The organism is Candidatus Pantoea deserta (assembly GCF_003813865.1).
Taxonomy (GTDB): Bacteria; Pseudomonadota; Gammaproteobacteria; order Enterobacterales; family Enterobacteriaceae; genus Pantoea; species Pantoea deserta.
Window position 1 is genome coordinate 1 of record NZ_RMVG01000005.1, and the last position, 56308, is coordinate 56308.

Annotated in this window: 57 protein-coding genes (1 of these 57 cut by a window edge); 17 read left to right on the forward strand and 40 right to left on the reverse strand. The window is 58.1% G+C overall.

Features of this window, described 5'->3' with window-relative positions:
- Positions 1–76: 76 nt before the first annotated feature.
- The 8 genes from fusA to fkpA all read right to left on the reverse strand — a co-directional run bounded on the left by fusA (position 77) and on the right by fkpA (position 6107).
- On the reverse strand, positions 77–2191 hold the full coding sequence (gene fusA / locus BBB56_RS08750; RefSeq protein ID WP_123800580.1) for an elongation factor G: 2115 nt from the start codon (positions 2189–2191) through the stop codon (positions 77–79).
- A 93-nt stretch (positions 2192–2284) separates the two neighbouring features.
- Positions 2285–2755, reverse strand: coding sequence for a 30S ribosomal protein S7 (gene rpsG, locus BBB56_RS08755; RefSeq protein ID WP_013510774.1), 471 nt, complete (start codon positions 2753–2755; stop codon positions 2285–2287).
- Between the two features lie 96 nt (positions 2756–2851).
- Positions 2852–3226 carry a 30S ribosomal protein S12 gene (gene rpsL / locus BBB56_RS08760; protein WP_003852912.1) on the reverse strand — a complete coding sequence of 125 codons (375 nt, stop codon included), beginning with the start codon at positions 3224–3226 and terminating at the stop codon, positions 2852–2854.
- Between the two features lie 124 nt (positions 3227–3350).
- On the reverse strand, positions 3351–3638 hold the full coding sequence (gene tusB, locus BBB56_RS08765; protein WP_123800581.1) for a sulfurtransferase complex subunit TusB: 288 nt from the start codon (positions 3636–3638) through the stop codon (positions 3351–3353).
- 9 nt (positions 3639–3647) lie between these two features.
- The gene (gene tusC / locus BBB56_RS08770) at positions 3648–4007 is read right to left on the reverse strand and encodes a sulfurtransferase complex subunit TusC (RefSeq protein ID WP_123800582.1); all 360 of its coding nucleotides are present in this window, start codon (positions 4005–4007) and stop codon (positions 3648–3650) included.
- Positions 4007–4393: a sulfurtransferase complex subunit TusD gene (tusD, locus tag BBB56_RS08775; RefSeq protein WP_123800583.1), complete on the reverse strand. Its 387-nt coding sequence runs from the start codon at positions 4391–4393 to the stop codon at positions 4007–4009. Before tusD ends, tusC begins: the two co-directional genes overlap by 1 nt.
- Positions 4393–5115, reverse strand: a complete 723-nt coding sequence (locus BBB56_RS08780) for a helix-turn-helix transcriptional regulator (protein WP_123800584.1) — start codon at positions 5113–5115, stop codon at positions 4393–4395. Before BBB56_RS08780 ends, tusD begins: the two co-directional genes overlap by 1 nt.
- Before the next feature lie 164 nt (positions 5116–5279).
- Positions 5280–6107 (reverse strand): FKBP-type peptidyl-prolyl cis-trans isomerase, encoded by an 828-nt coding sequence (fkpA, locus tag BBB56_RS08785; RefSeq protein ID WP_123800585.1) that lies wholly within the window; start codon positions 6105–6107, stop codon positions 5280–5282.
- A 278-nt stretch (positions 6108–6385) separates the two neighbouring features.
- Here fkpA and BBB56_RS08790 point away from each other — a divergent pair, with 278 nt between their 5' ends.
- Positions 6386–6604 carry a protein SlyX gene (locus tag BBB56_RS08790; RefSeq protein WP_123800586.1) on the forward strand — a complete coding sequence of 73 codons (219 nt, stop codon included), beginning with the start codon at positions 6386–6388 and terminating at the stop codon, positions 6602–6604.
- Between the two features lie 143 nt (positions 6605–6747).
- Here the strand turns inward: BBB56_RS08790 and slyD are convergent, their stop codons facing one another.
- The 4 genes from slyD to kefG form a co-directional block, all read right to left on the reverse strand.
- A complete protein-coding gene (gene slyD, locus BBB56_RS08795; protein ID WP_123800587.1) occupies positions 6748–7305 on the reverse strand; it encodes a peptidylprolyl isomerase in 558 nt (185 codons plus the stop codon).
- Positions 7306–7498: 193 nt separating this feature from the next.
- Positions 7499–7699 carry a YheV family putative zinc ribbon protein gene (locus BBB56_RS08800; protein WP_167376551.1) on the reverse strand — a complete coding sequence of 67 codons (201 nt, stop codon included), beginning with the start codon at positions 7697–7699 and terminating at the stop codon, positions 7499–7501.
- 15 nt (positions 7700–7714) lie between these two features.
- Positions 7715–9520 (reverse strand): glutathione-regulated potassium-efflux system protein KefB, encoded by a 1806-nt coding sequence (gene kefB, locus BBB56_RS08805; RefSeq protein ID WP_123800588.1) that lies wholly within the window; start codon positions 9518–9520, stop codon positions 7715–7717.
- On the reverse strand, positions 9520–10071 hold the full coding sequence (gene kefG, locus BBB56_RS08810) for a glutathione-regulated potassium-efflux system ancillary protein KefG (RefSeq protein ID WP_123800589.1): 552 nt from the start codon (positions 10069–10071) through the stop codon (positions 9520–9522). The genes kefB and kefG overlap by 1 nt, the downstream gene beginning before the upstream one ends.
- A gap of 113 nt (positions 10072–10184) precedes the next feature.
- Between kefG and BBB56_RS08815 the strand changes: the two genes are divergently transcribed.
- Entirely contained in the window at positions 10185–12089 is a 1905-nt protein-coding gene (locus BBB56_RS08815; protein WP_123800590.1) for an ABC transporter ATP-binding protein, read from the forward strand.
- A gap of 163 nt (positions 12090–12252) precedes the next feature.
- Here the strand turns inward: BBB56_RS08815 and tauD are convergent, their stop codons facing one another.
- From tauD to BBB56_RS08840, 5 genes are all read right to left on the reverse strand, one after another.
- Complete coding sequence (gene tauD, locus BBB56_RS08820; protein ID WP_123800591.1) at positions 12253–13092, reverse strand: taurine dioxygenase; 840 nt, start codon at positions 13090–13092, stop codon at positions 12253–12255.
- Complete coding sequence (gene tauC, locus BBB56_RS08825) at positions 13089–13916, reverse strand: taurine ABC transporter permease TauC (RefSeq protein ID WP_123800592.1); 828 nt, start codon at positions 13914–13916, stop codon at positions 13089–13091. Before tauC ends, tauD begins: the two co-directional genes overlap by 4 nt.
- Entirely contained in the window at positions 13913–14680 is a 768-nt protein-coding gene (gene tauB, locus BBB56_RS08830) for a taurine ABC transporter ATP-binding subunit (protein ID WP_123800593.1), read from the reverse strand. The genes tauC and tauB overlap by 4 nt, the downstream gene beginning before the upstream one ends.
- A 10-nt stretch (positions 14681–14690) precedes the next feature.
- A complete protein-coding gene (gene tauA / locus BBB56_RS08835) occupies positions 14691–15671 on the reverse strand; it encodes a taurine ABC transporter substrate-binding protein (RefSeq protein WP_199756224.1) in 981 nt (326 codons plus the stop codon).
- A 198-nt stretch (positions 15672–15869) separates the two neighbouring features.
- A complete protein-coding gene (locus BBB56_RS08840; protein ID WP_123800595.1) occupies positions 15870–16472 on the reverse strand; it encodes a LysE family translocator in 603 nt (200 codons plus the stop codon).
- Between the two features lie 57 nt (positions 16473–16529).
- On the opposite strand from BBB56_RS08840, the gene BBB56_RS08845 reads away from it, so the two are divergent.
- From BBB56_RS08845 to BBB56_RS08855, 3 genes are all read left to right on the forward strand, one after another.
- Entirely contained in the window at positions 16530–17546 is a 1017-nt protein-coding gene (locus BBB56_RS08845; RefSeq protein WP_123800596.1) for a hydrolase, read from the forward strand.
- On the forward strand, positions 17543–17761 hold the full coding sequence (locus BBB56_RS08850; RefSeq protein WP_123800773.1) for a YheU family protein: 219 nt from the start codon (positions 17543–17545) through the stop codon (positions 17759–17761). Before BBB56_RS08845 ends, BBB56_RS08850 begins: the two co-directional genes overlap by 4 nt.
- A gap of 61 nt (positions 17762–17822) precedes the next feature.
- On the forward strand, positions 17823–18692 hold the full coding sequence (locus BBB56_RS08855) for a phosphoribulokinase (RefSeq protein WP_123800597.1): 870 nt from the start codon (positions 17823–17825) through the stop codon (positions 18690–18692).
- A gap of 185 nt (positions 18693–18877) precedes the next feature.
- On the opposite strand, the gene BBB56_RS08860 is transcribed toward BBB56_RS08855, so the two are convergent.
- The gene (locus BBB56_RS08860; RefSeq protein WP_123800598.1) at positions 18878–19282 is read right to left on the reverse strand and encodes an OsmC family protein; all 405 of its coding nucleotides are present in this window, start codon (positions 19280–19282) and stop codon (positions 18878–18880) included.
- 300 nt (positions 19283–19582) lie between these two features.
- Between BBB56_RS08860 and crp the strand changes: the two genes are divergently transcribed.
- Together crp and BBB56_RS08870 are read left to right on the forward strand one after the other, a co-directional pair.
- On the forward strand, positions 19583–20215 hold the full coding sequence (crp, locus tag BBB56_RS08865) for a cAMP-activated global transcriptional regulator CRP (RefSeq protein WP_000242758.1): 633 nt from the start codon (positions 19583–19585) through the stop codon (positions 20213–20215).
- Positions 20216–20273: 58 nt separating this feature from the next.
- Complete coding sequence (locus BBB56_RS08870) at positions 20274–22349, forward strand: YccS/YhfK family putative transporter (protein ID WP_123800599.1); 2076 nt, start codon at positions 20274–20276, stop codon at positions 22347–22349.
- Here the strand turns inward: BBB56_RS08870 and argD are convergent, their stop codons facing one another.
- The 5 genes from argD to ppiA all read right to left on the reverse strand — a co-directional run bounded on the left by argD (position 22350) and on the right by ppiA (position 25716).
- Positions 22350–23570 carry a bifunctional acetylornithine/succinyldiaminopimelate transaminase gene (gene argD / locus BBB56_RS08875; protein ID WP_123800600.1) on the reverse strand — a complete coding sequence of 407 codons (1221 nt, stop codon included), beginning with the start codon at positions 23568–23570 and terminating at the stop codon, positions 22350–22352.
- A gap of 88 nt (positions 23571–23658) precedes the next feature.
- Entirely contained in the window at positions 23659–24234 is a 576-nt protein-coding gene (locus BBB56_RS08880) for an aminodeoxychorismate synthase component II (RefSeq protein ID WP_123800601.1), read from the reverse strand.
- A 41-nt stretch (positions 24235–24275) separates the two neighbouring features.
- The gene (locus BBB56_RS08885) at positions 24276–24872 is read right to left on the reverse strand and encodes a putative adenosine monophosphate-protein transferase Fic (protein ID WP_123800602.1); all 597 of its coding nucleotides are present in this window, start codon (positions 24870–24872) and stop codon (positions 24276–24278) included.
- The gene (locus tag BBB56_RS08890) at positions 24859–25032 is read right to left on the reverse strand and encodes a YhfG family protein (protein WP_123800603.1); all 174 of its coding nucleotides are present in this window, start codon (positions 25030–25032) and stop codon (positions 24859–24861) included. The genes BBB56_RS08885 and BBB56_RS08890 overlap by 14 nt, the downstream gene beginning before the upstream one ends.
- Positions 25033–25143: 111 nt before the next feature.
- Positions 25144–25716 carry a peptidylprolyl isomerase A gene (ppiA, locus tag BBB56_RS08895; protein WP_123800604.1) on the reverse strand — a complete coding sequence of 191 codons (573 nt, stop codon included), beginning with the start codon at positions 25714–25716 and terminating at the stop codon, positions 25144–25146.
- Between the two features lie 269 nt (positions 25717–25985).
- Here ppiA and tsgA point away from each other — a divergent pair, with 269 nt between their 5' ends.
- The 5 genes from tsgA (at position 25986) to BBB56_RS08920 (ending at position 32443) form a co-directional block, all read left to right on the forward strand.
- Entirely contained in the window at positions 25986–27164 is a 1179-nt protein-coding gene (tsgA, locus tag BBB56_RS08900) for an MFS transporter TsgA (protein WP_123800605.1), read from the forward strand.
- A 242-nt stretch (positions 27165–27406) separates the two neighbouring features.
- Complete coding sequence (gene nirB, locus BBB56_RS08905) at positions 27407–29947, forward strand: nitrite reductase large subunit NirB (protein WP_123800774.1); 2541 nt, start codon at positions 27407–27409, stop codon at positions 29945–29947.
- A complete protein-coding gene (gene nirD, locus BBB56_RS08910) occupies positions 29944–30270 on the forward strand; it encodes a nitrite reductase small subunit NirD (RefSeq protein WP_123800606.1) in 327 nt (108 codons plus the stop codon). Before nirB ends, nirD begins: the two co-directional genes overlap by 4 nt.
- An 84-nt stretch (positions 30271–30354) precedes the next feature.
- Positions 30355–31719, forward strand: a complete 1365-nt coding sequence (cysG, locus tag BBB56_RS08915; protein ID WP_123800607.1) for a siroheme synthase CysG — start codon at positions 30355–30357, stop codon at positions 31717–31719.
- A 157-nt stretch (positions 31720–31876) separates the two neighbouring features.
- The gene (locus tag BBB56_RS08920) at positions 31877–32443 is read left to right on the forward strand and encodes a TetR/AcrR family transcriptional regulator (RefSeq protein ID WP_233593008.1); all 567 of its coding nucleotides are present in this window, start codon (positions 31877–31879) and stop codon (positions 32441–32443) included.
- Between the two features lie 2 nt (positions 32444–32445).
- On the opposite strand, the gene BBB56_RS08925 is transcribed toward BBB56_RS08920, so the two are convergent.
- From BBB56_RS08925 to pilM, 16 genes are all read right to left on the reverse strand, one after another.
- On the reverse strand, positions 32446–33156 hold the full coding sequence (locus BBB56_RS08925; protein WP_233593012.1) for a TetR/AcrR family transcriptional regulator: 711 nt from the start codon (positions 33154–33156) through the stop codon (positions 32446–32448).
- Positions 33156–34583 (reverse strand): efflux transporter outer membrane subunit, encoded by a 1428-nt coding sequence (locus BBB56_RS08930; RefSeq protein ID WP_123800608.1) that lies wholly within the window; start codon positions 34581–34583, stop codon positions 33156–33158. Before BBB56_RS08930 ends, BBB56_RS08925 begins: the two co-directional genes overlap by 1 nt.
- A gap of 1 nt (position 34584) precedes the next feature.
- Complete coding sequence (locus BBB56_RS08935; RefSeq protein ID WP_123800609.1) at positions 34585–37731, reverse strand: efflux RND transporter permease subunit; 3147 nt, start codon at positions 37729–37731, stop codon at positions 34585–34587.
- Between the two features lie 2 nt (positions 37732–37733).
- Positions 37734–38882, reverse strand: a complete 1149-nt coding sequence (locus tag BBB56_RS08940; protein ID WP_123800610.1) for an efflux RND transporter periplasmic adaptor subunit — start codon at positions 38880–38882, stop codon at positions 37734–37736.
- Positions 38883–39175: 293 nt separating this feature from the next.
- The gene (gene trpS / locus BBB56_RS08945; RefSeq protein ID WP_123800611.1) at positions 39176–40180 is read right to left on the reverse strand and encodes a tryptophan--tRNA ligase; all 1005 of its coding nucleotides are present in this window, start codon (positions 40178–40180) and stop codon (positions 39176–39178) included.
- 13 nt (positions 40181–40193) lie between these two features.
- Positions 40194–40874 (reverse strand): phosphoglycolate phosphatase, encoded by a 681-nt coding sequence (locus BBB56_RS08950; protein ID WP_123800612.1) that lies wholly within the window; start codon positions 40872–40874, stop codon positions 40194–40196.
- Positions 40858–41541, reverse strand: a complete 684-nt coding sequence (rpe, locus tag BBB56_RS08955) for a ribulose-phosphate 3-epimerase (protein WP_123800613.1) — start codon at positions 41539–41541, stop codon at positions 40858–40860. Before rpe ends, BBB56_RS08950 begins: the two co-directional genes overlap by 17 nt.
- Before the next feature lie 66 nt (positions 41542–41607).
- Complete coding sequence (gene dam / locus BBB56_RS08960; RefSeq protein ID WP_123800614.1) at positions 41608–42420, reverse strand: adenine-specific DNA-methyltransferase; 813 nt, start codon at positions 42418–42420, stop codon at positions 41608–41610.
- A 94-nt stretch (positions 42421–42514) separates the two neighbouring features.
- On the reverse strand, positions 42515–43558 hold the full coding sequence (locus BBB56_RS08965; RefSeq protein WP_123800615.1) for an SPOR domain-containing protein: 1044 nt from the start codon (positions 43556–43558) through the stop codon (positions 42515–42517).
- Between the two features lie 72 nt (positions 43559–43630).
- Positions 43631–44719 carry a 3-dehydroquinate synthase gene (gene aroB, locus BBB56_RS08970; RefSeq protein WP_123800616.1) on the reverse strand — a complete coding sequence of 363 codons (1089 nt, stop codon included), beginning with the start codon at positions 44717–44719 and terminating at the stop codon, positions 43631–43633.
- Between the two features lie 38 nt (positions 44720–44757).
- Positions 44758–45279 carry a shikimate kinase AroK gene (gene aroK / locus BBB56_RS08975; RefSeq protein ID WP_033792589.1) on the reverse strand — a complete coding sequence of 174 codons (522 nt, stop codon included), beginning with the start codon at positions 45277–45279 and terminating at the stop codon, positions 44758–44760.
- A 363-nt stretch (positions 45280–45642) separates the two neighbouring features.
- The gene (gene hofQ / locus BBB56_RS08980; RefSeq protein ID WP_123800617.1) at positions 45643–46920 is read right to left on the reverse strand and encodes a DNA uptake porin HofQ; all 1278 of its coding nucleotides are present in this window, start codon (positions 46918–46920) and stop codon (positions 45643–45645) included.
- Entirely contained in the window at positions 46859–47269 is a 411-nt protein-coding gene (locus BBB56_RS08985) for a HofP DNA utilization family protein (RefSeq protein WP_123800618.1), read from the reverse strand. The genes hofQ and BBB56_RS08985 overlap by 62 nt, the downstream gene beginning before the upstream one ends.
- Positions 47259–47753: a HofO family protein gene (locus BBB56_RS08990; RefSeq protein ID WP_123800619.1), complete on the reverse strand. Its 495-nt coding sequence runs from the start codon at positions 47751–47753 to the stop codon at positions 47259–47261. The genes BBB56_RS08985 and BBB56_RS08990 overlap by 11 nt, the downstream gene beginning before the upstream one ends.
- Positions 47746–48288, reverse strand: coding sequence for a PilN domain-containing protein (locus tag BBB56_RS08995; RefSeq protein WP_123800620.1), 543 nt, complete (start codon positions 48286–48288; stop codon positions 47746–47748). Before BBB56_RS08995 ends, BBB56_RS08990 begins: the two co-directional genes overlap by 8 nt.
- A complete protein-coding gene (pilM, locus tag BBB56_RS09000; protein WP_123800621.1) occupies positions 48285–49103 on the reverse strand; it encodes a type IV pilus biogenesis protein PilM in 819 nt (272 codons plus the stop codon). Before pilM ends, BBB56_RS08995 begins: the two co-directional genes overlap by 4 nt.
- A 117-nt stretch (positions 49104–49220) precedes the next feature.
- Here pilM and mrcA point away from each other — a divergent pair, with 117 nt between their 5' ends.
- A complete protein-coding gene (mrcA, locus tag BBB56_RS09005; RefSeq protein ID WP_123800622.1) occupies positions 49221–51773 on the forward strand; it encodes a peptidoglycan glycosyltransferase/peptidoglycan DD-transpeptidase MrcA in 2553 nt (850 codons plus the stop codon).
- Between the two features lie 77 nt (positions 51774–51850).
- Here mrcA and nudE read toward each other — a convergent pair whose 3' ends face one another.
- Complete coding sequence (gene nudE, locus BBB56_RS09010; protein ID WP_123800623.1) at positions 51851–52417, reverse strand: ADP compounds hydrolase NudE; 567 nt, start codon at positions 52415–52417, stop codon at positions 51851–51853.
- Between the two features lie 393 nt (positions 52418–52810).
- On the opposite strand from nudE, the gene BBB56_RS09015 reads away from it, so the two are divergent.
- The 4 genes from BBB56_RS09015 to hslO all read left to right on the forward strand — a co-directional run.
- A complete protein-coding gene (locus BBB56_RS09015) occupies positions 52811–54946 on the forward strand; it encodes an intracellular growth attenuator family protein (RefSeq protein ID WP_123800624.1) in 2136 nt (711 codons plus the stop codon).
- Positions 54947–55054: 108 nt separating this feature from the next.
- Positions 55055–55717: a GMP/IMP nucleotidase gene (gene yrfG, locus BBB56_RS09020; RefSeq protein ID WP_123800625.1), complete on the forward strand. Its 663-nt coding sequence runs from the start codon at positions 55055–55057 to the stop codon at positions 55715–55717.
- A 12-nt stretch (positions 55718–55729) separates the two neighbouring features.
- The gene (hslR, locus tag BBB56_RS09025) at positions 55730–56131 is read left to right on the forward strand and encodes a ribosome-associated heat shock protein Hsp15 (RefSeq protein ID WP_123800626.1); all 402 of its coding nucleotides are present in this window, start codon (positions 55730–55732) and stop codon (positions 56129–56131) included.
- A gap of 25 nt (positions 56132–56156) precedes the next feature.
- Positions 56157–56308: the beginning of an Hsp33 family molecular chaperone HslO gene (gene hslO, locus BBB56_RS09030; RefSeq protein WP_123800627.1), read on the forward strand. Its footprint extends 721 nt past the window's final position; the window shows 152 of its 873 coding nt (coding positions 1–152); the start codon lies at positions 56157–56159; its stop codon lies off the right edge, out of view.

The window sequence follows — 56308 nt, forward strand, 5'->3', positions numbered from 1 at the left end:
CGCCATGGCGATAATCCTTACTGTTATGCCTTCATCATTGATGAAGGCATCTGTTCACAATTTTTAAACCGTAGCCTTATTTGCTACGAGCTTCAATAACGGCCTGAGCGACGTTGTTCGGCGCATCATCGTACTTCAGGAACTCCATGGAGTAAGAAGCACGGCCTTTCGTCAGAGAACGCAACTGCGTCGCGTATCCGAACATTTCAGACAGCGGAACTTCAGCGTGAATCTGAACGCCGGTAGCGTTAGATTCCTGCCCTTTCAGCATACCACGACGACGGCTAAGGTCACCGATGACGTCACCGGTGTTCTCTTCCGGCGTCTCTACTTCAACCTTCATGATCGGCTCAAGCAGTACCGGCTGCGCTTTCTTAAAGCCATCTTTAAAGGCGATAGAAGCGGCCAGTTTAAACGCCAGTTCTGAGGAGTCGACGTCATGGTAAGAACCGAAGTGCAGACGCACGCCCAGATCAACAACCGGATAACCTGCCAGCGGGCCAGATTTCAGCTGTTCCTGGATGCCTTTATCAACCGCAGGGATGTATTCGCCAGGAATCACACCGCCTTTGATGTCGTTGACAAATTCGTAGCCTTTCGGGTTTGAACCCGGCTCCAGCGGGTACATGTCGATAACAACATGACCGTACTGACCGCGACCACCAGACTGCTTAGCGTGCTTACCTTCGATGTCGGTAACTTTAGAGCGAATCGCTTCGCGGTAAGCTACCTGCGGTTTGCCCACGTTCGCTTCAACGTTGAACTCACGCTTCATACGGTCAACGATGATGTCGAGGTGCAGCTCACCCATACCGGCGATGATGGTCTGGTTAGATTCTTCGTCAGTCCATACGCGGAATGACGGGTCTTCTTTAGCCAGACGGCCCAGAGCCAGACCCATTTTTTCCTGGTCAGCTTTGGTTTTCGGCTCAACGGCGATAGAGATTACCGGCTCCGGGAACTCCATACGTTCCAGGATGATCGGGTTGTTCGGATCACACAGGGTGTCGCCGGTGATCACGTCTTTCAGACCGATCGCCGCGGCGATGTCGCCTGCGCGAACTTCGCTGATCTCTTCACGTTTGTTGGCGTGCATCTGTACGATACGGCCGAAACGCTCGCGAGCGGATTTCACTGAGTTCAGTACGGTGTCGCCTGAGTTAACCACGCCAGAGTACACGCGGAAGAAGGTCAGGTTACCTACGAACGGGTCGTTTGCGATTTTGAACGCCAGCGCAGAGAACGGCTCGCTGTCATCAGCGTGACGCTCAGCCGGGGTGTCTTTACCATCGTCCAGGATACCGTTGATCGCAGGAACGTCAGTCGGTGCCGGCAGGTATTCAACCACGGCATCCAGCATCGCCTGAACACCTTTGTTCTTGAACGCAGAACCACAGGTAACGAGGATGATCTCGTTGTTCAGCACGCGCAGACGCAGCGCTTTTTTGATCTCTTCTTCGGTCAGCTCTTCGCCGCCCAGATACTTCTCCATCAGCTCTTCAGATGCTTCAGCTGCGGATTCGATCAGGTTTTGACGCCACTCTTCAGCCAGGTCCTGCATGTCTGCCGGGATCTCTTCGTAAACGAAGGTGGTGCCCTGGTCAGCATCGTTCCAGTTGATGGCTTTCATTTTGATCAGGTCAACAACGCCGGTGAAGTTCTCTTCAGCGCCGATTGCCAACTGAAGCGGAACCGGGTTCGCACCCAGACGCTCTTTGATCTGGCCAACAACTTTCAGGAAGTTCGCGCCCATACGGTCCATTTTGTTAACGAACGCGATACGCGGAACTTTATATTTGTTTGCCTGACGCCATACGGTCTCAGACTGCGGCTGCACGCCACCTACTGCACAGTAAACCATTACTGCGCCGTCGAGCACACGCATGGAACGTTCTACTTCGATGGTGAAGTCAACGTGTCCCGGGGTGTCGATGATGTTGATACGGTGCGGCTCAAACTGTTTAGCCATACCGGACCAGAATGCGGTGGTCGCTGCGGAGGTGATGGTAATACCACGCTCCTGCTCCTGTGCCATCCAGTCCATGGTCGCGGCGCCATCATGCACTTCACCGATTTTGTGGTTAACACCGGTGTAGAACAGGATACGCTCGGTAGTAGTGGTCTTACCGGCGTCGATGTGTGCGCTGATACCGATGTTACGGTAGCGCGCAATGGGTGTTGTACGAGCCATTTGATTCCTCTGATTCTCGGACGTTCAAAATTAGTCGAACCCAGCGGGTTAGCATTTTGCACGCCCGCTGGTTTAACAACAACTACGTGGCGATTACCAGCGGTAGTGAGCGAACGCCTTGTTAGCTTCAGCCATACGGTGAACGTCTTCACGTTTCTTAACTGCTGTACCTTTGTTTTCAGCAGCGTCAGAAAGTTCGTTCGCCAGGCGGAGAGCCATAGATTTATCACCGCGTTTACGAGCAGCTTCTACGATCCAGCGCATTGCCAGAGCATTGCGACGAACCGGACGGACTTCAACTGGCACCTGATAGGTAGAACCACCAACGCGACGTGACTTAACTTCGACAGTCGGACGTACGTTTTCGAGGGCTACTTCAAAGGCTTCCAGCTCGTTTTTACCAGAACGCTGAGCCAGGGTCTCAAGCGCGGTATAAACGATTGATTCAGCAGTAGATTTTTTACCATCTACCATCAGGATATTTACAAATTTGGCCAGCAGCTCTGATCCGAACTTAGGATCCGGCAGGATTTTACGCTGACCAATGACGCGACGACGTGGCATGGAAATACTCCGTTGTTAATTCAGGATTGTCCAAAACTCTACGAGTTTAGTTTGACATTTAAGTTAAAACGTTTGGCCTTACTTAACGGAGAACCATTAAGCCTTTGGCTTCTTCACGCCGTACTTGGAGCGAGCCTGCTTACGGTCTTTAACACCTGAGCAGTCCAGCGCGCCACGAACGGTGTGGTAACGCACACCTGGCAGGTCTTTAACACGACCGCCACGGATCAGGATCACGGAGTGTTCCTGGAGGTTATGACCTTCACCGCCGATGTAGGAGGTAACTTCAAAACCGTTAGTCAGACGAACACGGCAAACTTTACGCAGTGCGGAGTTCGGTTTTTTCGGAGTGGTGGTGTACACACGAGTACAAACACCACGTTTTTGCGGGCAAGCTTCCAGCGCAGGCACGTTGCTCTTTGCAACTTTGCGTACGCGTGGTTTGCGAACCAGCTGGTTAACTGTTGCCATTAAATAGCTCCTGGATTTGCTTTTGCTTCGTAAACACGTAATAAATCGCCTCGTATTACTACGAGGACGCAGAATTTTAGGGCTGAGCCAATAGGGTGTCAAGAAATAACCAGGCTTTGCGACATTACCAGGTCATTTGCTGCTGATGCTTTTCCGTGAGCGCAACGAAACCAGTATAGTCCACCGGCCTTACTTTGGCTGAAATTTGACCAGCAAGGCCGCGCGCGATCACGTCTTCTGTGAGAACCCACAAGGTCGCAGGCGACGCCAGCAGCCGCGTCAGGGCGCTGCTGCCTTCCAGCGCCCCCAGCACGCCGTCCTGCAACAGCAGCAGATCGTCTTCGGCGGTGAGCAGCAGCAGCAGAGTGTTAAGGTCGCTGTAGTAGGGAGAATGCATCAGGGTATGCAGCATGGCGCGCTCTTAAAAAGTCATAATGCGATCGTAGGTCGCAAGCTGTTGCCGCAGCGCCGGCGCGTCCAGAACAGCCACGTCCATGACGCGCGCGCCCTCTTCCGCCAGACCGCGCTCACGCAGCGCTTCGCGGCTCACATAGCAGTTTTCAATATCGTAGAGCGCCAGCACGCCGAAGGTGGCGGCATGATGGCGCGTCAAAATGGTTGCCGGCTGCTGATCCGGCGTCAGCTGCAATACGCCGTCGCCGATAAAGAACAGACCAATGGACTCGCTCAGCGCGCCGGTCGCCAGCGCGGCGTCAAGCCCTTCGCGGCCTGCGCTGCTGCCGTGCGGCGCACGGGTAAAAACAAAGGCGACGCGGTTCATTAAAATTGCACCAGTCGATCGCAGCCAAGCGCGGCTTCCGCCAGCGCGCCCAGACCGCTCAGTTCAAAACCCGGCTGCAAGTTGCTGCCTGCCAGCTGCAACCGCTCCGCCTCCTGCGCATCGGTCACGCCGCGACGTAACGCCGCCGCCACGCAAATATTCAGCGCCACGCCCTGCTCCTGATGCAGCTCAAGCCAGGCGCGCACAATATCCACCTCGTCGCTGGCCGGCGCGGTGAGCTGATTGGCGTTAAGCACGCCTTCGCGATAAAAGAAGACGCTGTGCAGCTGATGACCCGCCGCCAGTAGCGCGCGGGCAAACAGCAGCGCGCTGCTCGCCTGCTGCGTGCCGTAGGCCGGCCCGGTCACCAGCAGGGTATAGCGCATTAGCGATCCTGCCCCTGAAAGTCGCCGTTTTTAAACTGGCGGATATAGAGGTAGACGGTGTGCTTAGAAATATTGAGGCGATCCGCGACCTGGTTGATGGCGTCTTTAATATCGAAGATCCCCTTCTCATACAGATTCAGAACGATCTGGCGGTTCTTGGCGTTATTAGACACATTGCGGTCGGCGCTGACTTCCTCAATGGTGAACTCCAGCGTCTGGGTAACCAGATCCTCTACCGAGCTGGCGAAGTTCACGTTGGAATCTACCTGCTGCATTTCCGGCGGCATAAAGGTCGACATGATCTGCGAAAAAGGCACGTCGAGGTTCATGTTGATGCACAGCAGTCCAATAACGCGCTGCTGGCGGTTACGGATAGCGATAGTGACCGATTTCATTAGCACGCCGCTTTTGGCGCGCGTGAAATAGGCGCGCGAAACGTTACTGTCCGCGCCGTGCATATCGTGCAGCATGCGCAGCGCCAGATCGGTAATGGGCGAGCCGACTTTACGTCCGGTATGTTCGCCATTGGCGATGCGTACGGCTGAGCGCTTCAAATCTTCCAGCGAGTGCAATACGATTTCGCAGTGCGAACCGATCAGCATCGCCAGGCCATCAACGACCGCCTCGTAGGATCTGAGAATATCGTAGTCGGTTTGCTCGAACGGACGCTGCTCCAGCAAATCGAAGTCGCTCAGTTCGCCGGGATTGAATGGATTTGACATCGAAGACATTACCCTAAATGGCTGGAGCCTGTCTCAGCGCAGCGGGCAGACTCTTTTATTGGGAAAGTTGTGCAGCCGTTAGTCTGGCAAATGTCGCACGCTTATGCCAGAGCTTTGTCATTGGCGGGAAATGAAACCGCCGCCAGAAGGCGGCGGCGGGCAGATTATTGAGACTTCTTCGCGTCGGCGGCAGGCGCCTGCGCTTTCTCATCAGCCTTTGGCGCCGGTTTGATGTCGAGCAGTTCAACATCGAACACCAGCGTGGAGTTGGCCGGAATACCCGGTACGCCGTTTTTACCGTAGGCGAGCTGCGGTGGGATTACCAGCTTGATCTTGCCGCCTTTCTTAACGTGCTTCAGGCCTTCGGTCCAGCCAGGGATAACGCCGTCAAGACGGAAAGAGAGCGGTTCGCCGCGCGTGTAAGAGTTGTCGAACTCGGTGCCGTCGATCAGCGTGCCTTTATAGTTGACCACTACGGTGTCGCTGTCTTTCGGCGCGTCGCCGCTGCCTTCTTTCTCTACTTTATACAGCAGACCGGATTCCGTTTTCTTCACGCCGCTCTCTTTAGCGAATTTGTCAGCGAAAGCCGTGCCTTTATCAGCATTCTCTTTCGCATCTTTTTCCATTTTCGCCTGAGCAGCGCCTTTTACGCGGCCTTCAAAGGCCTGCAAAGTCTGTTCGATTTCCTGGTCGGAGAGTTTGCTTTTACCGGCAAACGCATCCTGAACGCCCGCAATCAGCTGCTGTTTGTCCAGCTTGATGCCCAGTTTCTCCTGTTCCTTCAGGGAGTTGTCCATGTAGCGACCCAGTGAGGCACCCAGTGCGTAGGCTGACTGCTGGTCTTCATTTTTGAAGGCCGCATTTTTTGGTGCCTGCGGTGCCGCATCGGTCGCAGCAGGGGCCGCGGTCGTTTCGGCAGCCATTGCCAGCGGCGCATTCAGCGCGATGGCCATGGTGGTAGCTAACATTGTGACTTTAAACAGTGATTTCATCCTTTCTCCAAAACCGAAGCGTGTCACCTCGGAAACTATTGCGGACTAAAGCTCCACACTATAACTGTACGCGGCAGCGGCGAAAACTCCCGCAGCGTAATTACCTGTTTAACCTCCGACCTTTTTTGCATCAGGAAGTTTCATCAGAGATGATGACGCGGGGTACCTTATTCAACCCGTCACAGGCGGAGCGGTAAAAAATCGGGTGATTCTGACGGGAGAAAGGTAAAATCAGAGTCAGGCACAATTGTCGCCGCGACATAAACGGAGGAGAGGTCATGCAACAATCAGATTGGGAACAACGGCTTGAAGCGCTGGAAAGCAAGCTGGCCTTTCAGGAAGTCACTATCGACCAGCTCAACCAGACGGTGGTGCAGCATGAACTGGAGATGGCGAAGATGCGCGAACAGCATCGCCTGCTGCTGGATAAACTGAAAGCGGCCACGCCCTCGTTGATCGCCTCACAGTCGGAAGAGACGCCGCCTCCGCACTACTGACCTGTTCAGGCTGGCGGCGATGCCGCGTCAGCGCGAAGGATTCGCAAACCCAGACATGCTGCGGCTTGCTCGCGCATTTTTGCGTGGTAAAACCGCAAAAGAAAAGGCCACCGTCTGGTGGCCTTGTCATCGGCGTCGCGTACTTAGTGGTTGCAGCCGCAACCGCCGTGGCCGCCGCAGCCGCCATTGCCGTGATCGTGACCGTGGTCATGATCGTGGTCGTGATGATGACCGTGCTCGCCGTGAACGTGGCCGTGCGCCAGCTCTTCCGGGGTCGCTTCGCGAATCGCGACCACTTCCACGTTAAAGTTAAGGTTCTGGCCCGCCAGCATGTGGTTGCCGTCAACCACAACGTGATCGTCTTCAACTTCAGTGATCTCGACCGGAACCGGGCCCTGATCGGTTTCCGCCAGGAAACGCATGCCGACCTGCAATTCGTCAACGCCCATAAAGACGTCTTTCGGTACGCGCTGCACCAGATTGTCGTCGTACTGGCCGTAGGCGTCGTTAGCCGGGATATGCACGTCAAACTTATCGCCGACCGCATGGTTTTCCAGCGCTTTTTCCAGACCAGAAATCAGGGAACCATGACCGTGCAGATAGTCCAACGGTGCACTCACCGGTGACTCGTCAACCAACACACCGTCTTCTGTACGTACCTGATAGGCCAGGCTCACCACCAGGTCTTTTGCTACTTTCATGATATCTCCTAACCGTTGAGAACTGAGATCCCGTCTCATTGGTCTATTCTTGCGTGCAATAACACCAACCAGAAAGGTTCGGGGCTGAGGCCGCGCAGGTCGCTACGCGCCAGGCCTCAGCGTAAGTGACGCCGATTGTATCGAAATTCAATCCCGCTGTAAGTTTAAGCGTAAAAAAAGCTGCGGCATTTCGCTACTCCGGATGGAAAATACCGATCACTTGCTCCTGGCTGCGAACCTGATCGCGAACCTGCTTATCCGCCTCGCGCATCTGGTGGCCGCATTTCACGCACTCCACGACGTCGACATTATTTTCACGCCACATCGCCAGCGTGTCTTTTTCCTGGCAGTGCGGACAAACCGCACCGGCAATAAACCGTTTACGCATGTTGATTTACCCGTGTTGCTGTTACTGATCGGCATCCCAGTCGTCGATCTGCCGCTTCTCATGCTGCATCTCGCGCTGGAAAATGTCCTCCAGCTCGCGTCTTGCCTCGCGCACGCGCGAAATTTGCGCATTGTCCGTATGGTTCGGCATGAGCTCGCGCAGCATGCGCATGTCCAGACGACGAAAATGCAGCTGCGCGCGCTGCGCCTGATGCGGATGCATACCTACTGAAATCAGCGCTTTACGCCCCAGCTCCAGCGCGCTGGAGAAGGTTTCGCGCGAGAACTGCGTGACGCCCGCCTGCAACAGTTCGTGCGCCTCAACGCGTCCGCGCGCCCGCGCCACAATCTCCAGCTGCGGGAAGTGCTGCTGGCAGAGATGCACGATCGCCATGGTGTCTTCCGGCTCGTTACAGGTGATAACGATTGACTGCGCGCTGCCCGCGCCGGCGGCGCGCAGCAGCTCAAGCTCGGTGGCGTCACCATAGTAAACCTTGTAGCCATACTTGCGCATCAGGCTTACCGCGCTGATGTCGCGCTCCAGCACCGTAATTCGCTTATTGTTGGCCATCAGCAGACGGCCCACCACCTGCCCCATACGGCCAAAGCCCACCACGATCACCTGCGGCTGATCGTCCTCGACAAAGGGTTTTTCGCTGTCTTCGTCGCTTTCGTTAAAGCGGCGCGCCAGCAGCCTGTCGATCGCCTGCATCAGCAGCGGCGTGGTCATCATCGACAGCGTCACCGTTACCAGCAGCAGCGGCAGTTGGTCGCCAGAGAAAAGATGCGCCGATGACGCCGCGGAAAACAGCACGAAAGCGAACTCGCCGCCCTGACTCAGCACGCCCGCAAACTGCTGACGCTCGGAGCTGCGCAGGCCATAGACGCGCGCCAGCACGTAAAGCACCAGCGTTTTTACCGTGACCAGAATCAAGACGCCAAGCAGGATCTCAACAATATGGGTATAGAGCACCCCAAGGTTGAGCGCCATGCCGACAGAGATAAAGAACAGCCCAAGCAGCAGCCCTTTGAAGGGATCGATAGCCACTTCCAGCTCGTGGCGGTATTCGCTTTCCGCCAGCAGAATACCGGCGATAAAGGTGCCCAGCGCCATCGACAGTCCGAGCGCGTCCATAAACAGCGCCGAACCGAGCACCAGCAGCAAGGCGGCGGCGGTAAAGACTTCGCGCACGCCGGAGGCCGCGATAAAACGGAAAATCGGCCGCAGCAGATAGCGCCCGCCGACCAGCATCCCGGCGAAGGCCAGCACTTTCATGCCGATCTTCATCCAGTCGATATTGCCGCTGTCGCTACCGGCCAGCAGCGGCACCAGCGCCAGCGCCGGGATCACCGCTAAATCCTGAAACAGCAGCACCGAGAAGCCAAGCTGGCCCGCCTCGCTGCGATTCATTCCTTTGTCGCGCATCAGCTGCAACGCCATCGCGGTCGAAGACATCGCCAGGCCAATACCGCCAATCACGGCGGCCTGCCAGCTAAAGTCGCTCAGCCACAGCAGCGCGCCCAGAATCCCGGCGGAGATCAGCACCTGCGCCGCGCCGACGCCAAAGATCGAACGACGCAGCGCCCAGAGTTTCGCCGGATTCAGCTCCAGGCCGATGATAAACATCAGGAACACGACGCCCAGCTCGGAGAAGTGCAGGATCTCCTCAACGTCGCTGATAAAGCCGAGTCCCCACGGGCCTATCGCAATCCCGGCCAGCAGGTAGCCCAATACCGCGCCAATGCCCAGCCGCGCGGCGACGGGTACGATCAGCACCGCCGCCACCAGATAAATCACGCCTGCGGTCAGCAGAGTTTGTCCTTCCATCACAACCCTCCGTTCGGCAGCGGCGAGGCAAGCCATTCGCCGTATGCGCGGGCGAAGTGGCTCATCACCTCTTTCGGCTGCCGGCGCGCCCAGTAAAGCACCATCGGCGTCATCCAGTGCATGCGACACATCTGCGCAGTGAGTTCGAACGGACGCATAATGTCCGCCATGGGATAGCGGTTAAGCCCGCTCTGGTGGTAGGCCGTTTCCGGCTCGCCGGTGGTGATCACGCTGCGCCAGTATTTGCCTTCCAGCGCATTGCCGTCGACCCCGTTGGCAAATCCGCGTGACAACACGCGATCCAGCCACTCTTTCAACAGCGCGGGGCAGCTGTAGGTATAGAGAGGATGCTGAAATACAATCACCTGATGCTCGCGCAGCAGCTGCTGTTCATGATGAATATCGATAAAAAAATCAGGATAGTGCGCATACAGGTCATGTACGGTAACATTTTCCTGTTTCTGCGCTGACTGTAGCAGGACCCGATTCGCTATCGACTCCTGCGTTTCCGGATGGGCATAAAGCAGCAAAACTTTTGCTGGCTGCGACATAGTTATCCTCTTCCAAAGCGTCGTCACCGGAGCGGATTTCCGCTACCATGCACGACGCGACACACTCTAATTATGTTGTGTGTAAATTAACATATTCTGACGATACGGCGCTTATGATTGTCTTCTCTTCTCTGCAAATCCGCCGCGGCGTCCGCGTGCTGCTCGATAACGCTTCCGCGACGATCAATCCCGGCCAGAAGGTCGGCCTGGTCGGTAAAAACGGCTGCGGCAAATCGACCCTGCTGTCGCTGTTAAAGGGCGAAATCAGCAGCGACGCGGGCGGCGTGACCTTCCCTGGCAACTGGGCGCTGGCCTGGGTTAACCAGGAGACGCCCGCCCTGAGTAAAGCGGCGCTGGAATACGTCATCGACGGCGATCGCGAGTATCGTCAGCTTGAGGCGGAACTGGCGGACGCCAACCAGCGCGACGACGGCAATGCCATCGCGCTGCTGCACGGCAAGCTGGATGCCATCCAGGCCTGGAGCATTCATGCGCGCGCCTCCAGTCTGCTGCACGGCCTTGGCTTTAGCCAGGAGCAGCTGAACCGTCCCGTCAGCGACTTTTCCGGCGGCTGGCGCATGCGTCTTAACCTGGCGCAGGCGCTGGTGTGTCGGTCCGATCTGCTGCTGCTCGACGAACCCACTAACCACCTCGACCTCGACGCGGTCATCTGGCTGGAACGCTGGCTGAAAAGCTATGAGGGCACGCTGATCCTGATTTCGCACGATCGCGACTTCCTCGATCCGGTGGTAGACAAGATCATTCATATCGAGCAGGAGAGCCTGTTCGAATACACCGGCAACTACTCTTCGTTTGAACGGCAGCGCGTCGCTAAGCTGGCGCAGCAGCAGGCGCTGTTTGAGAGCCAGCAGGAAAAAGTGGCGCATCTGCAAAGCTATATCGATCGCTTCCGCGCCAAGGCGTCTAAAGCCAAACAGGCGCAAAGCCGCATCAAGATGCTGGAGCGGATGGAGATGATCGCCCCGGCGCACGTCGATAACCCGTTCAGTTTCAGCTTCCGTCCGCCGGAAAGCCTGCCGAATCCGCTGCTGAAGATGGAAAAGGTGACCGCTGGCTACGGCGAACGCATTATTCTTGACGCCATCAAGCTCAACCTGGTGCCAGGTTCCCGCATTGGTCTGCTCGGCCGTAACGGCGCGGGAAAATCCACCCTGATCAAGCTGCTGGCTGGCGAACTAACGCCGCTTGACGGCGAGGTGGGGCTGGCGAAGGGCATTAAGCTTGGCTACTTCGCGCAGCATCAGCTGGAGTATCTGCGCAGCGACGAATCGCCGTTGCAGCATCTGGCGCGCATCGCGCCGAAGGTGCTGGAGCAGCAGCTGCGCGATTATCTGGGCGGCTTCGGCTTTCAGGGCGATAAAGTGAGTGAAGTGACGGCGCGCTTCTCCGGCGGCGAAAAGGCGCGGCTGGTACTGGCGCTGATTGTCTGGCAGCGCCCTAACCTGCTGCTGCTTGATGAACCGACTAACCACCTCGATCTGGATATGCGTCAGGCGCTGACCGAAGCGCTGATCGACTTTGAAGGCGCGCTGGTTGTGGTATCGCACGATCGTCACCTGCTGCGCGCCACCACGGACGATCTCTATCTGGTGCATGACGGCAAGGTCGATGTCTTCCCTGGCGATCTGGAAGATTACCAGCAGTGGCTGAGCGATCTGCAAAAGCAGCAGGCCCAGGCGGATGCCGCCCCGAAACAGGACAACGGCAACAGCGCGCAGGCACGCAAAGATCAGAAGCGCCGCGAAGCCGAACTGCGCGCCCAGACGCAGCCGCTGCGTAAAGAGATCGAGAAGCTGGAGAAGCAGATGGCGAAATGGCAGAGCCAGCTCACCGAAGCGGAAACCCAGCTGGCCGACGGCGAAATTTACGATCCCGCCCGCAAAGCGGATCTTACCGCGGCGTTGCAGCGTCAGGCGGAAAGCAAGTCGGCGCTGGAAGAAGTAGAGATGGCGTGGCTGGATGCGCAGGAGCAGCTGGAAGCGATGCTCGCCTCCTGACCTGGCGCTGAGCTTTTCGCTTTTCGCGGACTTAAAACGATCGTATCGGAGCGAGACAAGGCGCAAGCCGCGGCATAAGCGGAGCATACTGACGTATGTGAGCATTATGACGCGGCGCGGCAACGCGGTCGCAGCCCGGTACGGACGTTTTAATATATGCAACTCAGAAAGGCTTATCGCCCAACACCGTAGCCCGCTGCATCACCCGCCTGGCCGGATAATAGTCCGCATTAGCATAGTGCTGCGTTACGCGGTTATCCCAGATCGCCACATCATTCGGCTGCCAGCGCCAGCGCACCTGGAACTCTGGTTTAGTCGCATGCGCATAGAGCAGCGCCAGCACGGCATCGCTCTCTTTTTCACTCAGCTCCACAATGCGCGTCGTAAACCCTTCATTGACGAACAGCGCCTTGCGTCCGCTTACCGGATGGGTGCGGATCACCGGATGCTGCACCGGCGGATGCTTCGCCACGGCCGCCTGCCAGCGCTGATGCTCCTCTTCGCTGCGGCGATATTTATACTCCTGAAAGGATTTTTTGAAATCGTGCTCGGCATGCAGCCCTTCCAGCAGCGTTTTGATCGGCGCTGACAGAGTCTCATAGGCGGCAATACCGCTGGCCCACAGGGTGTCGCCGCCCGATTCAGGCAGCAGCTTCGACGCCAGGATAGCCACCGCCGGTGGCGTTTCAATAAAGGTCACGTCGGTATGCCAGTTGTCATTGTCCGGAGGATTATCCTGATGGGTATCCAGCACGATAATCTCTTCCACCCCGTCGGCATGGGGATAAACCGGATGAATATGCAGGTCGCCGAAGCGCGCCGCCAGCGCGCGCTGCTGGTGGGGCGTAATGACCTGATCGCGCAGAAACAGCACCTGATGGCGCAGCAGCGCGTGGTAAAGCTGTTCAAACTGCGCGTCGCTCAGCGGCCGGGCTAAATCGACATTGGCGACCTGCGCGCCAATCCAGGGACCGAGCGCGGTGATGTTCAACTTTTCGTTCATGATTGTTCTCCGTTCCAGGGCGTCAGCCGACGCTGAAGGGCGCGCAGCCCAAGCTCTAAAGTAAAGGCGACCAGCGCGATGACGGCGATGCCTGCCAGCACCACATCGGTTGCGAGAAATTCTCCTGCGGACTGCACCATAAAACCCAGCCCGCGCGTCGCCGCGATCAGTTCCGCCGCCACCAGCGTCGACCAGCCAACCCCCAGCCCAATACGTAGCCCGGTGAGAATATCCGGCAGCGCCCCCGGCAAAATGACCCATCGCAGCAACTGCCAGCGGCTGGCGCCCAGCGACTGCGCCGCGCGAATGCGCACCTGCTGCGTATTGCGCACGCCCGCCAGCGTCGACAGCGTCACCGGCGCAAAGATAGCCAGGTAGATCAGCAGGATCTTGGAGGTTTCGCCAATGCCGAACCAGATCACCATCAGCGGCAAGTAGGCGAGCGGCGGCACCGGACGATACAGCTCGATCAGCGGGTCGAGCAGGCCGCGCGCGACAGGACTCATCCCCATCGCAATGCCTACCGGGATGCCAATAGCCGCGGCCGCAAACAGCGCCACCAGCATACGCGTCAGACTGGCGGCCAGATGCTGCCACAGCGTGGCGTCCATAAAGCCCTGCGGACTGGCAATCAGCAGCAGCTTGCTCAGCACCTGCTGCGGCGCGGGCAGAAACAGCGGGCTAATCAGGCCCAGCGCCGTCACGCCCCACCAGATCAGCAGCAAGAGCGCCATGCTCAACAGGCTCAGGCTGAACTGCCGGGAAAAAGGCCAGCGCAGACGACGTCGCGCCGTCGTGGTTTTATCGTTGATCACCGCGCTCATACAAAGGCCTCCCGCTGCTCAAACACCCGGCTCAGCACGTACTCGCGCTTTTCGATAAAGGCAGGATCGGACTTGATGGCGCGGCAAGGCTCCCCGGCGGCAAAACGCTGGCCGAAGTTAAGCCTGAGGCGCTCGACTATGCGTCCCGGTCCCGGTGAGAGCAGCACCAGCTCGCTGGCAAGAAACACCGCCTCTTCAATATCGTGCGTAATCAGCAAAATCTGTTTGCCGCTGTCGCGCCATAGCGTCAGCAGCAGCGTCTGCATCTGTTCGCGGGTAAAGGCATCCAGCGCGCCAAAGGGTTCGTCGAGCAGCAGCAGCTGGGGATCGGCCGCCAGCGCGCGGGCAATGCCGACGCGTTGCCGCTGGCCGCCGGAAAGCTGCCAGACGGGGCGGCTCTCCGCCCCTTCCAGCCCGACTTTTTTAATTAAACGCCGGGCAATGGCGTTACGTTCGCCGCGCGCCATACCCGCCAGCTGAAGACCAAAGGCGACATTGTCCAGCACATTACGCCACGGCAGCAGCCCTTCATGCTGAAACACTACGCCCCGCTCTGCGCCCGGTCCGCTGATGGCGTTACCTTCCAGCGTGATACTGCCCGACTCCACCGGCAAAAAACCGGCGATCAGGTTAAGCAGCGTGGTTTTGCCGCAGCCTGACGGGCCGAGCACCACCAGCAGTTCGCCCTTATCCAGTTGCAGGCTGATGTCCTGTAATGCAGGGCGTCCGGCATAACGCGCGTTAAGATGAGCGATGCGCAGCATGAGGTTCTCCTTACTGTTTCGCTAACGGCTCGACAAAGCGAGTGGTGACAAAATCGCTGTAGTCAGCGCTGGCCTGCGGCACTTTGCCCTGCTCTTTCAGGAATCGGGCCGTATCGACGATGGCCTGATTAACCGGTTTGCCCAGCTGCTCGATCTGCTGCTGCGCGGTAAGGTAGGTATTGCCTTTTACCAGCCCCGGCACCTGCGCTTCCGGCACGCCGCTCAGGCGCGACAGCTTGCTCAGGTTATCCGGCTGCTTCAGCCATTGATCCGGGTTGTCGATATAGGTTTTTTGCGCCTCGATAGCGCTGCGGGCAAAGGCAGTCACGATGTCAGGATGTGCTTTGGCAAAGTCTTTGCGCACGACCCAGACGTCAAGCGTCGGCGCGCCCCACTGGCCGACCTGCGACGAGTCCGTCAGGACCTTGCCGTCTTTTTCCAGCTCATTAACCGCAGGCGCCCAGACGTATGCGCCATCAATATCCCCGCGCTGCCAGGCCGCAATAATCGCCGGCGGCTGGAGGTTTACCAACTGTACCTGGGTCGGCTTAATGCCCCAGTGTTTCAGCGCCGCCAGCAGGCTGTAATGGGTGGTGGAGATAAAAGGCACGGCGATGCGCTTGCCGATTAAGTCTTTTGGACCGCCAATCCCTTTTTTCACTACCAGCGCTTCGGAGTTGCCCAGCTGTGACGCCAGTAAAAAGGCCTCAATCGGCAGCTGCTGCGTCGCGGCGACCGCCAGCGGGCTGGAGCCGATATTGCCAATCTGCACATCTCCGGACGCCAGCGCGCGCAGTACGCCCGCGCCGCTGTCGAATTTGCGCCAGTCAACGGTCGCCCCGCTCTCTTTCGCGAAGGTATTGTCCGCCTGCGCCACTTTCGCCGGTTCGGCAGAGGTCTGATACGCCACCGTTACGTTAACGGCCTGCGCCTGAAATACCAGCAGCGACAGCGCTGCGGCTAAAAGGGTGAAACGCGCTTTTACTGCCATGATGTTGCACTCCGCCAGGGTCTGATGATGGGCGCAGTGTCGCCAGCGGCGAAGATTTCATAAAGGAATTAAAAATTATTCTTAATAAAAAGACGTTCTTAGATCATGATCGGCAAAGCTGATGCGAAAAACGGCAAAGAAGGGCAATACAGTGCAGGGGAGCTGACCGGAGACGCAGCAGCTGCGCCTCCGGTTTGCCTAGCGCCAGATCAACAGTACGCAGGCGGCGGTGAGCAGGCCCATCGCCAGGTTAAAGATCGTCCAGGCGCGACGGCTTTTCAGGATGCGGCCAATCAGCGCGCCGAAACCAATCCAGATGACGCCCGCCACCAGATTGACCAGAAACATGCCAAAGCTGATCGCCGTAACCGAATGGAGATAGGCCGCGCCCGCCAGGCTAAAGCTCGCCACGGCGCCCAGCGCCATCAGCCAGGCCTTGGGGTTAATCAGCTGCAACAGCCCGCCCTGCCAGAACGGCATCGGCTTGGGCGGCGCATCGCCGGTGTCCAGCTCTTCATAAGCGGCGGTGGCAATCTTCCAGGCCAGCCAGAGCAGATAGAGGCTGCCGGCGATTTTCAGGATGAGATGCAGGGCGGGATAGAGCAGAATCAGGCCGCCGACGCCAAACGCCACCATCAGCAGCATCACCTGCATGCCAATCATAATGCCGATCATTAGCGGCAGCGTACGCCAGAAGCCGAAATTGGCGCCGGACGCCGTGAGTAACATATTATTAGGGCCTGGCGTGATGGCGGCGACCCAGAGAAAACCTAACATTGAGAAAAACAGGCTCAGTTCCATGAACGGGTGCTCCTTACCCCAGACTCATAACAAACCTAATGAAGCTAACAGTGTGATATGGATCAGACAAGCCCCGGCGACATGAATTTTACGCCTGACGCCGCGACGCATTTTATGCCGCCGCGCGCCCTGCGCAATCCGCATTTGCAGACGGTGCTGCCGCGTCTGGTGCGGCGTCGCCTGCTGCTGCGGCCGCACTGGCAGCGCCTCGATCTGCCGGACGGGGATTTCATCGACCTCGCCTGGAGCGAAGACCCGCAGCAGGCGAGCCACAAGCCGCGCGTGGTGCTGTTTCACGGTCTTGAAGGCAATTTTCACAGCCCCTATGCGCACGGCCTGATGCACGCCTGTCAGCGCCAGGGCTGGCTGGGGGTAGTCATGCATTTTCGCGGCTGCGGCGGCGAACCGAACCGGCTGCATCGCATCTATCACTCCGGCGAAACCGAAGACGCCGCCTTCTTTCTGCGCTGGCTGAAAACGCGCTGGGGCGATGCGCCGACTGCCGCGGTAGGCGTTTCGCTAGGAGGCAATATGCTGGGTTGTCTGCTTGGCAGACTGGGCGAGACCGCGCCGCTCGACGCCGGCGTTATCGTCTCCGCCCCGCTGCTGCTGGAGCCGTGCAGCCTGAAGCTGGAGCAGGGTTTCTCCCGCTTTTATCAACGCTATCTGCTCGATCAGCTGAAAAAAAACGCCGAGCGTAAGCTGCGCGCCTGGCCGGGAACACTGCCGGTGGATCTGCTCCAGCTGAAAGCGCTGCGTCGCCTGCGCGATTTTGACGACGCCATTACCGCCCGCGCGCACGGTTTTCTTAATGCGGGCGACTATTACCGGCGCGCCAGCGCCATGCCGCTGTTGAAAAACGTGCGCAAACCCTTGCTGATTATCCACGCAAAGGACGATCCTTTTATGACTGACGAGGTGATCCCCCAACCGGAACAGCTCTCAGCGACGACTCTCTATCAACTTACGCCCTATGGCGGACACGTTGGCTTTGTCGGCGGCACGCTGCGTCAACCGCAGATGTGGCTTGAGCAGCGTGTGCCGCACTGGCTTACACAATGGCTCGCAACATGATTATTCCCTGGCAACAGATCGACCCGGAAACGCTTAACAACCTGATTGAAGCCTTTGTGCTGCGCGAAGGCACCGACTACGGCGAGCAGGAGCGCAGCCTGACGCAAAAGGTCGAAGATGTTCGTCGGCAGCTGGAGCGCGGCGACGCGGTGCTGGTCTGGTCTGAACTGCATGAAACCGTCAACATTATGCCGCGCAGCGAATTTCGCGGCTGATGCGCCGCCGCGCTTTTCATGTTAACAATGCCTATCGCCCGACGTTACAGGAAGCAGAACCATGTCAGCACGACACCCGATTATTGCGGTGACAGGTTCCAGCGGCGCTGGAACCACCACCACCAGTCTGGCATTCCGGAAGATTTTTCAGCAGCTCGGCCTGCATGCCGCCGAGCTGGAAGGCGACAGTTTCCATCGCTATACGCGGCCGGAAATGGATATGGCTATCCGCAAAGCACGCGACTTAGGTCGCCATATCAGCTACTTCGGACCGGAGGCCAACGATTTCGGCCTGCTTGAGCAGACGTTTGTTGATTACGGCAAGGCGGGCAAAGGCCAGTCGCGCAAATACCTGCACACCTACGACGAGGCCGTGCCCTGGAATCAGCTGCCGGGCACCTTTACGCCGTGGCAGCCGCTGCGGGAAAACACCGACGTGCTGTTTTATGAAGGACTGCACGGCGGCGTGGTGACGCAGCAGCATAACGTCGCGGAGAAAGTCGATCTGCTGGTGGGCGTGGTGCCGATCGTCAATCTGGAGTGGATTCAGAAGCTGGTGCGCGACACCAGCGAACGCGGCCACTCGCGTGAAGCGGTCATGGATTCGGTGGTGCGCTCAATGGAGGATTATATCAACTTCATTACGCCGCAGTTTTCGCGCACCCATATTAACTTCCAGCGCGTGCCTACGGTGGATACCTCCAACCCATTCGCCGCGCGCGAGATCCCGTCGCTGGACGAGAGCTTTGTCGTTATTCACTTTCGCGGGCTGGAGCATATCGATTTTCCCTATCTGCTGGCGATGATTCAGGGTTCCTTTATCTCGCATATCAATACGCTGGTGGTGCCGGGCGGCAAAATGGGGCTGGCGATGGAACTGATTATGGCTCCGCTGGTGCAGCGGCTAATGGAAGGCAAGCAGATCGCCTGAGCCGTCGGCAATGCGATCGAGAATGGCAAGGCCAGAGCGCCACGCCGCGCTAAACGACGCGCCTTTTGCTCAGGCGCGTCCGTCAGCAGGCCAGCCAGTCGCGTGAAACAACTATGCGCCCGGCGCGTTGTCCGTGACGCAAGACGCTTCGCCTGCGACCCGCCTCTTGAGTCCGGGGCCGCCAGTTACAGCTCAATCACCTCATAGCTATGGGTAATTTCCACGCCCTTGCCCAGCATCAGCGCCACCGAACAGTACTTCTCCGCCGACAGATCGACTGCGCGCGCTACGGCTTTATCGCTCAGCGCTTTGCCGGTCACCACGAAATGCAGATTGATATGGGTAAACAGGCGCGGCGCCTCTTCGCGACGTTCGGAGGTCAGCTTGACCTCGCAGTCCGCGACGTCGTTACGCCCTTTCTGAAGAATAGAGACCACGTCGATAGCGCTACAGCCTCCGGTCGCCATCAGCACCATCTCCATCGGGCCTGGCGCTTTATCGCCGGCGTTGCCGTCCATAAGGATCTGATGTCCTGAGGCCGACTCGCCCAAAAAGGTTAATCCTTCGATCCACTTCACTCTTGCCTGCATGTTTCTACCTCAAGAATAGCCCGTTTGCCGCCAGAGTACGCGTTCGCCTGGCAAACAGCAATCCAGAGTAATCCCCCCTTTGCTGAAGCGAGACAACAGAAGACAGTCGGCAAAAGCTGTGCTACAAACAGTGCTGAAAATAGTTTCGTCTTATTAAGGACGAAGGCGGGATACCTTAAGCGCCTGGCGCCAAATGGCACCCGAATAATCTCCTTTACGGGAAATGCTTGAAGCTTTCATCGCCTGGCTGGGAACACCACCCTGCATTTTGGGCACGATTACAACAGAGGATAATAGCGAATGGTTCTCGGCAAACCGCAAACAGACCCTACACTCGAATGGTTCCTGTCCCATTGCCATATTCACAAATATCCATCCAAAAGTACGCTGATTCATCAGGGTGAGAAAGCTGAAACCCTTTACTACATCGTGAAAGGCTCCGTCGCGGTGCTGATCAAAGATGAAGAAGGTAAAGAGATGATCCTCTCCTACCTGAATCAGGGTGACTTTATCGGCGAGCTTGGCCTGTTTGAAGAAGGTCAGGAGCGCAGCGCCTGGGTACGCGCTAAAACCGCGTGCGAAGTAGCGGAAATTTCCTACAAGAAATTCCGTCAGCTGATTCAGGTGAACCCGGATATTTTAATGCGCCTCTCCTCGCAGATGGCGCGCCGTCTACAGGTGACATCAGAAAAAGTCGGCAATTTAGCTTTCCTCGACGTGACCGGACGTATTGCACAAACCCTGCTCAACCTGGCGAAACAGCCAGACGCCATGACGCATCCCGACGGCATGCAAATCAAAATTACTCGTCAGGAAATTGGCCAAATCGTTGGTTGCTCACGCGAAACCGTGGGCCGCATTTTGAAAATGTTGGAAGACCAGAATCTGATTTCCGCACACGGCAAAACCATTGTCGTTTACGGCACCCGCTGATTTCCTCTCACTCACGGCGTGATGCTGCTGTCACGCCGTTACTGCTTTGCGTGAAGTGATGTGGCGTCGAATCATCTATCACCCCGAAGTAAACTATGCCCTGCGGCAGACGCTGGTGCTGTGCATTCCTGTTGCGCTCGGCTGGCTGTTCGGCGATCTGCAAAACGGTCTTCTCTTCTCGCTGGTTCCCGCCTGCTGTAACGTCGCCGGTCTCGATACGCCGCACAAGCGCTTTTTCAAGCGCCTGATTGTGGGCGGCTCGCTGTTTGCGCTCGGCAGTTTTCTGGTGCAGCTGCTGACGCAGGAAGGCGTGCCGCTGCCTGCCGTGCTCTTTGTGCTGCCGCTGCTGCTGGGCGTCACCGGCGAAATCAGCCCGCTGCACGGGCGTCTGCTTTCCGGCACCCTGGTCGCGGCGATCTTTACCCTGAGCCTGACCGGCCGTATGCCGATCTATGTTCCGCCGCTGCTCTACATCGGCGGCACGCTCTGGTACGGTCTGTTCAACTGGTTCTGGTTCTGGCTGTGGAAAGAGCAGCCGATGCGCGAAACCCTGAGCCTGATCTATCGTGAACTGGCGGACTACTGCGACGCCAAGTATACGCTGCTGACCCAGCTCACCGATCCGGAAAAAGCGCTGCCGCCGCTGCTGGCGCGTCAGCAGAAAGCGGTCGATCTGATTAACACCTGCTATCAGCAGATGCATATGCTCTCCGCCAGCCGTGACAACAGCCATAAACGGCTCACGCGCGCTTTCCAGGTGGCGCTCGATCTACAGGAACATATCTCTGTCAGTCTGCATCAGCCAGAAGAAGTGCAGAAGCTGGTAGAGCGCAGCCATGCGGAAGCGGTGATTCGCTGGAACGCAAAAATCATCTCGGCGCGGCTGCGCGCGCTGGCCGACGCTATTCTTTATCATCAATTGCCGAACCGCTTCGAGATGGAAAAGCCGCTCGGCGCGCTGGAGAAGATCACCCGCCAGCATCCTGATAACCCGGTAGGCCACTTCTGCTTCTACCACTTCAGCCGCATCGCGCGCGTGTTGCGCACGCAAAAGCCGCTCTACCAGCGCGACCTGATGAGCGACCGCCAGCGCCGTCTGCCGCTGCTGCCCGCGCTGCGCAGCTATCTGTCGCTGAAATCCGCGGCGCTACGCACCGCAGCCCGCTTCGCCGTCATGCTGATGTTCGGCAGCTCGCTGGCGATGCTGTTTGATATTCCGAAGCCTTACTGGATCCTGATGACCATTATGTTTGTCAGTCAGAACGGCTACAGCGCCACGCGCGTGCGTATCCAGCACCGGGCGCTGGGCACCTTTGCCGGGCTGGTGATCGCCGCCGCCTCGCTGCGCTTTGCGGTGCCGGAGTCGCTGGTGCTGCTGTTTATGCTGGTAGTGACGCTGCTCAGCTACCTGGTGACGCGTAAATATTACGGCTGGTCGATGATCGGCTTTACCGTCACGGCGGTGTACTCGCTGCAACTGCTGTCGCTGAACGGCGCGCAGTTTTTACTGCCGCGTCTGATGGATACGCTGATGGGCTGTCTGATCGCGTTTGGCGGCATGCTGTGGCTGTGGCCGCAGTGGCAAAGCGGATTACTGCGCCAGAATGCGCACGACGCGCTGGGCACCTATCAGGAGGCGCTGCGAATGCTGCTCGGCCCGGAGCAGGAGGCGAAAAAGCTGGCCTATCAGCGTATGCAGGTCAATCAGGCCCATAATGCCCTGTTTAACTCGCTCAATCAGGCGATGCAGGAGCCTGGCTTTAATGCGCAGTATTTAAAAGACATGCGCCTGTGGGTCACGCACAGCCAGTTTATCGTCGAGCATATTAACGCCATGACGATTCTGGCCCGCGAGCACACCATGCTGACGCCGGATCTGGCGCAGCGTTATCTGCAATCCTGCGAAATCGCGCTACAGCGCTGTCAGCAGCGGCTGGAGTATGACGGTCCAGGCTCCCCGACGAATGTAATGGAAGACGTCGAAAATCTGAGTGAAGGGGCGATAACTATTCTGGAGCAGCATGTGCGACGCATTCTGGAGCATCTGAACGTGATGCATACCATTTCGTCGCTGGCATGGAGCCAGCGGCCACAGCATGGCCGCTGGCTGATAAGGCATCTGCGCAAAGGCTGATCAGGCCGCCAGCGCCTTTTCCACCGCGCGGGCAAAGCGCGCCATTCCCTCTTCAATATCGGCAGGCTCAATCACCAGCGACGGCGCGAAGCGAATCACGTCGGTGCCGGCCACCAGAACCATCAGGCCCTCTGCCGCCGCCGCGTTGAGAATATCGCGCGCTTTTCCTGCGTGCTGCGGCTTCAGCGCCGCCCCGATCAGCAACCCTTTGCCGCGAATTTCCGTGAAGAGATCCAGCTTCGCGTCGAGCGCCTCCAGCGCCGTAACGAACTGCTCGCGGCGCGTCTGGACGCCTGCCAGCACCTCCGGCGTATTGATAACGTCCAGCGCGGCTTCCGCCACCGCGCAGGCCAGCGGGTTGCCGCCATAGGTGGTGCCGTGCACGCCAGGGGACATCGTGGCAGCGATCTCCTGCGTGGTCAGCATCGCGCTCACCGGGAAGCCGCCGCCCAGCGCTTTGGCGGTGGTAAGAATATCGGGAGTCACGCCGTAGTGCTCATAAGCAAACAGCTTGCCACTGCGCCCCATACCGCTCTGCACCTCATCCAGCACCAGCAGCGCCTGATGTTTATCGCACAGCGCGCGCAGTCCCTGCATAAATTCCGGCGTGGCAGGCGTGACGCCACCTTCGCCCTGAATCGGCTCGACCACGATGGCGCAGGTATGGTCGTCAATAACCGCTTTGACCGCCTCAAGATCGTTAAAGGGAACGTGCACGATGTCTGCGGGTTTCGGCCCAAAGCCGTCGGAGTATTTAGGCTGTCCGCCAACGGAAACGGTAAACAGCGTGCGGCCGTGAAACGCGTTGTGGAACGCGATGATTTTGCTCTTAAACGGGCTGTGGCGCTGGCAGGCGTAATAGCGAGCCAGCTTAAAAGCCGCCTCGTTCGCTTCGGCGCCGGAGTTGGCGAAGAAGACGCGCTCGGCGAAGGTGGCGGCGATCAGTTTACTGGCGAGACGCAGCGCAGGCTCATTGGTAAAGACATTGCTCAGGTGCCACAGCGTTTCGCCCTGCGTTTTCAGCGCCTCCACCAGCGCCGGATGGCAGTGGCCGAGCGCCGTAACGGCGATGCCGCCGGAGAAATCGATATACTCTTTGCCCTGCTGATCCCAGACGCGGCTGCCTTTGCCTTTTACCGGAACGAACTGCGCCGGTGCATAAACAGGCAAAATGACCTTATCAAATGTTTCCCGCGTTACCGCTAATTTCTCCGCTGCCATCGACGACCACCTTAGACTATTTATTGAGCCACAATGAAATAATAGTCATAAAATATGCATAACAAATCAGTCAAAGGCAATGATAACTTCAGGATTCAAGAAAATTACGCAGCAGCTGATGCCCCTGTTCGCTGAGAATGCTCTCAGGATGAAACTGCACGCCTTCCAGCGCCAGCGTCTTATGCCGGAATCCCATGATCTCATCCGGCTCCCCGTCTCGCAGGCTCCAGGCCGTGACTTCGAAATCGTCAGGCAGGGAGTCGCGCGCCACGATCAGCGAGTGGTAGCGGGTGACGGTCAGCGGATTATTCAGATTACGGAACACGCCGCGATGGGTATGCGTAATCGCCGAGGTTTTGCCATGCATCGCCTGGCGCGCGCGCACCACCTTTGCGCCCCAGGCCTGCGCGATCGCCTGATGGCCCAGGCAGACGCCCAGCACCGGGATCTGTCCGGCGAAATGGCGGATCGCCGCCATCGAAATCCCCGACTCGTCCGGCGTACAGGGACCGGGGGAGATCACCAGATGCGACAGCGGCAGGGCCGCCATCTCATCCAGCGTAATGGCGTCGTTGCGCGCCACGCGCACCTGCACGCCCAGTTCGCAAAAATACTGATAAAGATTCCAGGTAAAGGAATCATAGTTATCGATTAGCAGCAGCATGGCCAGTCCTGACAGAGAATACCGCCGCTATTCTACGCGTTTTACAGGCTGGCGCGACTCACTACGCTGGCGAATATCGCCTCCAGCGGCGCCAGATCGCCGCTGGCCCCGGCCTGATTAGCCTCACGCCACGGCTGCGCCTCGACGTTTTGCCAGTCAAGGAAGTAACCGGCATGCAGCGCCAGCTGTTCGAAGAAAATGCGCTGCGCGCGGCCATTTCCCTCGCGGAAGGGATGCAGCATATTGATTTCGCAATAGTAATGCGCAATACGCGCCGCGAACGCCGACGCGTCCAGATCGCGCAGCCCCCCTTCCTCCTCCAGCGCGTCCATCAGCGCATTGCCCTCTTTTTCGATGTACTCGAAATGGCAAAACGGCGTGTCGTCGCGCCAGATGTCAATGGTGCGCAGCTCGCCTGCCCAGGCATAAACGTCCTGAAACAGCGTGCGGTGGATATGGCACAGGAAAGGCAGGCCAATGGTCGCCGGACCCAGCTCCAGGGTAGCGAGACGCGCGCTGCTAAATGCCAGCTCGGCTTTACGCAACTGGGCGGCGTCATGGATGTCCAGGCGATTTTTCAGCACGTCATCGTTTTGCCACAGATAGGGATCGCGTGCGACAGCGCTATTCGGCACCATACTGCCTCCTTAGCGAGTCGAGCCGCTCTTCTGCCCGCTCGTAGGCGCTGGTCGGTTCCGCAAGGATTAGCCCCTCCAGCCGACAGCTGGCCTGATAGCTGGCGATGCGCCGCTGCTGCCAGAGCGTATTTTTTTGTTTCTCGGTGAGTTTGTTTGCCATGCCGCCTCCTGCTCAGGGTTGTCCACACTCTTGAAGCAGAGTATAGGAGCAAATTTTCCCTTTGCCGGAGAGAGGCACGGCAACGCCGCCAGCGAAGCGCGGCGCAGAGAGTTACGGCAGAACTTTCGCAGACAGGATAACTACTGGTTTTACCGGCACATTTTGGTAGGGTCCGACATCTTTGGTCTGTACCTGAGAAATTTTCTCAGCCACATCCATCCCTTTCACAATTTTACCAAATACCGCATAGCCGAAGTCGCGCTGGCCGTGATCGAGAAAGGCATTGTCAGCGACGTTAAGAAAGAACTGGCTGGTGGCGCTGTCTTTCTCTGCGGTACGCGCCATAGAGATGGTGCCGCGCAGGTTACGTAAGCCGTTATCTGCTTCGTTTTTGATCGGCGCGTTGGTCTGTTTTTGCTGCATATCGGCGGTGAATCCCCCGCCCTGCACCATGAAACCAGGAATGACGCGATGGAAGATCGTATTGTTATAAAACCCGCTGTTCACGTAATCGACGAAGTTTTTTACCGAAACCGGCGCTTTTTGATTATTCAGTTCGAGTTCGATACTACCGGCGGAGGTGGTGAGCAGGACGTGCGTATCGCCTTTGGCGGCCAGTGCGGAGGCGGAAACGGATGAGAGCGCAAACAGGGCCACGGCCGCTGTAAGAGTACGTTTAAGCATGAATAATTCCTTCCTTACCTTGGAGAACAGCTTTTAAACGAGATTGATTGTAAAGAGCATGAAATACAAGAGCCAGCATGTTTTACCGTTATTTACGCACGTCTCGATTTGTACGTATACTGTGCGCACGCAAACGTTTTCGTGATGTTAATCACATTATCAATGAAATATGAAAACTGATTTTCAGTCTTTATTTATTAAGATCACAGTTCCGTTTACACTTTCTGACAGTTTTACGCCGCCCTCTCTGTTTTCCACAGGTTCAAAACATGACAAATCGTAATCGTATCGGGCTTACATGGATAAGCTTTTTCTCGTACGCGTTGACCGGCGCGCTGGTGATCGTCACCGGCATGGTTATGGGCGACATCGCGAAGGACTTCCAGCTGCCGATTGAGAGTATGGGTAATACCTTTACCTTTCTGAACGCCGGCATTCTGGTCTCGGTTTTTCTGAACGCCTGGCTGCTGGTGATTGTGCCGCTGAAGCGCCAGCTGATATTTGGTTTTATCCTGATGGTGCTGGCGGTGCTGGGTCTGATGACCAGCCGCGACCTCTCGGTATTCTCGCTCTGCATGTTCGTGCTGGGCGTGGTCAGCGGCATCACCATGTCGATCGGCACCTTCCTGATTACTCACCTGTATGAAGGTCGCCAGCGCGGCTCGCGTCTGCTGTTTACCGACTCTTTTTTCAGCATGGCGGGAACGCTGTTTCCGGTGCTGGCCGGTATCCTGCTGGCGCGCGCGCTGCCCTGGTACTGGGTTTATGTCTGCATCGGGTTTATCTACGTCGCGATCTTCGTCCTGACGCTGTGCGTTGAATTTCCGGTGCTGCGTAAGCCGGAAAACAGCCCGACGGTGGAAAAAGAGAAATGGGGCGTTGGCGTGCTGTTTCTTTCCGTTGCCGCGCTCTGCTATATCCTCGGCCAGCTCGGCTTTATCTCCTGGGTGCCGGAATACGCGACCAAAACCATGGGCATGGACATCGCCAGCGCTGGTCAGCTGGTCGGCAACTTCTGGACCGCCTATATGGTCGGCATGTGGGTCTTTAGCTTCCTGCTGCGCTTCTTCGATCTGCAACGCATTCTGATGGTGCTGGCCGGTCTGGCGACCGTGCTGATGTACTGGTTCGTCAGCGCGACAGACGCCAGCATGCTGCGCTGGATTATTATGATTCTGGGCTTCAGCTCCAGCGCGATCTACACCACCATTATCACGCTCGGCTCCTTGCAGACCAAAGTCTCCTCGCCGAAGCTGGTGAACTTTATTCTGACCTGCGGCACCGTAGGCACCATGCTGACCTTTGTCGTCACCAGCCCGATTGTGAAGCAGGGCGGCGTCCACGCCGCGCTGCTGACGGCGAACGGCCTTTACGCCGTGGTGTTCGTAATGTGTGTGCTGCTGGGCTTTGTGACCCGGCATCGCCAGCATGGCCATGTGATGCACTAACAGCAGACCGGGCGGCGCAAGCCGCCCTTTTCTTTTCCTCTTTTTCACCGCTTCGCCTGCAATCAGGCCCGCCAGAAATGTGACCCGGCACTTTTTTTAGCCAATCGAACCATTTAGAAAAAATAGTGCGGAAACAGTGATATACCTCAAAATAGGTATACGGAATGGCGCTTGATGTATATCAATATGCGCTGGAAATGGCGCGCTATTGTAGCGCCAATTCCCGCAATTTTGAGGCAAGCATGAGCAAACACAATGTCGTCGTCATTGGTAACGGCATGGTTGGGCATCGCTTTATAGAGGAGCTGATCGACAAAGCCGAACCCGGCCAGTTCGCATTAACCGTCTTCTGTGAAGAACCCCGCGTCGCCTACGACCGCGTCCACCTCTCCGCCTACTTCTCTCACCATACCGCTGAAGAACTGTCGCTGGTTCGCGAAGGCTACTACGAAAAACATCAGGTTGAACTGCTGCTGGGCGAACGCGCCATTACCATCAACCGCGAAGAGAAGCTGATCCATTCCAACTCCGGCCGCGCCGTGCGCTACGACACGCTGATTTTCGCCACAGGCTCCTACCCCTGGATTCCGCCGATAAAGGGCGCGGAGGGCGCGGACTGCTTCGTTTACCGCACCATAGAGGATCTCAACGCCATCGAAGCCTGCGCGCGCCGCAGCAAGCGCGGCGCCGTTATCGGCGGCGGACTGCTCGGTCTGGAAGCCGCAGGCGCGCTGAAGAATTTAGGCATTGAAACCCACGTTATTGAGTTCGCCCCCGTGCTGATGGCGGAACAGCTCGACAAGCAGGGCGGCGAACTGCTGCGCCGTAAAATTGAAGAGATGGGCGTGCAGGTGCACACCAGCAAAAACACGCAGCAAATCATCCATCACGCCGCAGGCGGAAAAACCTTGCAGTTTGCTGACGGCAGCGCGCTCGACGTCGACTTTATCGTTTTCTCGACCGGTATTCGTCCGCAGGACAAACTGGCGAAACAGTGTGGCCTGGCGCTCGGCGAGCGTGGCGGCATCGCCGTAGACGATGGCTGCCAGACCAGCGATCCGGCTATCTTCGCTATCGGCGAGTGCGCGGCCTGGCAGAACCGAATCTTTGGTCTGGTCGCGCCGGGCTATAAGATGGCGCAGGTGGTCAGCGACAGGCTGACTGGTCGCGATAACGCCTTCCTGGGCGCGGATATGAGCGCCAAACTGAAACTGCTCGGCGTAGACGTCGGCGGCATTGGCGACGCGCATGGCCGCACGCCAGGCGCGCGCAGCTATGTCTGGCTGGATGAGAGGCATTCAGTCTATAAACGCCTGGTGGTAAGCGCAGACGGCACGACCCTGCTCGGCGCGGTGCTGGTGGGCGATACCAGCGACTACGGCAATCTGCTTCAGCTGGTGCTTAATGCCATTCCGCTGCCGGAAAATCCAGAGGGGTTGATTCTGCCGGCGGGCAGCGGCGAGAAACCGGTAATGGGCGTCGACTCCCTGCCCGACAGCGCGCAGATCTGCTCCTGCTTCGACGTCAGTAAAGGCGACATCATCAAAGCGGTTCAGGGCGGCTGCCACACCGTCGCCGCGCTAAAGAGCGAAACCCGCGCCGGCACCGGCTGCGGCGGCTGTATTCCGCTGCTGACCCAGGTGCTGAACGCCGAACTGAGCCGCCAGGGCATCGAAGTCAACAATCACCTTTGCGCGCACTTCCCCTACTCGCGTCAGGAGCTTTATCACCTGATTCGCGTTGAAGAGATCAAAACGTTCGACGCGCTGCTGGCAAAATATGGCGAAGGCTACGGCTGTGAAGTCTGTAAGCCTACCGTCGCCTCGCTGCTGGCTTCGTGCTGGAACGACTATGTGCTCGCCCCGGAGCACACGCCGCTCCAGGACAGCAACGACCTGTTCCTCGGCAATATTCAGAAAGACGGCACCTACTCTGTCATCCCGCGCACCCCTGGGGGTGAAATCACGCCGCAGGGTCTGAAGGTGATTGGCGAAGTGGCAGAGCGCTACCGTCTTTACACCAAGATTACCGGTTCGCAGCGCATCGGCCTGTTTGGCGCGCAAAAAGACGATCTGCCCGCCATCTGGTCCCGGCTTATCGAGGCGGGCTTTGAAACCGGCCAGGCCTATGCAAAAGCGCTGCGCATGGCGAAAACCTGCGTCGGCAGCGCCTGGTGCCGCTACGGCGTCGGCGACAGCCTCGGCTTCGGCGTGGAGCTGGAAAATCGCTACAAAGGCATCCGCACCCCGCACAAGATGAAGTTTGGGGTTTCCGGCTGTACGCGCGAGTGCGCCGAAGCTCAGGGTAAAGATGTCGGCGTTATCGCCACAGAGAAGGGCTGGAATCTGTATGTCTGCGGCAACGGCGGAATGAAGCCGCGTCACGCCGATCTGCTGGCCGCTGACCTCGACCGCGACACGCTGATCGCCTACCTCGATCGCTTTATGATGTTCTACATCCGCACCGGCGATCGGCTACAACGCACGTCGCTGTGGCTGGAAAGTCTGGAGGGCGGCATTGACTATCTGCGTGGCGTTATCATCGGCGACAAGCTGGGCATCAACAGCAAGCTGGAGGCGGAGCTGAGCCTGCTGCGCGCCCGCGTTCACTGCGAGTGGAAAGAGACGGTGAAGGATCCCGCGCAGCACGCGCGCTTCGCCCACTTTATCAACTCCCCGCAGCGCGATCCTGGCGTGCAGACGGTGCCTGAACGTCAGCAGCATCGTCCGGCGCGTCCCGAAGAGCGCATCGCCGTGACCCTGATTGAGGAGAACGAAGTATGAGCCAGTGGATAGCCGTTTGCGACATCGAACAGATCCTGCCCGCGACCGGAGTTTGCGCGCTGGTGAATAACCGGCAAATCGCTATTTTTCGCCCGCGCCACAGCGACGAGCTGTTCGCCATCGATAATATCGATCCCTTTGCCCAGGCCAGCGTACTGTCGCGCGGGATTATCGCCGAGCACGACAACGCGCTCTGGGTGGCCAGCCCGCTGAAGAAGCAGCGCTTCCGCCTCAGCGATGGCTACTGTATGGAGGACGCCTCACGCTCCGTCGCGGCCTGGCCGGTGCGCGTTAACGCAGGCAAGGTCGAGGTTTGCGCCTGACCTTGTCCTCTCCCTGATGCTATGCTGCGCTGCCGGTAACGCGCTTACCGGCAGCCTGCCCTCCTCTCGCTTTCAGGACGCTTTATGGACTACTTCCCTCTTTTTTGTCGCCTTCAGGGCAAGCGCTGTTTACTGGTGGGCGGCGGCGACGTCGCCGAGCGCAAAGCGCGCCTGCTGCTGGCGGCGGGCGCGGACCTGCACGTCGGCGCGCTCCATTTTTCTCCGGCGTTCCGTCAGTGGGCCGACAACGGCGAGCTGAGCCTGATCGTCGGCGCATTCGACGCCGCCTGGCTGGATGCGTGCTGGCTGGTGGTTGCCGCAACGGATAATGACGCCGTGAATCAGCAGGTGGCGGAAGCCGCCGAGGCGCGCCGTATTTTCTGTAACCTGGTGGATGCGCCAGAACAGGCCAGCGCCATTATGCCCTCTGTTATCGATCGCTCTCCGCTGCTGGTGGCGGTCTCCTCCGGCGGTTGTGCGCCGGTGCTGGCGCGTCTGCTGCGTGAAAAGCTGGAGTCCATACTGCCGCAGCACCTCGGCCAGCTCGCCTCGCTGGCGGGCACGCTGCGCGCGCGGGTTAAACAGCGCTTTGCCTCTGCGGCGCAGCGCCGCTACTTCTGGGAGCGCTTTTTCACCAGCGATCGACTGGCGCAGACGCTGGCCAACGGCGACAGCGCGCGCGCAGAGCAGATAACCGCCTCGCTGTTCAGCGACGACCTGCCCGCGCAGGGCGTAGTCACGCTGGTGGGTGCCGGGCCGGGCGACGCGGGCCTGCTGACGCTGAAAGGGCTCCAGCAGATCCAGCAGGCGGACGTGATCCTGTATGACCGGCTGGTCTCAGAGGAGGTTCTAAATCTGGTGCGGCGCGATGCCGAACGCATTTTTGTCGGCAAGCGCGCCGGACACCACTGCGTGCCGCAGGCGGAGATCAATCAGCTGCTGCTGGAGCAGGCGCAGCGCGGCAAGCGGGTGGTCAGGCTGAAAGGCGGCGATCCCTTTATCTTCGGGCGCGGCGGCGAAGAGCTGGAGATGCTGGCGCAGCATCAGATCCCCTTTAGCGTGGTGCCAGGCGTCACGGCCGCCTCAGGCTGCTCGGCCTATAGCGGCATTCCGTTAACGCATCGCGATCATGCGCAAAGCGTCAGGCTGGTGACCGGCCATCTCCAGCAGGAAAAGGTGCTGGAGTGGCAAAAACTGGCGGCCGAACAGCAGACGCTGGTGTTCTATATGGGCCTGTCGCAGGCGCCGCACATTCAGCGGCAGCTAATGCAGCACGGGATGCGCGCGGATATGCCGGTGGCGCTGGTGGAGAACGGCACCAGCACGCAACAGCGCGTGGTGACCGGCACGCTGGATCGGCTGGGCGAGCTGGCGCGGCAGGTAGCAAGTCCGTCGCTGATTATTATCGGCAGCGTGGTCAGCCTGCGCGATCGGCTGCGCTGGTTTTAAAAAAACCATGATGGCGGGTCAGGCTTTCCCGCCATCTTTACTGCACTCGCCGTTCACTATGCGGTAAGATAAACAGGATTTCCTGCCGCAGCGCCTCAAATAATAAAGGGTTTAATCCGCCGCAAACATGCCTCGTTAACATGTCCGGGAGAGAAGCATGATAAATCGTAGTGAACAAATTCTTCTGGCCGCTGAGCATTGTATGCGGCAAAAAGGTTTTCATCAGACCTCGATCCAAAATATTGCCGAAGAGGCAAGCATCAGCATTGGCTTGATCTATAAATATTACAAAAATAAAGAGGCGATTATTGAAGCGCTGGTGATCAGCGTGGTCGAACGTATGATCGCTTTATTGAACGCCGATTTCCGACGAATTGCCCATCGCGCCGATCATCGCAGCCCGTCCCAGGACATCGTGCCGCCTGAAGTGGAAAAAAGTATCACGCTATTAATGGAGATCTCTTCAGAGGCTACGCGAAATCCCGCTATCGAAAAAATATTGAACGATGCCTGGCAGAAACTAAAAGACAATTTTATCGCCCAAGAACTGGCCCTGAATCCAGGTCAGAATGCCAGCATTATCAATACGCGGTTGCATGTTATGTCACTGCTGATTGATGGCGTCATTATCCGCCGTTGTATGAAGCAGCGCGACATATCGGCTGATTTTATGGCTTTTCTGGATACGCTGATACAGGAGCTTTATCCCAACAGCGCCGCCTGAAATCAGCAAAAAATGCGCTGACTGAGGATGGCGTTGATACGCGCCAGCTCAGTATCATCAAGGCTGTTCTCATCGCCGAAAGCGCGGCAGGCGACCCCATCCACCAGCAGCAGCATAAGCTGAATACGATACAAACGCTGCTGCGAAGAAAGTTGCGGCCAGCGGCTGGCAAAAGCGGAGGTTAATGTTGTCAGTAATAACGCCTCTTCCTGCGCCAGAATATCACGCACCCTTTCATTACGGGACGCCTCAGAATACGTTTCCAGTAATAAACGGCGCTCGCGCAAAGGCCACTGATGCCAAAAATCTGAATCGCTACGGATAATAGCGGCGGTTGAATGTTGCTGCGGCAGATGCTCTGCTAAAAAAGCGGACCATGCCCGAACGATAGACGTTATTGTCTCACTCACAATCGCTTCTTTACTGTGAAAGTAGCGGTAAATTTGTCCTGCGCCCAGCCCGGATTCACGACTAATATCCGCCATACTGGCGCCATGAAAACCGGAGCGGCTAAAGCAAGACATCGCTGCTGAAATAATCAATTGCTGACGCTGCCGAAAAAAGCTTTCTTCAGCCTGTTTCATTTTGACTCCAGGAAATGATTGCGCACGCTTTTCAAAACTGTCGGGCATTTTACCCAGGGGTGTAATGCAGGCATAGATCCGCTTGCCTGTTTGCCGCGAGGCCGATAATACCGGCCTCGCGGCAACCATCACGGTTTAAGCGCCGACTCTTTTAAGCCGCTGCCGCCCCCCATCACTTTATAGAAGGTGTTGAGGTTTTGATAATAGGCCTGCTGCGCGCTCACCAGACTGGTGCGCGCGCTGTACAAGGTGCGCTGGGCGGTTAACGCATTCAGATAGGTATCGACGCCGCTCTGATAGCGCAAATCCGCCAGGTGATAGTAAGTCTGCGCGGCCGCCGCATTCTTCTGCTGGCTGGTCAGCTGATCCTGAATGGTGCCGCGTCGCGCCAGCGCATCCGCTACCTCCTGAAAGGCGGTTTGCACCGCTTTCTCATACGCCGCCACATAATACTCTTTTTGCGCCTGGGTATATTTCAGGTAGGAAACATTGTATCCCCCGGTGAAGATCGGCAGCGAAATCGATGGCGCGAACGACCAGATGCCTGCGCCATTTTTGAACAGGCCGGAGAGATCGCCACTGCCCACGCCGCCGCTCGCCGTGAGTGAAATGCTCGGAAAGAAGTTCGCGCGCGCTGCGCCAATACTGGCGTTTGCCGACTTCAGATTATGCTCAGCCTGAAGCACATCCGGCCGGTTAAGCAAGGCGTCCGAACTTATCCCCGCCGGGACATCCCGCAATGCCTTGCCTAAGGATTCGATATTCTCAGGCAGCAGGGTATCGGGAACACGTCTGCCTACTACCAGGTCCAGCGCATTCTTATCCTGCGCCACGCTGGTGGCATAGCTGGCGACATCCGCCATAGCTGACTGCCAGGTCGTTTCCGCGGAGGAGACATCCACCATAGAATCCACGCCGTTTTCCATGCGCTTGCGCGTCACCTCCAGCGACTGACGCGCGCTTTCGGCGGTCTCTTTGGCGATAGCCAGATTGCTGCGATCCGCCGCCAGCGCCAGCCAGTAGTCGATCGTATTGTATAAGACCGTCAGACGCGTACTGCGCGCGCCCTCCAGCGTTCCCAGATAGCTTTCATACTGTTGCCGCGTCAGACTCTGGTTTTTGCCAAACAGATCCAGTTCGAATGAGCTGACCGAACCCTCTGCGGAGTAGCTACTGCTCAGCGCTGTTTGATTGCCTTCCCCCGTCAGCGCGCGAGAGCGCGTGCCGCTTAGCCCGGCATTAATAGTCGGAAAGAGATCCGCGCGCTGTTCGCCATACTGCGCGTGCGCAGATTTTACGCTGGCGACGGCCTCACGCAGATCGCGACTGCTGTCCAGCGCCATCGCCACAACCTGACGCAGCCTGTCGTTAAGAACATAACTCTGCCAGCTGATGTCACGATAGTTACTGCTCTGAGCGCCTTGCAGCGACTGATAAGCTTCGCCTGTCGGCATGGTGGTATCGACCGCCCCGTCAGGGCGGTCATAGTGAGGATCCAGTGAAACGCAGCCAGCCAGAAGGCAGGGTAAAAACACCATTAAGCGTTTAGCTAACATATTATTCTCCCGCCTTCTCAGCAGATTCATTATGTGGAATCGCCGGAAACATACGACGGACCAGGACAAAAAACAGTGGAACAAAGAAAATCGCCAGTAGCGTGGCGGTGATCGTCCCGCCAATAATGCCGGTACCAATAGCAATACGGCTGTTAGCCCCGGCTCCCGTCGCAATGGCCAGCGGCAACACCCCGGCGCTAAAGGCCAGCGACGTCATGATGATGGGGCGCAAGCGCATTGACGCCGCATGAATGGCTGCCTTGATGAGGTTTTCACCTTTGCGATAGTTATCTTCTGCGAACTCGACAATCAAAATGGCGTTCTTTGCCGACAAGCCGATAATGGTCAGCAGCGCGACCTGAAAATAGACGTCGTTTTCCAGTCCGCGCAGCGTAACGGCCAGCAGAGCGCCGACGACGCCCAGCGGCACCACCATCATGACGGAGAAAGGTACCGACCAGCTCTCATAGAGCGCGGCCAGACATAAAAACACCACCAGCAGCGAAATGGCATACAGCGAAATGGCCTGATTACCGGAAAGTTTTTCCTGATAGGATAAGCCGCTCCACGCATAGGCCGTTCCGGCAGGCAGTTTGCCGGCCAGCTTCTCCATAGCGTTCATCGCATCGCCTGAACTTTTGCCGGACGCCGCCGATCCCTGAATTTCATAAGATGCGAGGCCGTTGTAACGGGACAACACATCCGGGCCATACTCCCAGTGCGACGTGGCAAAGGATGAAAACGGCACCATCGTACTGTTGCTGTCACTGTCGCTTCCACGGACGTACCACTGGTCAATATCCTCAGGCTTGCTGCGGAATGGCTCATCCCCCTGGATATAAACTTTCTTTACCCTGCCCCGGTCGGTAAAGTCGTTAACATAGCTGCCGCCAATGGCTGCGCTCAGCGTGTCGTTAATATCGCTCACCGATAGCCCCAGCGACTGGGCCTTCTGATCGTCAATCTCAACCTGCAACTGCGGCAGATCCGGCAGGGTATTGGCGCGAACCGCGCTCATGGTGCTGTCTTTATTCGCTTCGGCAATCAGCTGATTGCGCATCTGCAACAGCCGATCGCGATCGGTGCCGCCGCGAGCCTGCAATTCAAACGTAAAGCCGTTCGACTGACCAAGACCAGAGACGGCCGGCGGCGACAGCACGAAGATTTGCGCATCGCGGATAGTGGAGAGATTCATCATGGCGCGGGCGGCAATCGCATCGGCGCTGTTTTCCGATCCTTTACGTTCGCTCCAGTTTTTCAGCGAAATAAAACCAATACCGGCATTTTGTCCGCTGCCTGCGAAGCTAAATCCATCGACCAGCATACTGACGTTAACGTTATCCTTCTCTTTGGTGGCGAAATACGCCTGCACCTGACGACGAACGCTTGCGGTGCGGTTTTCTGTTGCGCCCGGCGCGAGCTGATACTGCACCATGATATAGCCCTGATCTTCCGTCGGCAGGAAGCCGGTCGGCAGCCGCAGATAGAGCACCACGCAGCCAGCCAGTAAAACGCCATACAACAGCAGATAGCGCATCGAACTGTGGACGACGTGACCCACGCCGTTCTGATAGCGCGCCTGAACCTTTTCATAGCTGCGATTAAACCAGCCGAAAAAGCCCTTCTGCCCGCTTTCGTGACTATGCGGTTTTAGCAAGGTCGCGCACAGCGCGGGCGTTAGCGTCAGGGCGACGATCACCGACAACACCATTGACGACACGATAGTGATGGAGAACTGACGATAAATAACGCCGGTAGAGCCGCTGAAAAAGGTCATGGGCAGAAAGACCGCTGACAGCACCATAGCGATACCAATCAGCGCGCCGGTTATTTCCCGCATCGATTTTTCAGTCGCCTGACGCGGCGGCAATCCCTCTTCGCGCATGACGCGTTCGACGTTCTCCACCACGACGATGGCGTCATCCACCAGCAGGCCAATCGCCAGCACGATGCCAAACATGGTGAGGGTGTTAATGGAATAGCCGAACAGCGCCAGCACGCCAAAGGTACCGAGCAGCACAACCGGCACGGCAATGGCGGGAATAAGCGTCGTGCGGATATTTTGCAGGAAGACAAACATCACGATTACCACCAGGATGATCGCCTCAATCAGCGTTTTTACCACCTCTTCGATGGAGATTTTAACAAAGTCAGTGCTGTCCAGCGGGTAGGCGATCTCATAGCCTGCGGGCATGCTGCTGCGGAAATCCTCAATGGTGGCTTTCACCTGCTCGGCGGTCGAAAGCGCATTGGCTCCTGACGCAAGCTGTACCGCAATACCTGATGCCGGATGGCCGTTGGCCAGCACATTGGCGCTGTAGTCTTCATTGCCCATCTCTACCCGCGCCACATCGCTCAGGCGCACCACGGAGCCGTCAGTCTGGCTTTTAAGGACGATATTGCGGAACTGTTCGGGCGTTTGCAGTCGCGAACGCGAGCGTACCGTCGCCACCAGCTGCTGCTCTTTACTGGCTGGCTGCGCACCGATCTGACCAGAGGAAACCTGCGTATTCTGCGCTTCCAGCGCGCTGGTGACGTCGGATGGCATCAATGAAAAAGAGGCCAGTTTGTTCGGATCGAGCCAGATGCGCATCGCATATTCTGCGCCAAATACCTGCACGCTGCCGACGCCCGGCACACGCGCCAGCGTATCCTCCATATTGCTGACCATATAGTCAGCCACGTCAGATGAGGTGCTTTTATTGGTTTTATCATACAGCGCCAGGATCAGCAGGAAGTCGCTCTGCGCCTTCTCTACCGTTACGCCTTGCGTCGTTACCGCAGAGGGCAAACGACTCTCCGCCTGCTGCACTTTATTCTGCACCTGAACCTGAGCGATGTCCGGATCGGTTCCCTGTTGAAACGTGACGGTAATTTTTACCTGCCCGGTAGACGCGGTGCTGGTCGAACTAAAATAGAGCAGGCCATCCAGGCCGGTCAGCTGCTGCTCGATAACCTGCGTCACGCTGCTTTCAAGCGTTTCTGCGGATGCGCCCGTATAGGTGGCCTGAATACTAATCTGCGGCGGCGCCACATCAGGATATTGCGCAATCGGCAGGCTTTTAATGCTCAGCACGCCGAACAGCATGATGCAGATAGCGATAACCCAGGCGAAGACCGGGCGGCGAATAAAGAACTGAGCCAACATAATTAGTTGCCTCCGCTATTCTGGCTGCCGTCGTTGAGCGTCGCTTCGACCGCCTTCACGCTCATACCGGCCTGAACTTTAGCGGTGCCCTCGACGATTAGCCTGTCCCCGCTTTGCAGCCCTTGCGTCACCAGCCATTTGTTATTCAACACGCGATCGGTGACGACTTCTCTGCTTTCTACTTTGTTCTCTTTATTAACGACCAGGGCGGTCGCATTGCCTTTAGCGTCACGGGTGATGCCCTGCTGAGGCGCAAGAATCGCATCGTTTTTAACGCCATTAACGACGCTGGCGCGGACATACATTCCGGGCAACAGCTCATGCTGAGGGTTAGGGAAAATAGCGCGTAACGTCACCGTGCCGGTCGCCTCATCCACGGCCACCTCGGTCAGTTCTAACTTGCCGGAATAGGCATAGTCGCTGCCATCCTCCAGCTTCACCTTAACCGGAACGGTGTCCCCGCTCTGCTGGAGCGAGCTTTGCTGGCGCTTGAGTTTTAGCAGCTGGACGCTGGACTGGGTCAAATCGACATAAACAGGATCAAGCGCGCGGATCGTCGCCAGCGCAGTGGTCTGGCTGGCCGTGACCAGCGCCCCTGGCGTTACCGACGAGATACCGATACGCCCGGTAATCGGCGCTTTAATCTGCGTGTAGTTAAGGTTAATGCGCGCGCTTTCTACTGCGGCGCGATATTGCGCAACGGAAGCGATATTTTGCTGGTATGTCGCCAGCGCGTCGTCAGCGTCCTGACGCGATACGCCATTTTCTTTCACCAGCGCTGCATAGCGATCGGCTTTCAGTTTGCTGCTTTTTACCAGCGCCTGAGCATTTTTTAACTGGGCTACCGCCTCATCGTAGCTGGCCTGATAGCTGGCAGGATCAATCTGATAAAGCACCTGCCCGGCCTTCACTTCATCACCTTCGGTGAAAAGCCGCTTTTGAATAATGCCATCCACTTGGGGGCGAACATCTGACACCATCGTGCCCGTCACGCGGCCGCTAAGCTGACTGTCAAGCGTGACAGGCTCAGCCTGCAAGGTTTTGACGCCAACTTCAGTGACTGCATTTCCTGCTGGCGCAACCGTGTTTTGATCGCAAGCGGCAATCAATAACCCCAGCCCAACCACCGCACTGCGCTGAAAAATTTTCATGCTTATACCTGTAGTGAATGTTCATTCTCAGCGCAGCAGTTTAACAAACAACCAAAAAAAGATATGTAAGCGAATCGAAAAGAGTGGCGCGACCAGCTGTAAGTGAGTGAGAAGCCAGGAGCACGCAAAGCCAATGGCCTTGTGGCGCGAAAGAAGCGGAACATTTCGCTTAACCAGGAAGTGATGTCGCAGACAAAACAGGAACGGAGGCGAAAAAAAGCCGAAACGCCAGGGTTTCGGCCATATTCAGTCAGAGGACGTCGCTAAGCTGCGCGTTCCGCGCAGCAAGTCACTCAGGGCGCAGCAACAAAGCCGACAGCTTCATACACCTTTTTCAGCGTCTCCTGCGCGCGCTCACGCGCTTTCTGTGCGCCGTCACGCATGACCTGCTCAAGGAAGGCTTCGTCGTTGCGATAGCGGTGATAGCGCTCCTGCAACTCAGACAGCATGCCGGACACGGCATCCGCCACCGCGCCTTTCAGGTGGCCATACATCTTGCCTTCAAACTCAGCTTCCAGCTCGGCGATGGTTTTGCCCGTGACGCCGGACAAAATATCCAGCAGGTTTGAAACGCCCGCTTTCTCTTTCACGTCGTAGCGCACCACCGGCGGCTCTTCAGAGTCGGTCACGGCGCGTTTGATTTTTTTCACTACCGACTTCGGATCTTCCAGCAGGCCGATTACGTTATTGCGGTTATCGTCCGATTTGGACATTTTGCGCGTCGGCTCCAGCAGTGACATCACGCGAGCGCCCGATTTCGGGATAAATGGCTCAGGCACGCGGAAAATATCGCCATAGAGCGCATTGAAGCGCTGCGCAATATCACGGCTCAGCTCCAGGTGCTGCTTCTGGTCTTCGCCCACCGGCACCTGGTTGGTCTGATACAGCAGAATATCTGCCGCCATCAGCACCGGATAATCAAACAGGCCCGCATTGATGTTCTCTTCGTAGCGCGCTGACTTGTCTTTAAACTGCGTCATGCGGCTCAGCTCGCCGAAATAGGCGTAACAGTTCAGCACCCAGCTCAGCTGAGCATGTTCCGGTACGTGCGACTGAACGAAGATAGTGCTTTTAGCGGGATCGATGCCGCAGGCGAGATAGAGCGCCAGCGTATCCAGCGTGGCTTTACGCAGCGCCGCCGGATCCTGACGAACGGTAATGGCGTGCAGATCGACGATGCAGTAAATGCAGTGAAAATCGTCCTGCATCTGCACCCACTGACGCAGCGCACCCATATAGTTGCCAATGGTAAGTTCGCCGGACGGCTGTGCGCCGCTGAAAACAATGGGTTTGCTCATGCTTATGTCCTGATTAGTACAGCCCGAGAGCGGGCAAAAGTTCATCAAAAGAGTCGAGAGTCAAATTCGGGTTACTGTCGGCGATCGGCTCGCCGTAGTTATAGCCATAGGTCATGGCGACATTAGGCACGCCCGCCGCCTGTGCGGCCTGAATATCATTGCGTGAATCGCCGACGAACAGCAGCTGGTTCTGAAGCACGCCGAACTGGCCCAGCACCAGGAAAATCGCCGCCGGATGAGGTTTCTTCACGATCACGTCATCGCCGCCGATGATCAGCGTAAAAGCGTCAGCGATGCCAAGCGACGCCAGCAGCGGCGCAACAAACGGCGTCGGCTTGTTGGTCACGATCGCCATCGGCAGCCCCCTGGCATGCAGCGCCAGCAGCGTCTCTTTTACCTGCGGAAACAGTGTGCTGCCTGCTTCCACCGTATCGGCGTAGTGTTTGTCAAACAGCGCGCGCGCGTCGCGCTGCTCGTCAGGCTGAGGTTCACGGCCCAGCGCCCAGGTCAGCGCGCGCGACATCATGACGTCAGCGCCGTTGCCAATCCAGGTTGAGGTGCGCGCAACACCCGCTGGCGGCAGCTTAAGATCGGCCAGCGCCAGATCGATAGCCTGCGCCAGCCCTGGCGCGCTGTGCACCAGCGTCCCGTCGAGATCGAACGCCAGCGCGCGAATATCAGTGAAATGAGCCATTAACCTTCTCCAGTTCGTGACGCATTTCATCAATCACTTTTTTGTAATCCGGATGGCCGAAAATCGCCGAACCGGCAACAAACATATCGGCGCCTGCGGCGGCGACCTGGGCGATATTGTCGATTTTCACGCCGCCGTCTACTTCCAGGCGAATGTTGTAGCCGCCGTGATCGATGCGCTTGCGCGCTTCGCGCAGCTTATCCAGCGTGCCGGGAATAAAGGACTGACCGCCGAAGCCCGGATTAACGGACATAATCAAGATGACGTCGAGCTTATCCATCACGTAATCGAGATAGCTCAGCGGCGTGGCGGGATTAAACACCAGCCCCGCTTTGCAGCCGTGCTCTTTGATCAGCTGCAAGGTGCGGTCCACATGCTCGCTCGCTTCAGGATGAAAAGTGATATAGCTGGCGCCCGCTTTGGCAAACTCCGGGATCAGCGCATCGACCGGCTTTACCATCAGGTGCACGTCAATCGGCGCAGTAATGCCGTAGTCACGCAGCGCTTTCAGCACCATTGGACCCATGGTGAGGTTGGGAACATAGTGGTTATCCATCACGTCGAAATGCACCACGTCGCCGCCGGCGGCTAACGCTTTTGCAGTATCTTCACCCAGGCGAGCGAAATCTGCCGCAAGGATAGAAGGGGCCAGCAAATATTGTTTCATCCGATTCTCCCAATGTTGTGCGCCAGCCTGACGGCTGGCGTAATGCCTGGTCGCGGACGAAACGCGCTAGCTATAGAGAGCCAGCAGTTCGTCGACCTGTGTGCGACCCGTTATGCTCCGGCTGATAGAACGCCGCGCTTTAACCACATGTAATTCGGCCTTCTGATACCAGAGCCGCGTTAACTCGGTATCGTGATTGGAAATCAGCACCGGAATGCCGCTCTTTTGCGCCAGTTGAGACGCCAGTTCTGCCAGATGCTGCTGCTCGCGCAGGCTAAAGCTATTGGTATGGTATGCCGTAAAGTTAGCCGTTGCCGACAGCGGCGCATAGGGCGGATCGCAGTAAACGACCGAACCTTCCCGCGCGCTGGTCAGGGTAACATCGTACGATTCGCAGACAAAGGTCGCCTTTTGCGCCCGCTCGGCAAACCAGAGTAGTTCGGCTTCAGGAAAGTAAGGCTTGCGGTAGCGACCAAAAGGCACGTTAAATTCGCCGCGCAGGTTATAACGGCATAAGCCGTTGTAGCCGTGCCGGTTCAGATAGAGAAACAGCAGCGCGCGTTCATAGGGATCGCGGCTGACATTAAAGGCGATGCGGCGCTCATAGTAACAGTCTGACGTGTTTCCCTCGGAGGAAAACAGACGCCGCGCATCCTCGATAAATACCGCGCTGCGCTCTTTAACGATGTTGTAGAGGTTTATCAGGTCGCTGTTGATGTCGGCCAGATGATAGCGCTGATAGTCAGTGTTGAGAAACACCGAACCCGCGCCGACAAAAGGCTCGATCAGGCAGTCGCCTTGTGGCAGATGGCGACGGATATCGTCCATCAGAGGATATTTTCCCCCTGCCCATTTCAGGAAAGCGCGATTTTTTTTCATGCTGTCGTGGTTATACATCTTATTGTGGCGCTGTGGCGTACCGACAGCAGAGCGGCGCTTATTAACGGGGCCGAATTAACCGGCCCCACATGGTTTACTGGCTGGCTTCTTTCTTAACCTGACTCACGGGCTTCACCCAGGGGTTTTGCGCGCGGACTTCGGCGGGCAGCGAGGCCACGGCCCGGCGCGCATCCGCAGAGGTCGCGTAAGACCCGCTTACCAGCACGTACCAGGGCTGGCCGTTGCGCGTGGTTTTATAAACGTGGTAGCCGCTGAGGTTCTGTTTTTTCGCCCAGGCATTCAGGCTCTCCGCGCGCGATGCCCCGCTCAGTTGCAGCGTATAGTTGCCGCCAGGCAACGGCTTGCTGGAGGCTGCGCCGCTATTGGCTGTCGCGTTGCTACTGCTTGCGGAGCCGTTAAGAGCCGGTCGAGCCGGCGTCGTATGGGTGCGGTTTTCGCTGGCCGCTGAGCGAGCGGGAGCGGCGCTTTTATGCGCAGGTTCACGTGCCGCATGCGACGGCGCGGCGGCGCGTGGCGTAGCGGGTCGCGTGGCCGCAGGCGCGCTGATGACACTGTTGCCGCCCGCGCTACCGCTGACGGTTGCCGGTGCGGTCGGCAGCGAACTGCCGCCCTGCGCGGCGCTATCCACCTGCTGCTGCTGATTGCTCAGCGCGCTGTTAAGATCGCCGGGCAAGGTAACGCGCTGCTGGTTTTCCGGGGTCTCGATCGGCGCGGCCTGCGTCGGCGTCGAAGAAACCGGCGGCATAGAGACATCGCGCGGCGTATTGCTGTCTGCGGGGGCATTAGCCGCCGCCGGGCTTTCCGCTGGCGCAGTCTGCCCGCCGCTCATGGTGGTCGAGCCAGAGAGGTCGATGCTTTTTTCACCGCCATTTCCGCCAGACGAAGCCGGGGCGCTATTTCCGCCGTTGTTGCCTGCGGTGGATTTGCTCTCATCCGGCCCTTTCAGTGCCGAACCAATGCCCAGCACCAGCAACAGCAGCACCAGAATGCCGATACCCATCATCATATGCTGGCGTGAAACCGGCATTTTAGGTGCAGAAGACGTCTTACGCGGGCGCGATGGACGGCGGTCGCTGGCGTCAGGTTTTAACTCGTCTTCCGGTTTAAACTCATCCATTTTGCCTCCTCCGTAAAGCGGCATTCGGCCATGCGCACCCCGCGCGCCGCGTCACCACTTAACTGCTAATATTCAGGGTTTCTGACAGTCGTTAATCGCAGCCAGCACCATATCATGCGCTACGCCGCCGCGCACTTCGGCGCGGCCTAAAGCCAGCGGGAGCACCAGACGCAGCTCGCCCGCCAGCACCTTCTTATCACGCAGCATATGCGGCAGATAGGCTTCTGCCTTCATGCTTTCCGGTCCGTGCACGGGCAAGCCCGCGCGCAGCAACAGCGTGATGATACGTTGAGTATCCGCCTCGCTGAACTGGCCCAGGCGCTGCGCCGTGCGCGCCGCCATAACCATGCCCGCCGCCACGGCTTCGCCGTGCAGCCAGTTGCCGTAGCCCATATGCGCTTCGATGGCATGGCCAAAGGTGTGGCCCAGATTCAGCAGAGCGCGCTGTCCGTGCTCATGTTCATCCGCAGCGACCACTTCCGCCTTGAGTTCGCAGCAGCGGCGAATGCACCAGGCGACTGCCTGTTCATCCAGCGCCAGCAGCGCATCGAGGTTTTCCTCTAGCCAGCGAAAGAAGTCGCCGTCGAGGATGATGCCATATTTGATCACTTCCGCCAGGCCTGAAGCCAGTTCGCGCGGCGGCAGCGTTTGCAGACAGTCGGTATCGATCACCACCGATGCAGGCTGGTAAAACGCGCCGATCATATTTTTGCCTAACGGATGGTTAACGGCGGTTTTGCCGCCGACCGACGAATCGACCTGCGACAGCAGCGTGGTGGGCACCTGAATAAAGCGTACGCCGCGCTGGTAGCTGGCGGCGGCAAATCCGGTAAGATCGCCGATCACCCCGCCGCCCAGCGCAATAAGCGTGGTATCGCGGCCGTGAGGTTTTTTCAGTAAGGCGGTAAAGACCTCATCCATGACGGCCAGCGTTTTATACTGCTCGCCGTCGGGTAAGATCACCTGGTCTACGTTGACACCCGCTGCGGTTAGCAGCGCCGAGAGCCGCTCAAGCCAGAGCGGCGCCAGCGTCTGGTTAGTCACCAGCATGGCGTTATCACCCGCTTTCAGCGGCCAAAAAGAAGCCGGATCCTTAAACAGTCCGGCGGCAATGGTGATGGGATAGCTACGCTCTCCCAGTGAGACGGTGATCTTCTCCATGATGCTCGATACCTGTTACTGAGCCTTTCGGCGTTGGATCAGTTTTTTTCCAACATGTGGATAATCTGGTTAGCCACCACTTTAGCACTCTGATCGTCAGTACGAATGGTGACATCCGCGATCTCTTCATAGAGCGGATTACGCTCGTCCGCCAGTGCTTCGAGCACTTCGCGCGGTGGGGAATCAACCTGCAACAGCGGGCGCTTTTTATCGCGTTGCGTGCGTGCCAGCTGTTTCTCAATAGTGGTTTCCAGATAGACCACTACGCCACGGGCGGAGAGACGATTGCGGGTTTCTCGGGATTTAACGGAACCGCCGCCGGTTGCCAGGACAATGCCCTGCTTTTCGGTCAGCTCGTTGATGATTTTTTCTTCGCGGTCACGAAATCCAGCTTCGCCCTCGACGTCAAATACCCAGCCCACATCCGCTCCGGTACGTCGCTCAATTTCCTGATCGGAATCGAAAAATTCCATATTGAGTTGCTGAGCTAACTGACGACCAATAGTGCTTTTGCCGGCACCCATCGGCCCAACCAGAAAGATATTGCGTTTCTCTGCCATTTTTGTCGGTATTACTAAGAATTCGTTGATGATACCCCGCGTGCAGCTAAATAACTGGCGGGACAGGAACTGAGACCTCATGAGCGTTAGCAAGAGTCAGACGAAAAATTATCTCAACACTCAAGGCCGTTTGGCAACCGAATAAATCGCCTTCCGGCATTCCCGTTGTGGGACCGGTGTGCGGTGTGCGAAACGATGCGCATTAGCGCTGCGCTTTTTACGCGCCGCCTTTAGAAGAAACCTCTGACCCCTGACGGATACGCGCCGTCGGGACGGTTACAGCGTTTTAAAAATCGCTAAACCTTGTATGCTAATTCCTGTCCTGCGTCAACGCAGTTGGCATCAGAGAGCGAATTTTCCGGTTTATCCGGCAGTAAGCGCTGCTTCCCTGACCAATCGCGGGGTAATAAAGATTACCAGCTCGCGTTTTTTATTTTCTGCGCGCTGATGGCGAAACAGCGCGCCCAGCAGCGGAAGCGTGCCCAGCACCGGAACACGGTTTTCGCCCTGACTGCGCTGCTGCTGAAAAATACCGCCCAGCGCCAGGGTTTCGCCGTCTTTTAACGTGACCTGCGTTTCAATCTCCTGCTTGTCAATGGAGAGCGCGCTGCGCTCGCCGCTCTGCACAACCTGGCCCGGCACATTCTGGCTGAGGCGGATTTTCAGCTGTATCCGCCCGTTGCCCAGCACGTTGGGCGTCACTTCCATGCCCAGCACCGCCTCTTTAAATTCAATGGTCGTTGCGCCGCTGTTACCCGCCGACACTTCATAGGGAATTTCGCTGCCCTGTTTAATCATCGCTTTCTGCTGGTGCGAGGTGAACAGGCGCGGGCTGGCGATAATATCTACCTGATTCTCCTGCTCTAACGCGCTCAACTCCAGATCCAGCAAGCGACCGCCGACGCGGGCCAGAGTCACGCCCGCCGTCATGGCTGACGAGCCGGCAGCCAGCGGGATCGCCAGCCGGGGATTGCGCAGCGTCTCCGTAACGGCGTCCGGGCCAGAAGCCAGCCGCCAGTCCACGCCGAGTTCACGCAGCCTCTCTTCGCTGATAGTGACGATATGCGCCGCCAGCTCAACCTGTTCGAGCGGTACATCCAGCGCGTGCAGCCAGCGTTCAGCGTCGTCGAGCGCCGTCGAGGTATCGCGCAGCAGCAGCGCGTTAGCGCGCGCGTCCAGCGTTACGCTGCCGCGCGGCGTCATCAGCGTTTGCCGTGCGTTCTGAAAGCTGCGAAACACCTCCGTCGCGCTGGCGTAGCGCAGCGTCACGGCGCGCAGCGCAAGCGGCTGTTGCTGCGCCCTTTGCGCCTCCACGCGCTGCTGTTCCTGCTGCTTCTGCTGCCGCCAGCCGTCGGGATAGACCAGCAGCACATTCTCTTCCTCGACGACAGTGAGGCTGGCAAGCCGCGTGACCAGCGACAGCGCCTGCGCCCAGGGAACATCGTCAAGCCGCAGCGAGAGGGTGCCGGCGACGCCGGGCGCAATCAGCAGGTTAAGGCGCTGATAGTCTGCCAGCGCCTGAAGAATTTGCTCGACCGGCGCGCGATCGAAATTAAGACTAAGCCGTCTGTTGTCGCCGTTACTGGCCTGCGCCGGTGTGAGGCTGAGGCATATCAGCAGCCAGAGTGCTCTCCTGAGCATAAGCGCTTCCTTTAAGAGAAAAGATTTTAATGTGCGACGAACAGCCATCGCGCGCCGCCAGCGTCAGGCTACGAGGCGCGATAGCGATGAGCTGCCAGCCCGCCAGAGACAAAGGCTGCGCGGCGGCAATTTTAACTACCGCGTTCTGGGGCGAAACCAGCCAGGCGTACAGCGTCGGCGGGCGACCCAGCACGCCCTGGAGCCGCCAGCCGGCGAGCGCGTCAGGCGGCGTCAGGCAATGCTGGTCTGCGGCCGGCTGAAAGGGATCGCGCGGCGCGGCATACAGACTGGCGGTCGTGGCATACAGACCGCCGGTTAAAAGCCATAGCAGGGTGAGTTCAGCGCGCATCCAGGTTCTCCAGCCATAAACTGACCTGCAATTTCCCCTGCTGAGCTTCCAGCAAAAATCGCACCGGGAAAGGCGATACGGCCTGCGCCAGCTCGGCAAACAGCGGCTGAAACTGCGACCACGCCAGTTGCAGCGTTAAGCGCCGCGGATCCGACTCCGGCTGCCAGGTGTCCAGCTGCTCCCCACGCGCGGCCAGCACGGCTTCCAGCGACGCGCGAGCAGAGACCCTTTCCGCTTCGCGCGCCAGGTCGCTAAGCTGAGCACGCAGCAGCGCCTCGGCGGGCAGCAGATTAAGCTGCGCCTGCCGCTGCTGATACTGCTGTTCAAGCGCGGCCAGATCGGCGCGCAGCGCCTGCTGCGCCAGCCGCTGGGGGCGCACCAACAGCATCCCTGTTGCCAGCGCGAGCGTCGCCAGGCCGGCCGTCGCGACAGCCAGCTGGCCGCGTAGCCCCAGGTACAGCCAGCGCTCCATCAGGCTATTCATCGCCAGGCTCGCTAAGCTGGGCGCGCAGCGCAAAGCGATAAAGGCCATGCGGCTGACGCTGCACGCTGCCCTGCATAACAGCCTTAAACAGCGCAAGCGCCTCCAGCCGCTGACGAAAATCGCGTATTGCCTGCATATCCTGCGCCTGTCCTTCTACGCGCAGCTGCGCCGACAGTCTTTCCACGCGCTGAAGCCAGAGGCTGTCAGGCAGCAGCGCCGGAAGCGCCTGCCAGAACCGATGCCAGCGCATCAGCGCATCGGCATGCTGCTGCGCTTGCCGCCGCTGCGCCTGCTGGCTTGTCAACTGCTGCTGTAGGCGATGCCGTTGACGAAGCCGCCGCTCGATCGCCGCCAGCGCATCGCGCGCCTCTGTCTGCGCGGCGCGCAGCTGCTGGCTGGCGCCATCGAGTCGCCGCAGCTGGAACGCCATGATTAGCAGCAGCGCCATAAGCGCCGTCATTGCAAAGGCGATACTGATGCGCCGCTGGCGTTGCAGCCGCGCCTGACGCCACGGCAGCAGATTGACCGCGATCATCCGCAATCCTCCGGGCGCAGCGCCAGACCGGCGGCAATGCAAAATGCCGTGTCCTCCGAAGGCAGCGGCGGCTGCTGATAAGCAAACAGCCTGAGCGGTTCAAAGGGCGAAAACGCGGCTGGCAAAACCACGTGGGAGGGAGCGCAGCCGTACAGCGCGCCGGCCAGCGGAAAACAGCGCCGCGCCAGATCCTCTGGCGCGCTTTCCAGAGCGGCCCAGCCGACGAGGCTGTCGCTGGCGCGGCAATACCAGAGCCACTGGTCGTCGTGACAGAGCAGCAAGGCGGCCTCGTCCGGCAAGCCAGCGGCCTGCGCCGTCAGCGCCAGCGCGTGAGTGGTCAGCTCAAACACCGCAGGTCGCAGCGCGCTCTGCTGTAGGGGAGCCAGCCACTGGGCGATCGCCTCCTGCCGCGCGGCGGTCACATATAGCTGGCGATCCGCGTCGCTCGCGCGGTAGTCCAGCGCCAGCGCGTTTGCGTCAACCGGAAAAAGCCGCTGCGCCGCCGCCGTCACGTAGCGCCCCAGCGCCGGCTCCTGCAAACGTTGCGTCGGCAGCGTTAGCGGGCGTTGCAGCGCCAGCTGGGCGGGCAGCCCGACGCGCAAGGAGTAGCGTTGCGGCAGCTGCCGCTGTAATCCACGTAGCGCCGCCTGTAATTCAGGCGACGATTGCAGCACGCCGTTTCTTAACGTATCTTTCGGCAGCGCTTGCCGCCACCAGCGACGCAGTTGCCAGCCTTCGCGGCGGCGTTGTATCGCAAGAGCGCAGAGCTGCGTATTCTGAATATCCAGTCCGACTTGCCATGTCTGAAAAGCCATGCGCGCGATCTCCTTATCTCCGGGGGTAAAAGGACGTATCAAAGCGTCTGGCTTGCCTTTATACTACCGCGCGGTTGTTTATAAACTGCCCAAACGACAACAGATGGGAAATTTCAGGTGAAGTTCGTAAAGTATTTATTAATCCTTGCAGTGTGTTGCATCTTGCTGGGAGCAGGCTCGATTTATGGTTTGTACAAATACATAGAGCCGCAGCTGCCCGACGTAAACACGCTGAAAGATGTACGCCTGCAAACGCCGATGCAGGTCTACAGCGCGGATGGCGAACTGATCGCCCAGTACGGAGAAAAGCGCCGTATCCCGCTGACCCTTCAGCAAATGCCGCCAGAGCTGATCAAAGCCTTTATTGCGACGGAAGACAGCCGTTTCTACGAGCATCACGGCGTGGATCCGGTCGGTATTTTCCGCGCAGCCAGCATCGCGCTGATGTCAGGCCATGCCTCACAGGGCGCCAGCACCATTACTCAGCAGCTGGCGCGAAACTTCTTCCTCAGTCCTGAACGCACCCTGATGCGTAAAATCAAGGAAGCTTTCCTCGCGATTCGCATTGAACAGCTGCTGAATAAAGACGAGATCCTTGAGCTTTACCTGAACAAGATCTATCTCGGCTATCGCGCCTATGGCGTGGGCGCTGCCGCACAGGTTTACTTCGGCAAGCCGGTGGATCAGCTTTCGCTGAGTGAGATGGCGACTATCGCGGGCCTGCCAAAAGCGCCCTCAACTTTTAACCCGCTCTACTCTCACAGCCGCGCGCTGGCACGTCGCAACGTGGTGCTGGCGCGTATGCTGGATCAGCGCTACATCACCCAGCAGCAGTATGACGAGGCGCGCAGCACGCCGCTGGTTGCTGACTATCATGGTCCGGAAATCGCCTTCTCTTCGCCCTATCTCAGCGAGATGGTGCGCCAGGAGATGGTGAAGCGGTACGGCGAAAATGCCTATAACGACGGCTTTAAGGTCTACACCACCGTCACGCGTCGCCTGCAACAGGCGGCCCAGGAAGCGGTACGCAACAACGTGCTGGCCTACGATATGCGCCACGGCTACCGGGGTCCCACCAGCGTGCTGTGGAAGGTCGGAGAACCGGCATGGAGTCAGGAGCAGATCCTGAAGTCGCTGAAAGCGCTGCCGGTTTACGGTCCGCTGCTGCCCGCCGTTGTCACTCAGGCCAGCAGCAACGAGGCGACCGCCATGCTCAAAGATGGCTCCAGCGTGTCGCTGGGTTTGGCTGGCGTACGCTGGGCGCGCCCGTTTAAATCAGATACGGTTCAGGGCGCAACGCCTAAAAGCGTGACCCAGGTCGTTCAGGCCGGTCAGCAGATTTGGGTGCGTAAAGTCGGCAATGACTGGTGGCTGGCGCAGGTGCCAGACGTCAACTCGGCGCTGGTGTCGCTCGATCCTGAAACCGGCGCGGTGCGCGCGCTGGTGGGCGGATTTGATTTTAATCAGAGCATGTTCAACCGCGCCACTCAGGCGCTGCGTCAGGTCGGTTCTAACATCAAGCCGTTCCTCTATACCGCCGCAATGGATCGCGGCCTGACGCTGGCGTCCATTTTGAACGACGTGCCGATTTCACGCTGGGATGCGGGCGCAGGCGCTGACTGGCGTCCCAAAAACTCGCCGCCGACCTATGACGGCCCGATTCGTCTGCGCCAGGGGTTAGGTCAGTCGAAAAACGTGGTGATGGTGCGCGCCATGCGCGCGATGGGCGTTGATTACGCGGCAGAATATCTGCAACGCTTCGGCTTCCCGGCGCAAAACATCGTGCACACCGAATCGCTGGCGCTGGGCGCAGCCTCCTTCACCCCAATGCAGGTGGCGCGCGGCTACTCGGTGATGGCGAACGGAGGCTTCCTGGTCGATCCTTACTTCATCAGTAAGATTGAGAACGAGCAGGGCGAAACGGTATTCGAAGCGAAGCCGCGCATCGCCTGCCCGCAGTGCAATCTGCCGGTGATTTATGGCGACACGCGTAAGGCGCTGGCGCTGAATGAGGAGAGCGTCGAGAACGTTGCGACCTCCGATCAAAATCAAAACCAGCCTGCGCCGCAGCCTGCGCTGGAGCAGGTTCCCGCTCAGCCGCAGCCGGGCGGCGACCAGCAATATGCGCCGCACGTGATCAACACGCCGCTGACCTTCCTGATTAAGAGCGCGCTTAACTCGAACATCTTCGGCGAACCCGGCTGGCTGGGCACCGGCTGGCGCGCGTCGCGCGACTTAAAGCGCAACGACATCGGCGGCAAAACCGGTACGACCAACAGCTCTAAAGACGCCTGGTTCTCCGGCTACGGGCCTGGCATTGTGACATCTGTATGGATTGGCTTCGACGACGCCCGTCGCGATCTGGGCCGCAGCACGCTGTCAGGCGCGATTCCCGATCAGATCTCCGGCTACGAAGGCGGCGCAAAAAGCGCGCAGCCTGCCTGGGATGATTATATGAAGAGCGCGCTGGACGGCGTGCCGGAGCAGCCTCTGACGCCGCCGGACGGCATCGTCACCGTCACCATCGACCGCAGCACTGGCAAGCTGGCCAATGGCGGCGGTAATACGCGCCAGGAATATTTCATTAACGGCACCCAGCCAACGGAATATTCGGTACATGACGTCGGCACCACCATTATGGATAATGGCGAGAGCCACGAGCTGTTCTGATTCCAGCTATAAACGTAAAAGGCCGACAGCAATGTCGGCCTTTTTATTTGCTCAGCGCAATGCCATCCGGCATCGGTTTAGTAGCTAAGCCTGCCCTGCTGCACCAGCCACTCGCGCACCAGGAACAGCGCGCTGACGTTACGCGCCTCGCGGAAATCAGGCTCCTGCAACAGCGCCAGCAGATTGTCGAGCGGCCAGCGATGCTCAATTAGCGGCTCCGGCTCATCCCCTTCCAGCCGCTCAGGATACAGCCCTTCCGCCACCACGATATTCATTTTGCTGGAAAAATAGGAGGGCGCCATGGTGAGCTTGCTGAGAAATTCCAGCTTTTCCGCGCCAAAGCCAACCTCTTCTTTCAGCTCGCGGTTTGCCGCCTCGAACACCGTTTCGCCGGGGTCGATCAGGCCTTTGGGAAAGCCCAGCTCATAGCTCTCCAGCCCGACAGCGTACTCCTGAATCAGCACGACCTGATTATCGATAATCGGCACGATCATCACGGCTTCGCGCTCGGAGGGCTTCATCCGCTCATAAACGCGCCGCGCGCCGTTGCTAAAGGCGAGATCGACTGACTGGACGGTAAACAGCCGCGAGCGGGCCACCGTTTCCACGTTAAGAATGTCGGGTTTTTTTAAAGGGTTTTTCATATCTGCCTCAGACTTTCAACGCCGTGCGATGCCGGGAGCAAATCAGCTTACCTGAGCCAACGCGATTGTGCGACAGCGAGTTTAGCGCCCCGCCCGGTGAAAATGCGCAGCCGCGCATGCGCTCTGCATTGTGATAGCTGTTAACGTTTTCGTCATAAGTCAACATTGCCGGAGCAAATTCAGAAAAGACCGATGTTTAATTCAGTTTCTGCCAGTTAACATTCGCGCAAGGCATGCTGCATTACCATCTAATTTAATGATTTTGTGCGTTATTTCCTCCGGCATCAGGCTTGTCAGAGTTGTTTATTCCCGCCAAAATTGTCTTAAATAACAGTTCTATCTGGGAGCATAAGTCTAACGTGAAGGCAGGATTTTGGCTGAATTGAGCAAAGCATGAGCACAATACTCTTTGTACTGGTAATAGTGCTGGTCTGCTCAGGTTTGGCAGGTATCGGCTTTTGGTACGCTATGCGGCATCGTCCGCCGTTGGCGAAACCGCTGCCATTTATCAGCCCACCCTGCCGCAAACTCACCGACGACGAGCGTCGCGCGGTGGAGAAATATGTCGCCTCGCTTGCGAGACAGTCACGTCCCGCCGCGCCCGGAGAAAAGCACCCGCTGTACGATAATCTGACGCTGACCGCGCAGAGCAACAATGTCTATCCGGTTACGCGCGCCATTACCCGCTATGGCCTGTCAACCGACGATCCGCACAAGTGGCGCTACTATCTTGATGAAGTCGAAGTTCACCTGCCGCCCCACTGGGAACAATACATCACCGATGAGAACTACGTTGAGCTGATCCGCACCCAGACCATTCCGCTGGTGATTTCGCTTAACGGCCATTCGCTGCTTAATTACGGCACCGATCAGCCGCCGCTGCCTGCGCTGGTGCGTCCGGGATCGACCAACGCCTCGATCCGCAAAGAAGAGAGCGAAAACGTTGAGCTGCTACAGGTGCGCAAAGAGACGCCGGAAGAGTATCAGCTGACGCGGCCGGACGGCACGCGCGAAGCCGTCACCATTACCTTCGCCTTTTTACTGTTTTTTATCAGCCTGCTGGTGCCCTCCAGCCTGATGATGTGGCTGGTGCTGCTGGGCTGCGCCATGATCGCTGTTAGCGTCTGGTCGCTGTTTCATATTCCCGGCCAGAAACGCATGCGCGATATTCACTGCCTGCGCGGCGCGCCTAAGCGCTGGGGACTGTTTGGCGAATCCAATCAGGAACAGAGCAATATCACGCTGGGCATTATCGATCTCGCCTATCCGCCGCACTGGCTGCCCTATGTGGCGCAGGATTTGGGTCAGACCACCGACGTGGAAATCTATCTTAACCGGCAGGTGGTGCGTCAGGGCCGCTTTCTGTCGCTTCAGGATGAGGTGCGCAACTTCCCTATCCAGCGCTGGCGCAAGAACGTGGTGCTGGCCTGTGGTTCCCTGCTGGTGCTGGCGCTGCTGGTGAGCTGGATCCCGCTCAGCATGCCGATCAAGCTCAGCCTGGCCTGGATTAAGGGCACCGAGAGTCTGGAAGTGAACAGCGTGGACAAGCTGGCGGCGCAGCCGCTGCACGTCGGCGATATTTTAAAGGTTAACGGCACCGGCATGTGTTCTGTACCCGATAACTATCAGAGCAACCGCAGCTACGCCTATATGCCGTTCGACTGCTCGGCGGTGTACTGGAATAACGCCTCGCCGCTGCCGCAACCGCAGTCTGACATTATCGATAAGGCCTCGGCGCTGCTGGAGACCACCACGCGCCAGCTGCACCCGGAAACTAACAGCGATCCTAAACTTAACCCGCAGCTGGCCTCGGCGATTCAGAAGTCGGGCATGATTCTGCTGGACGATTTCGCCGATCTGGTGCTGAAGACGCAGGACCTCTGTAGCCAGCAGCAGGACTGCGTGCGGCTGAAAAATGCGCTGGTCAATCTGGGCAACGCCAAAGACTGGGATACGCTGGTGCGCCGCGCCGATTCCGGCCAGCTAAATGGCATGAACGTGCTGCTGCGCCCGGTAAGCGCGGAAGCGCTGGAAAATCTGGTCAACACCGCGACCTCCAGCTTCTTTTTTCGCGAAACGCGGCGCGCGGCCGAGAACCTTAACAGCCCGCCGCCAGGCGGATTTCTCATTGCCAGCGACGAAGGCCGCCAGCTGGTGAATCAGCCGCAGCCGCTGGTTTCCCTGTTCGATCTGGATGCGCCGTCGCAGTGGCGCGAGCTACAGCGGCTCTCTGGTATGCTGCTGCATACGCCGTTTAGCGCCAGCGGCATCATTACCAGTCTCTCGGTGGATGCCAACGGCACGCGACATATCGCGCTGCACAACGAACCTGACGCGATGGCCATGTGGCGCTATCTCGGCACCGCGCTGCTGCTGACGGTGTTGCTGACCTGCGCGCTGGTTAACGGGCTGCTGGCGCTACGCCGCATTCATCGCAACCGTCAGCGAATGGCGAATATCCAGCAGTACTACGACAAATGCTTTAACCATAATCTCAGCACCATGCAGAGCGTACGCTCGATGTTTTGATGCCTCAGAAACCGATCGGCGCTGCAATCCGTCGCCCGCAGCGCCCTCACGCTTTCCCCCTCTGATTTATGCTACCCTGTCGCCCTCTTTTACCGGGGAACCTGCCTGATGACGCTGAACTGGTCGCAAATTGATACCGTACTGCTGGATATGGACGGCACCCTGCTGGACCTGGCCTTCGATCGCCATTTCTGGCTGGAGCATGTGCCGCTAACGCTGAGCGAAACGCGCGGCATTACACTGGCGGAAGCGGAGTCGCTCATCGCCGAAAAGTATCAGGCCGCGGCGCATACGCTAAACTGGTATTGTCTGGACTACTGGGCAACCGAACTGGCGCTGGATATTCGCGCCATGACCTATGCCAAACGTAGCCTGGCGGCGATGCGTGAAGATACCGTGCCGTTTTTGCAGGCGCTGCGTCGGGCAGGTAAACGCACCATTCTGCTGACCAATGCCCATCCGTACAATCTGGACATCAAACTGGCGCAGACGGGCCTCGCGCCGCACCTTGATTTATTACTTTCCACCCATACCTTTGGGTATCCGAAAGAGGACCCGCGCTTGTGGCAGGCGGTGGAACAGCACACCGGATTTCATCGTCCGCAAACGCTGTTTATTGATGACAACGAGACCATTCTCGACGCCGCAAAAAGCTGGGGCATCGGCTGGTGTTTAGGCGTCAGCAACCCCGACTCCGGGCGTCCCGATCAGGTCTTCCAGCGTCACGCGGCGGTCCGCGATTTTCGCACCCTGTGCAGCGCGCTGGCGTAAACGGGAGTAGCAATGAAAGAGAAAAGCAGCGAAGGCGTACGCCTCGACAAATGGCTGTGGGCGGCGCGCTTCTATAAAACGCGCTCGCTGGCGCGTGAGATGATCGAAGGCGGCAAAGTGCACTACAACGGCCAGCGCAGCAAGCCGAGCAAGCTGGTGGAGCTGGACGCGGAGCTGACGCTGCGCCAGGGCAACGACGAACGCACCGTGATCGTGACCGGGCTGAGCGATAAGCGCGGCCCGGCCGAGGTGGCGCAGCAGCTCTACAGCGAAACGGCCGCCAGCATTGAAAAGCGGGAAAAAACGGCGCTGGCGCGCAAGATGAACGCGCTCACCATGCCGCATCCCGATCGCCGCCCCGATAAAAAAGAGCGCCGCGATCTGCTGAAATTTAAATTATCGGGCGATGAATAAACGTCGCCCCAACGAGAGAAATGTTATGTCTGTACAAGATCAACTGCATCGTTACCTGTTTGAGAATGTGGCCGTGCGCGGCGAGCTGGTGAATGTCAGCCACACCTGGCAGGAAATTATCAAGAACCATGACTATCCGGCACCGGTGCAGACGCTGCTGGGCGAATTGCTGGTCGC

Coding starts and splice junctions, on each gene's coding strand:
- fusA (WP_123800580.1), bottom strand. CDS start 2,191: ATGGCTCGTACAACACCCATTGCGCGCTACCGTAACATCGGTATCAGC.
- rpsG (WP_013510774.1), bottom strand. CDS start 2,755: ATGCCACGTCGTCGCGTCATTGGTCAGCGTAAAATCCTGCCGGATCCT.
- rpsL (WP_003852912.1), bottom strand. CDS start 3,226: ATGGCAACAGTTAACCAGCTGGTTCGCAAACCACGCGTACGCAAAGTT.
- tusB (WP_123800581.1), bottom strand. CDS start 3,638: ATGCTGCATACCCTGATGCATTCTCCCTACTACAGCGACCTTAACACT.
- tusC (WP_123800582.1), bottom strand. CDS start 4,007: ATGAACCGCGTCGCCTTTGTTTTTACCCGTGCGCCGCACGGCAGCAGC.
- tusD (WP_123800583.1), bottom strand. CDS start 4,393: ATGCGCTATACCCTGCTGGTGACCGGGCCGGCCTACGGCACGCAGCAG.
- BBB56_RS08780 (WP_123800584.1), bottom strand. CDS start 5,115: ATGTCAAATCCATTCAATCCCGGCGAACTGAGCGACTTCGATTTGCTG.
- fkpA (WP_123800585.1), bottom strand. CDS start 6,107: ATGAAATCACTGTTTAAAGTCACAATGTTAGCTACCACCATGGCCATC.
- BBB56_RS08790 (WP_123800586.1), top strand. CDS start 6,386: ATGCAACAATCAGATTGGGAACAACGGCTTGAAGCGCTGGAAAGCAAG.
- slyD (WP_123800587.1), bottom strand. CDS start 7,305: ATGAAAGTAGCAAAAGACCTGGTGGTGAGCCTGGCCTATCAGGTACGT.
- kefB (WP_123800588.1), bottom strand. CDS start 9,520: ATGGAAGGACAAACTCTGCTGACCGCAGGCGTGATTTATCTGGTGGCG.
- kefG (WP_123800589.1), bottom strand. CDS start 10,071: ATGTCGCAGCCAGCAAAAGTTTTGCTGCTTTATGCCCATCCGGAAACG.
- BBB56_RS08815 (WP_123800590.1), top strand. CDS start 10,185: ATGATTGTCTTCTCTTCTCTGCAAATCCGCCGCGGCGTCCGCGTGCTG.
- tauD (WP_123800591.1), bottom strand. CDS start 13,092: ATGAACGAAAAGTTGAACATCACCGCGCTCGGTCCCTGGATTGGCGCG.
- tauC (WP_123800592.1), bottom strand. CDS start 13,916: ATGAGCGCGGTGATCAACGATAAAACCACGACGGCGCGACGTCGTCTG.
- tauB (WP_123800593.1), bottom strand. CDS start 14,680: ATGCTGCGCATCGCTCATCTTAACGCGCGTTATGCCGGACGCCCTGCA.
- tauA (WP_199756224.1), bottom strand. CDS start 15,671: ATGGCAGTAAAAGCGCGTTTCACCCTTTTAGCCGCAGCGCTGTCGCTG.
- BBB56_RS08840 (WP_123800595.1), bottom strand. CDS start 16,472: ATGGAACTGAGCCTGTTTTTCTCAATGTTAGGTTTTCTCTGGGTCGCC.
- BBB56_RS08845 (WP_123800596.1), top strand. CDS start 16,530: ATGGATCAGACAAGCCCCGGCGACATGAATTTTACGCCTGACGCCGCG.
- BBB56_RS08850 (WP_123800773.1), top strand. CDS start 17,543: ATGATTATTCCCTGGCAACAGATCGACCCGGAAACGCTTAACAACCTG.
- BBB56_RS08855 (WP_123800597.1), top strand. CDS start 17,823: ATGTCAGCACGACACCCGATTATTGCGGTGACAGGTTCCAGCGGCGCT.
- BBB56_RS08860 (WP_123800598.1), bottom strand. CDS start 19,282: ATGCAGGCAAGAGTGAAGTGGATCGAAGGATTAACCTTTTTGGGCGAG.
- crp (WP_000242758.1), top strand. CDS start 19,583: ATGGTTCTCGGCAAACCGCAAACAGACCCTACACTCGAATGGTTCCTG.
- BBB56_RS08870 (WP_123800599.1), top strand. CDS start 20,274: ATGTGGCGTCGAATCATCTATCACCCCGAAGTAAACTATGCCCTGCGG.
- argD (WP_123800600.1), bottom strand. CDS start 23,570: ATGGCAGCGGAGAAATTAGCGGTAACGCGGGAAACATTTGATAAGGTC.
- BBB56_RS08880 (WP_123800601.1), bottom strand. CDS start 24,234: ATGCTGCTGCTAATCGATAACTATGATTCCTTTACCTGGAATCTTTAT.
- BBB56_RS08885 (WP_123800602.1), bottom strand. CDS start 24,872: ATGGTGCCGAATAGCGCTGTCGCACGCGATCCCTATCTGTGGCAAAAC.
- BBB56_RS08890 (WP_123800603.1), bottom strand. CDS start 25,032: ATGGCAAACAAACTCACCGAGAAACAAAAAAATACGCTCTGGCAGCAG.
- ppiA (WP_123800604.1), bottom strand. CDS start 25,716: ATGCTTAAACGTACTCTTACAGCGGCCGTGGCCCTGTTTGCGCTCTCA.
- tsgA (WP_123800605.1), top strand. CDS start 25,986: ATGACAAATCGTAATCGTATCGGGCTTACATGGATAAGCTTTTTCTCG.
- nirB (WP_123800774.1), top strand. CDS start 27,407: ATGAGCAAACACAATGTCGTCGTCATTGGTAACGGCATGGTTGGGCAT.
- nirD (WP_123800606.1), top strand. CDS start 29,944: ATGAGCCAGTGGATAGCCGTTTGCGACATCGAACAGATCCTGCCCGCG.
- cysG (WP_123800607.1), top strand. CDS start 30,355: ATGGACTACTTCCCTCTTTTTTGTCGCCTTCAGGGCAAGCGCTGTTTA.
- BBB56_RS08920 (WP_233593008.1), top strand. CDS start 31,877: ATGATAAATCGTAGTGAACAAATTCTTCTGGCCGCTGAGCATTGTATG.
- BBB56_RS08925 (WP_233593012.1), bottom strand. CDS start 33,156: ATGGTTGCCGCGAGGCCGGTATTATCGGCCTCGCGGCAAACAGGCAAG.
- BBB56_RS08930 (WP_123800608.1), bottom strand. CDS start 34,583: ATGTTAGCTAAACGCTTAATGGTGTTTTTACCCTGCCTTCTGGCTGGC.
- BBB56_RS08935 (WP_123800609.1), bottom strand. CDS start 37,731: ATGTTGGCTCAGTTCTTTATTCGCCGCCCGGTCTTCGCCTGGGTTATC.
- BBB56_RS08940 (WP_123800610.1), bottom strand. CDS start 38,882: ATGAAAATTTTTCAGCGCAGTGCGGTGGTTGGGCTGGGGTTATTGATT.
- trpS (WP_123800611.1), bottom strand. CDS start 40,180: ATGAGCAAACCCATTGTTTTCAGCGGCGCACAGCCGTCCGGCGAACTT.
- BBB56_RS08950 (WP_123800612.1), bottom strand. CDS start 40,874: ATGGCTCATTTCACTGATATTCGCGCGCTGGCGTTCGATCTCGACGGG.
- rpe (WP_123800613.1), bottom strand. CDS start 41,541: ATGAAACAATATTTGCTGGCCCCTTCTATCCTTGCGGCAGATTTCGCT.
- dam (WP_123800614.1), bottom strand. CDS start 42,420: ATGAAAAAAAATCGCGCTTTCCTGAAATGGGCAGGGGGAAAATATCCT.
- BBB56_RS08965 (WP_123800615.1), bottom strand. CDS start 43,558: ATGGATGAGTTTAAACCGGAAGACGAGTTAAAACCTGACGCCAGCGAC.
- aroB (WP_123800616.1), bottom strand. CDS start 44,719: ATGGAGAAGATCACCGTCTCACTGGGAGAGCGTAGCTATCCCATCACC.
- aroK (WP_033792589.1), bottom strand. CDS start 45,279: ATGGCAGAGAAACGCAATATCTTTCTGGTTGGGCCGATGGGTGCCGGC.
- hofQ (WP_123800617.1), bottom strand. CDS start 46,920: ATGCTCAGGAGAGCACTCTGGCTGCTGATATGCCTCAGCCTCACACCG.
- BBB56_RS08985 (WP_123800618.1), bottom strand. CDS start 47,269: ATGCGCGCTGAACTCACCCTGCTATGGCTTTTAACCGGCGGTCTGTAT.
- BBB56_RS08990 (WP_123800619.1), bottom strand. CDS start 47,753: ATGAATAGCCTGATGGAGCGCTGGCTGTACCTGGGGCTACGCGGCCAG.
- BBB56_RS08995 (WP_123800620.1), bottom strand. CDS start 48,288: ATGATCGCGGTCAATCTGCTGCCGTGGCGTCAGGCGCGGCTGCAACGC.
- pilM (WP_123800621.1), bottom strand. CDS start 49,103: ATGGCTTTTCAGACATGGCAAGTCGGACTGGATATTCAGAATACGCAG.
- nudE (WP_123800623.1), bottom strand. CDS start 52,417: ATGAAAAACCCTTTAAAAAAACCCGACATTCTTAACGTGGAAACGGTG.
- BBB56_RS09015 (WP_123800624.1), top strand. CDS start 52,811: ATGAGCACAATACTCTTTGTACTGGTAATAGTGCTGGTCTGCTCAGGT.
- yrfG (WP_123800625.1), top strand. CDS start 55,055: ATGACGCTGAACTGGTCGCAAATTGATACCGTACTGCTGGATATGGAC.
- hslR (WP_123800626.1), top strand. CDS start 55,730: ATGAAAGAGAAAAGCAGCGAAGGCGTACGCCTCGACAAATGGCTGTGG.